This window comes from Pseudomonas sp. FP2338, from assembly GCF_030687515.1.
In the GTDB taxonomy this organism is placed as follows: domain Bacteria; phylum Pseudomonadota; class Gammaproteobacteria; order Pseudomonadales; family Pseudomonadaceae; genus Aquipseudomonas; species Aquipseudomonas salomonii.
Genome location: NZ_CP117436.1, coordinates 2,927,810 through 2,985,480, shown reverse-complemented (window position 1 = coordinate 2,985,480; position 57,671 = coordinate 2,927,810). Strand labels below are relative to the sequence as shown.

The window sequence follows — 57,671 nt, the reverse complement described above, 5'->3', positions numbered from 1 at the left end:
TGTGCGGCCTGGTCGCCGGGTTGGGCTGGTGGATGATTTATCGCTATGGCCGACCGCTGGTGAGCATCAAGCAGGCCGTCTCTGAAAAGATGCCGATCATGCCACCCAAAACCACCCTCGCCCACGCCGTGCTGCAGATCATCACCGTGGCCCTCGGGTCGCCATTGGGCCGTGAAGTGGCGCCGCGCGAAGTCGGCGCGCTGGCCGCGACCTGGCTGTCACAACGGGCTCGCCTGGAACCCAACATGCACCGTTTGATCGTGGCCTGCGGCGCCGGCGCGGGGCTGGCGGCGGTGTACAACGTGCCCTTGGGCGGCGCGGTGTTTGTGCTGGAAGTGCTGGTGGGCGCCTTCAGTTGGCCGGCGGCGGTGATTGCGCTGGCGACCTCGGCGATTGGTGCGTCGGTGGCGTGGATCGGGCTGGGTGCGGAATCGCAATATGCAGTGCCGCATTTTGTGTTGAGCCCGGCGCTGATCACTTGGGCCGTGGTGTGCGGGCCAGTGTTTGGCGTGGCCGCTTATGGGTTCAGCCGTTTTACCGGCGCCGCCAGGGCCAACGCCGCGCGCGGTTGGCGCCTGCCAGTCATGTCGCTGATCAACTTCACCATTATCGGCGGGCTGGCGATGCTGCTGCCGCAGATCCTCGGTAATGGCAAAGGCCCGGCGCAACTGGGCTTCGACAATGAGCTGACGATTGGCCTGGCCGCCATCCTGCTGCTGGTCAAGGTGTTGATCACCGCCAGCAGCCTGCGCGCCGGCGCCGAAGGCGGCCTGCTGACGCCGGGCCTGGCCAACGGCGCGTTGCTCGCGATTCTGCTCGGCGGTGCCTGGAGCCTGGTGTGGCCCGGGGTGCCGCTGGGCGCGTTTGCGATCATCGGCGCGGCGGCGTTTTTGGCGTCCAGCATGAGCATGCCGCTGACCGCGATTGTGCTGGTGGCGGAATTTACGCGTATCGAGCATGACTTTCTGGTGCCGATCATTCTGGCAGTGGTGGGTTCGATGTGCGTGAGCAAGCTGTGTCAGCGCTGGGAAATAAGTGGAAAAAAGCCCGCCCAAGCGCCATCCTCTGCGCTTTAAGCCGCCCACTTCGCGGCGCTCGACGTTTAAAGGATATGCCCATGCTCGCCCAACCCCTCACCCCTGCCGATTTCGACTTCATCGACGAAACGCTGTTGAAATACGGCGACGATCATTCGGTGCTGAACCTGGCTGAACTCGACGGCTACTTCACCGCGCTGGTCTCCAGCCCGGCACAAGTGGACGTCGCGCAGTGGTTCCCGGCGATCTGGGGTGGGCAGAACCCGGCCTGGGAAAACGTGGAAGAAGCCCAGCGCTTCCTCGAGCTGTGCGTGCGTCATATGAATACGCTGGCGGCGCAATTGGCCACCGACGCGCAAAGCTTCAAGGCGCGCTTTGATGACACCGAACACCAAGGCCACCCCCTCACGCTTGCCGAGGAATGGTGCTTTGGCTATATCCGTGGTGCGGCAATTGGCAACTGGCCAGAACTGCCTGCCGAACAGGCGGCGCTGCTGGAGAAGATTTCCTGGTGCGCCGAGCAGGACAACTTTGAACTGCCGGCAGACCTGGATGTAAACGCCCACCAACAGCGGGCTCGAGCGATCGAACCCGCTGCGCGGGCGCTGCATGACTACTGGTTGGCCCAGCGTTAACAGCGCTTATTTGAAGTCCAGGTCAAACGCCTGATAGAACGCGTTGCCGGTGTTGGCCACGATCCACATCAACACCACCACATGCCGGCCTTTCTTGCCCTTGGGCAGCGTGACCTGGTGTTCGACCTTGGCTTTCATTTCATCGGCGTGCTGGTAGTACGGCACCTGGGTGTAAAAGTCTTCGAAAAACGGCTGGGCCTCAAGCTGCGCACGGCTGATGCGTTGTTTGGGGTCCCAGCCATCCTTGGTGATCAGCCAACGATAACCACGGGTGACGTGGGCGGCGGTGTAGTCCCATTGCACCTTGAACACTTGGCCAGCCTCGACATTCAGCAATGGCCAGGTAAACGGCGTGTTGAGCTTTTTGCTCATCTCCTCGTCGGTGAAGTTCAGGCAATCGCGGTCGTCGGTCTTGCCGCCGCTCAGGATATGCCCGTCGGCCGGCGGCGTGACGCTTTGATCATCGGTTTGATAGGGTGCCGGGAACGGCCCGGCGGTGAGCGCCGGAAAGTTTTTGCCGCCTTCCATCTCGTTGACTTGCCAGTTGCCGAGCAGCCCGCGCTCTACCGCCACCGAACCACGGCTGGGCGGGGTCACGACGCGACCGTGACGAAGTTGGGTCTGGGGTTTGTTCATTTCATTCACTCCTTGATTGAATGTGCCCCGTCATGGGGCACGCTTCGAACTTACCTTGGCGGGCGTTTTTGTCCAGCCGCTGCTTCTCTCGGAAAATTCGCGCGCTGCCCGCGTATCGCTGAGTAAAGGGCGTTGTCCTGCATCGGATTTGCTGCTTGTCCTACGCCCACAGAAGTAGTTCGACTACAGGAGCAGTCCGTTCCCAGGACAAGTCGGCGACCGCCTCGAAATACGCGCCCTGCCACGATCCCTGCTCGACAAGGGTGGCGTGTTTGGCTGATTATTCGGGTCCGCCCGTCGGCCACTCCACACCGCCTTGCCTTGATCAGGAGCCTTGTACCTTGAGTTCGCAGAAAACCGTGACCGTTACACCGCCCAATTTCGCCCTGAACGGCAAGGTCGCGCCCCCCGGCTCCAAATCCATTACCAACCGCGCCCTGTTGCTGGCCGCCCTGGCCAAGGGCACCAGCCGTCTGAGCGGCGCGCTGAAAAGCGATGACACCCGCCACATGTCGGTGGCCTTGCGCCAGATGGGCGTGAGCATCGATGAGCCGGACGACACCACCTTCGTGGTCACAGGCTCCGGCAAGCTGCAATTGCCCTCGCAGCCGCTGTTCCTCGGCAATGCCGGCACCGCGATGCGTTTTCTCACCGCCGCCGTGGCGACCGTCGAAGGCACCGTGGTGCTCGACGGCGACGACTACATGCAAAAACGCCCGATCGGCCCGCTGCTGGCCACCCTCGGCCAGAACGGCATCCGCGTCGACAGCCCGACCGGCTGCCCACCGGTGACCGTGCACGGCGTGGGCAAGGTGCAGGCCAAGCGTTTCGAGATTGATGGCGGCTTGTCCAGCCAGTACGTGTCGGCGCTGCTGATGCTCGCGGCCTGTGGCCAGGCGCCGATTGAAATAGCGTTGACCGGCAAGGACATCGGCGCCCGTGGTTATGTTGACCTGACCCTGGACTGCATGCGTGCGTTCGGTGCGCAGGTCGAGGTGGTCGACGACACCACCTGGCGTGTAGCCCCCACCGGTTACGGCGCCCATGACTACCTGATCGAACCCGACGCCTCCGCCGCCACTTACCTGTGGGCTGCCGAAGTGTTGACCGGCGGGCGCATCGACATCGGCGTGGCCGCGCAGGACTTCACCCAGCCGGACGCCAAGGCCCAGGCCGTGATCGCGCAGTTCCCGAATATGCAAGGCACCGTGGTCGGCTCGCAGATGCAGGACGCGATCCCGACCCTGGCGGTGCTGGCCGCGTTCAACAACACCCCGGTGCGTTTCACGGAACTGGCCAACCTGCGCGTCAAGGAATGTGACCGTGTACAGGCACTGCACGACGGCCTCAACGAGATTCGCCCAGGTTTGGCAACCATCGAGGGCGACGACCTGCTGGTGGCCAGCGACCCGGCACTCGCCGGCACTTCATGCAATGCGCTGATCGACACCCACGCCGACCACCGCATCGCCATGTGCTTTGCCCTGGCCGGGCTGAAGGTGGCGGGAATCCGCATCCAGGACCCGGACTGCGTGGCCAAGACCTACCCTGATTACTGGAAGGCCTTGGGCAGTCTTGGGGTTGCGCTGAGCTACTGAGCCAGCACGTCGGCATGGGGAGGGACTGCGCATGACCATCCGCCAACCCTGCCCACCCGGCGTGTGTGCCTGTGACCGTGAACAGCTGTTGCAAGCGCCCGGCGCCGACCTGCGTATCCTCAGCCTGACGCGTCAGGAAGAGAAGAAGCTGGTCGAGCGCCTGGAAAACCTCCAGAGCCTGCAAGACCTGGAACACATGCAACAGCGGATGTTCGAGCAATTGGGCATCCGCGTGCAGGTGGCGCCAGGGCACACCGAGGTCAAGAGCATGCGCGGCATTCAGATCAACATCGACGAGCAGCCCGGCCTGTGCCGCAAAACCCGCCAGGCGATTCCGGCGGCGATTCGCCGTGGCCTGGAGAAGCGCCCGGAAATCGCCTACCGCCTGCTGGATGCCCACGATCTGTTTCGCGAAGGCTGACTACCCGGCCACCGTTTCGGCTTCAAACAAGCGCTGCCCGATGGCTTTTGCGGTGTGCAAATGCGCCTGCGCAGCGCCGCTTTCCGTTTCCAGCAGCAGCTTTGACGTCACCACCTGCGCCCCGCAGTAATCAAAAATCCCGTAGTCGATCTGCGTGCGCATGGCCTTGGCATAACCGTGCCGATCGAACGCGCTTTCATCTGCCGCACCCAGCGCCAGCAGGTGCACCTGCAAGTGCCGCAGTTTTTTCACCACCGGCGTATCGGGGCCGTAATCGATCGCCCAGCCGTTGACGAACACGCGGTCGATCCAACCTTTGAGCAGGCCCGGCAGCGACCACCAATAAATGGGGAATGCCAGCACCAACGCATCGGCGCGGTCGATGCGCGCCTGTTCGGCCAGCACATCGGCGGGCGCCTTAGCGCGAGTGCGGTGTACCAAGTGGTCGGCGGCGGTATAACGCGGGTCGAAGCCTTCGGCGGCGAGGTCGGCAACCTCATAAGTGTGGCCGGCCGCCGTGAGCCCGGCCGCCACCTGTGCGGCCACGCTATGGGTGAGGGATTGCCGGTCGTGATGGGCTACAACGATCAGTGCGTGCATGACATTCACTCCATTTCGGGCTAGGCTGGGCGCTAGCTACTTTTAGTAGGTTACGCACCTTAAGTTACTTTTGGTATATAATCATGTCAAGCGCTGAATCCCCTGCCCCACGCCGCCGCCTGTCCCGCGAGGATCGCCTGCGCCAATTGCTCGACATGGCCTGGCAACTGGTGCGCGAAGAAGGCACCGAAGCCCTGACCCTGGGCCGCCTGGCCGAGCTGGCGGGCGTCACCAAACCGGTGGTCTACGACCATTTCGTCACCCGTGCCGGCTTGCTGGCCGCACTGTATGAAGACTTCGATAGCCGCCAGAACCAGGTGTTTGCCGATGCGCTGGACTCCAGCGCCGCCACCCTGCACGAGCAAGCCTGGGTCATCGCGTCGTGTTACGTCGATTGCGTGTTGTTGCAAGGGCGGGAAATTCCGGGGGTGATTGCCGCCTTGAGCAGCTCGCCGGAACTGGAAACGCTGAAGCGCAAATACGAGGCGATCTTTCTGCAAAAGTGCCGCGATGCACTGGCGCCGTTCGCGCCCAACGGCACTGTTTCCCAAGCGGGCTTGCGCGCCATGTTGGGCGCCGCCGAGGCCTTGTCCCAGGCGGCCGCCAGTGGTGAGATCAGCCGTGAAGAGGCACAGCAGGAGCTGTTGGCGACGATTCTGGCGATGGTCAATCGCGGCACGGTGAAATGATTCTTCACGTGGGAGCAGGCTTGTCGAATCGTCGCACCGCTGCGATGGGATCAACTTGATGTACCTGCGATACCGAGGTGCCTGCATCGCAGGCAAGCCAGCTCCCACAGAACAGCAGAGCTTCGGTGTATGCAGATCCGCTTTTCGCTTTTGATCTAACCACTCTTTTTCTTAACTCAGATCGACATCATGAAAACGTCAAGTAAGCTTATTTGTGTGCAAGCGCTTTCCAGCCTCTCACTATGGCTTGATATTTTTTTGATCTTCACGGTCCCCGTGTATTTGTGGCATGCCTCGCCTTCGTCGATAGCGCTCCTGGCTTTTTGCCTAGGTGCCCCCATGTTGTTTCTAGGCCCTATTGTCGGAACGCTAATAGATCGACATGACGCACGGAAAACGCTGGCAGTCGGTGCTTTACTCCGCACACTGTCTACCTTAGCCCTTGCCATGTCTCCAGACCTTGAGATTTTTTTGCTTTTTGTGATTTTGAAAGGCGTGTCAAACTTATTCTACTTCCCCTCAATAACCATTATGGTTCGGCAACTGATACTGGCTGACGAGCGCAAATCTTTTTTCAGCTGCGTCAGCGTATTTGACCAGTCAACCAAAATTCTTGCGCCGTTATTAGCAGGCCTATTGACGATAATATTACCACCCAAAGACCTGTTCTTTTTGTCGGCTGCTGCAGTCCTTTTAACCTTCCCACTTCTGAGGTCTATCTGCCTAGTATTCAAAACGAAAATTAATGACGCCTCGACGAAAACGCTGCCACTCTATCGCGACATAATAAGAGGACTTGCTATATTTAAAGCCTTGCCCTTTCAACTACGGATCGGCTTCATGTACTCCCTACTCACTTCACTTGCTTTAGGAATCTACGACCCGCACTTGGCATCCTTCTTAGCCTTCGAAGGTTTACCTTCAGTTAATTTCTCAGTGATCGTCTCCGCTACAGCGGCTGGCGCGATAGGCGCCGCACTGCTGGTAAAGTTCAAGTTTAGCCATATTGATGAGCTACTACTTCGAACATATGCACTGGTTGTTTTTTCCACCGCATTGATCCTGACCGCGATCATAATTTTTTTCCAAATACCTGGGAGAGCCTATATTTATCCGCTGGTTTGGTTTTTGAATGGCTTCGGTTATGAGGCTCTAATAATTTCTTCCAATATAATCCTTCAACAATTATGCCCTCCTGACACTATCGGAAGGGTCTCCATGTCTTTCAGAAGCGTCCAAATTTTATGCGTTATAATCGGACCTTCTTTAGGAACACTAATAATAGTCGCAGGTGGTCGCCCAGCCCCCTTTATTGTGTCAGCCTGCATAGCATTTTTAACTGCTTCAGTGTCAATTGCGGTCTATTTATATGTGTGCAGAAAACAAGCACATACTCCCATCAGTGAGTACGATTAAGCCGATTTGTCGCGCGCAATAGAAAACCTCCCAAGCGAGGTTTTTGCATTTAGTCCCGATACTCACTTACAAACAACTGCACCTTGCGCGTCAGCTGATCAAGATGCCGATCACGCTGCTTCTCGGCATCAACCATCGCGCGCTTGCCGTGTTTTTGCAGCAAGTACGTATGAATCTGCCGCACCTCCAGCGAACTGTAGATCGCAGCCACGTCCAGCACGCCCATCAAACCATCGGTGCCGTAATCGCGAGTGTTCATCAACACCTGGGTGCCCCGCGCACCACGCACCTGAAAGCCCATCGCTTTAAATGCCGGCACTTTTTCCACTGAGCAGGCCAGCTCTGCGTGGGGGTAATGCGCCAGCACCTCGCCAAGCATCGCGCGGGCCACGCCCTGGCGCCGATGCGCGGCTTGCACGGCCATAAAGGCAATGCCACAGGCGTGCGGATCGTCCTTGACGGGCAGGTACAGGCAAAAGCCGATCACCTGTTCTTCCTGCATCGCCACCACCAGTTCAACCGCGATGCCCTTGGCGCCATTCAGCGCTTCAAGGTACAGGTGCACCTCAAAGCCGACGGCATATTGATAGATGTTGTAGAGCAGGTTGCTCGGCGGCAATGCCACGCTGCTGATGTCGGTGAGGTTGTCTACCACCATCTGCAGGATCTGGCTGTTGATCGGCTCGGGGCTGGCGGTGGTGAAGCGGGTAAGGCTGAACATGCAAATTCCTGGGTTTAGCGTCAAGGCAGCGGTGATTGTACCTGCTGCCCGCACACCTCGCGCAAACAGCCGCGCAACCAGCGGTGGGCCACGTCGGCATCCAGGCGCGGGTGCCAGAGCATGGCCACGGTGAACGGCGGCACGACTACCGGCAGCGCAAAGCTGTGCAGCCCGTCGCGCTGATGGGCGGTGTAGCGTTCAGGCACGCTGGCGATCATTTCGGTATCGCGGGCCAGGGCGATGGCGGTGGCAAAGCCGGCGACGATGGTGCTGATGTCCCGCGTCAGGCCCAGCGCGTGCAGCGCGTCATCGACTTGGCCACGGTCGAGACCACGGCGCGACACGTAGACATGCTGGCCCTGGGCAAAACGCTCAGCGCTGACACTACCCTGGCTCAGCGCATGGCCGCTGCGGACCACACCGATCAGTCGGTCACGGAACAGCGCCTGGGTCAGCAGTTCGGGGCTGGCGCTGGCGTCGACCACGCCAATGGACAGGTCAATTCTGCCCTCGCGCAGCAGCGCCGAGTCTTTGTCACTTTTGTCGACGAAACGCAGGCGCACGCCAGGCGCTTCCTGGGCGATACGCGCGAGCAATGCCGGGCCGAGGTTTTCCACAAACTCCTCACTGGAGCGCAGCGTGAAGGTGCGTACCACCTGGCCCATGTCCAACGCTTGCGCCGGGCGCAACACCGCCTGGGCCTCCTGCACCAAACGGCTGACCTGCTCACGCAGTTCGACCGCCCGCGGTGTCGGCACCAGGCCGCGCCCGGCGCGCACCAGCAAGGGGTCGCCGGTGGTTTCGCGCAGGCGGGCCAGCGCTCGGCTCATGGCCGAAGGGCTCAGGCGCAGGCGCCTGGCGGCAGCGGCGACACTGCCTTCGCTGAGCAACGTATCCAGGGTAACAAGCAAATTCAGGTCGGGCATACGCGCTCCTTATCAGGCGTTTGATGCAGGTGTTAGCTGCAACCCATGCGTCTTCCGCCATAGTAGGCCCAGCCGTAGAGTTGTGTCAGTTGCCTTCACTCAAGGAATCGTCCATGCACAACTCTTCACGTGGCGCGCTCGTCAGTCTGTCGCTCTCCATGTTGCTGGCCTCTTTGGGCACCAGCATTGCCAATGTCGGCCTGCCCAGCCTGGCCCAGGCATTTGATGTGTCGTTTCATGCCGTGCAATGGGTAGTGCTCGCCTACCTGTTGGCGATTACGGCGGTAATTGTCGGCGCCGGCCGCCTGGGCGATCGCTTCGGGCGCAAGCGCGTCTTGCTCGCCGGCTTGCTGCTGTTTGCCGTGGCGTGCGCACTGTGCGCGGCAGCCCCATCGCTTAAATGGCTGATTGCCGCGCGCGCCCTGCAAGGGTTGGGCGCAGCCAGCATGATGGCGATGACCCTCGGGCTGGTGGGTGACACGGTGACCAAAGCACGTACCGGCCAAGTGATGGGTTTGCTCGGCACGATGTCGGCAGTCGGCACCGCCATGGGCCCCAGTGTCGGCGGGGTGCTGCTGAGCCTGTGGGGCTGGCGCGCGTTGTTTGCGTTCGGTGTGCCGCTGGGACTGTTGGCCGCCGCCCTCGCCTTTTATTGCTTACCGGCAGATCGACAGGCCAGCGCCCGCGCATCGGCAGGTGCTTTCTGGCAGCCGTTGCAAGACCCGACGCTGCGCGCCGGGTTGGCGATGAGCGCACTGGTGGCGGCAGTGATCATGGCCACGTTCGTGGTCGGGCCGTTCTACCTGTCCCGTGGACTGGGGCTGGATCCGGCCTCGATGGGCCTGGCCATGGCCGTCGGCCCCTGTGTTGCGGCGCTGACCGGCGTACCGGCGGGCCGCCTCACCGACCGTCTGGGCAGCCAGCGCATGACCCTCGCGGGCTTGGGGGTGATGGCTCTGGGCGCGCTGTCGCTTTCGTTGACGGTGGGACTGCCCGCTTACCTCGGCGCCCTGATCCTGCTGACGACAGGCTACAGCCTGTTTCAAGCTGCCAATAACACGGCGGTGATGGGCGACGTCGCCCCCACACGCCGAGGCACCGTGTCCGGGCTGCTGAACCTGTCGCGCAACCTGGGTCTGATTTTCGGTGCTTCGGTCCTGGGCGCGGTGTTTGCCTGGGCCAGTCCCGATGTGGCCCACGCAGCGCCGCCCAGTGTTGCCTCTGGCTTGCACGTGACCTTCGCCGCCGCATTGGCCCTGATCGTCACCGCCAGCACTTTTGCCTGGGGCCGCAACCGCGCCACGATCTGCCCGCAGAACACCCGTTGAGGCAAAAAAACAAAAAAGGCGTTGCCCCAAACCGGGTTACTTCGCGCATCATGGGCACTTTCAAGCTCAAGGGTAACGTCCATGCGCGTGCTGTCATTGATGATGGGTCTGACGACGCTGGCCGCCAGTTTGGTGTTCTGCGCCAGCGCGATGGCGAATGAAGAAAGTCAGTTGGTGCAACAGATCAACGAATACCGCAGCCAGGTGCAACGCTGCGGCGACCAGGGTTCCCAGGAACTGCCACCGCTGACCAGCGATACGCGGCTGGTGTTGCCGGCCACCAATGTCGGCGACTTGCAGCAGGCGCTGGCACGGGCCGCCTACCCGATGGTGAACGTGCAGGCCATCAGCCTCTCCGGCCCCAAAAACGCCGAGGCGGCGATGAAGGCCGTGCGCGAAAGCTTCTGTCGCGTGGTGCTGGACCCACAATTTGTCGATATCGGCGTGAGCAACAGCGGCCAGGACTGGCGCATTGTGCTGGCACGCCCGCTGCTCTCCAGCGGACTTGGTGACTGGCAGACCGAGGGCAAAAAACTTCTCGAGCTGGTCAACGCTGCGCGTCAGCAACCGCGCCAATGCGGCACCCAGACGTTCACCGCGACCACGCCGCTGTCGTGGAATGATGACCTGGCCAACGCCGCCAATGGGCATTCCCGCAACATGGCCAATGGCAACTTCTTCGACCACCTGGACCATGACGGCCGTACACCGGGCGACCGCGCGGAACTGGCGGGGTATATCGCAAAAAACATCGGTGAAAATATCGCCGCCGGCCTCGACACCCCGCGCAAGGTGGTGGACGGCTGGCTCGCCAGCCCCGGGCATTGCGCCAACCTGATGAACCCGCAATTTCGTGAATTGGGCGCGGCCTACGCCATGGACCCAAAAAGTGATGCCGGCATTTATTGGACGGGGGTTCTCGGCGCGCAATAAAAGGCTTGAGACCCGTCTGCCGCTCTATTCATTTGGATAGAGCGTCACATTGCCATCACCTGGATAATCGTGCTGAACTGGCGGCATTCATTCCGGTCTGTAGCTTGTTAGCCTGACCGCTTCAGGCCCTCGACAGACCGTGGTAAACAAGGTGTTCTCGCAATGATGAATTGGCTGCAAAGCAGCAGCGACATGGCTGAGCGGGTTCGCCAGCATGACTGGGCCAACACGCCACTGGGCCCGCTGGAGCAGTGGCCCGACGTGCTCAAGACCACCGTAGCGCTGTGCTTCGCATCGAGCTTCCCCCAGGCGATTGTCTGGGGCCCGCAGTTGATCACGCTCTATAACGACGCATTCATTCCGATACTGGGCGCCAAGCCCGATCCGTTGGGGCGCCCGTTCAGCGAGGTGTGGCATGAGGTGTGGGCGGATATCAGCCCCATCGCCGATGCCGCCTTCCAGGGCCATGCCACCTACATCGAAAATTTCCCCCTGGTGATTGAACGCGGCCCCACGCGGGACCAGGCGTATTTCACCTTTTGCTACAGCCCGATTCGCGACCCCGAGGGCAAGGTGGTGGGCATTCTCGACACCGTGTCGGAAACCACCACCACGGTATTCCTCACGCGGCGCCTGGCGGTGCTGGATGCCATCAGTCACACCGTGGCCAACGCGGCCGATGCCGAAACCATTCTGACCGCCACCACCCAGTTGGTGGCCCAACATCTGCAGGTGAGCAACTGCGCCTACGCCGATATGGACGCCGATGAAGACGGCTTCACCATCCGCGACAATTGGGTAGCACCCGGTTCGCCCAGTATCATCGGCCGCTACAGCCTGGCGGCCTTTGGCGAGATGGCGGTCAAGTGCCTACGGGCCGGTGAGCCACTGGTGATCCATGACAACCTGCGCGAGCTGCCGCCAGAGGAATCGGCGTCCTTTCAGGCACTGGGGGTCAGCGCCACCATCTGCATGCCCTTGATCAAGAATGGCCGGCTGACGGCCTTGATGGCGGTACACGATAAACGCCCACGGTTGTGGTCGAGCTACGACCTGGCGTTGCTGCGCGAAGTCACCGAGCGCTCCTGGGCGCATATCGAGCGCGTGCGCGCCGATGCCCATGTGCGTGAAGGCCTGGCAGCCTTCGCCGAACTCAACACCACCCTGGAGCAGCGCGTCGAGGAACGCACCCTGGCACTGGCCCAGGCCGAAGCCGCGCTGCGCCAGTCGCAGAAGCTCGAAGCCATCGGCCAGTTGACCGGCGGCGTGGCCCACGACTTCAACAACTTGCTGACCATCATCCGCTCCTCGGTGGATTTTCTGCGCCAGCCGGGGTTATCCGAAGAACGCCGCCAACGCTACATGAGCGCGGTGTCCGACACCGTCGAGCGGGCCAGCAAGCTCACCAGCCAACTGCTTGCCTTTGCCCGCCGCCAGCCGCTTAACCCGGAAGTCTTTGATGTGAGCCTGCGGGTCAAGAACATCGGCGAGATGCTCGAAAGCCTTACCGGTGCGCGTATCCGCGTGCAGCTGGAACTGCCACAGCGGCCATGCCATGTGCGCGTCGACTCCAGCCAATTTGAAACCGCCCTGATCAACATCGCGCTCAATGCCCGCGATGCCATGAAGGGCCAAGGCACCCTGACCCTGCGCGTGGCCCACATCGCCAAGCTGCCGCGTATCCGTGGCGATGCCGAATCAAATCAGCCCTTTGTGAGCATTGCCCTGGCCGACACCGGCAGCGGCATTGCCGTTGACACCGTCGAGCGCATTTTCGAACCCTTCTTTACCACCAAGGCGGTGGGCAAAGGCACCGGGCTTGGCTTGTCCCAGGTGTTCGGGTTTGCCAAACAATCCGGTGGCAACGTCGACGTCACCAGCAACCTCGGCCAGGGCAGCGTGTTTACCCTGTATCTACCCGAGGCCGAGCCTGTGGCGGTGCAGGCCTGCCCGGTTCAGGAAGACCAAGGCCCGGTGCCCGACACTACGGCGCGTCACATCCTGATAGTCGAAGACAACCTTGAGGTTGGCCGCTTCGCCAACCAGATCCTGCAGGACCTGGGCTACCGAACCACCTGGGCCACCGATGCCGAACAGGCACTCGCGCTGGCCGGCCCGGACGGCATGGCGTTTGACGGGATTTTCTCGGATGTGGTGATGCCCGGCATGACCGGCGTGGCCATGAGCAAACTGCTGCGCGAGCGCCGCCCCGACTTGCCGGTGGTGCTCACGTCAGGCTACAGCGAAGAACTGGCCGACAGCGGCTATGAAGGCTTCGAATTCCTCCCCAAGCCCTATTCCGCCGACCAGGTGGCGCGGGCATTGGCCAGGTCGATGCTCAAGGAATGACGCGCTACTGCGCGACGGCCACCTGATTACGGCCCATGGCCTTGGCGCGGTACAGCGCCTTGTCGGCGTTGTTCATCAGGCTGTGCAAGTCTTGATCAAGGCTGCGGGTCGTGGCCACACCGAGGCTGGCGGTCAAGCCTTTTACCGGCTCGGAGCTCAGGCCCGAAATCGCTTGGACCAGTTGCTCGGCGATGCCCTGTGCAGTTTCCAGCGAGGTGTTGGGCAGCAACACCGCGAATTCTTCACCGCCGAGTCGACCATAAACGTCGGCCTGGCGAAACGACGCGCTGATCACCCCGCCAATCTGGCGCAACACCTGGTCACCGGCCTGGTGGCCGTAAGTGTCATTGATGTCCTTGAAGTGGTCCATGTCCATCATCAGCGCGCTCAGCGGCTGCTGGTTGTGGCGACATTGCGCGTACAGCAGGTGGGCCTGTTCGAAAAACGCACGACGGTTCATCAGCCCGGTAAGTTCGTCGGTCTGGGCGGCACGCGTGGAGATATGGTGGGCACGTTCCATCTGCCGGGTCAGGCGAAAGGCTTTTTCCAGCGCATCCGAGAGCTTGCGCGTGGCGCTGGCCACAAAGGTCGAGAACACCAGCACCGCAATCGCCACGCCTACTTGCATCGGCGCCGGCTGGAACAACAACCACAGGGTGCACGGCAACAGCACCAGCGCCATGGAACCCAGAGTCATATAGCGATAGGCCGAATAACACGACACCGCGCTGACCGACATGCCCACGGTAAACAGCATGACCAGCACCTGGGAGACGCGATCATCCGGCGGCATCACCGCCAGGGCGCCGAGGCCCCAGGTGCCGGCTGACAGCATCAGCGTGACCCAATAGCGCCGCTCCCAGCGCGCGGGCGTGCGCTCGCTGTCGGGGCAGCGAAACCAGTCGGTGAACAGCTTGACCCGCACCAGCGAGGTCACCGCCAGCCCCCCCAGCCAGGCCAGCATGACCTCGTGGTCAAACCGGCTCCAGCACAGCCAGCAGAGCATGACGGCGCCCAGGTAGCTGCCTAAAATGGCCGAGAACGATTGGCGAAACAGCTGGTGCAACCGGTCGGTTCGCACCTGCTGTTCGATAAGTTCATCCGGGTCTTGCCCACGCCCAAGGCCGTTCATGAAATACGCCCGCTTCGACTGCCACGACAAAGGCGCCATTGTGGCACCCTGCCAGTAGCGCGGACAACAGAATCCACCACGCTAGAGCCTTTAAAGCGCTTCCGGCCGCAGAATCAACACGCCCAACGGCGGCAGGTTCAGCGACAGCGACACCGGTTGCCCATGGCGCGGCTCCTCTTGGGTGAATACTTCGCCGCCGTTGCCATAATTGGAGCCGGCATACGTATCGGCATCGCTGTTGATCACCTCGCTCCAGCGCCCGGCAAACGGCACACCGACCGCATAGCCCTCACGCGGCACCGGGGTGAAGTTGGCCACCACCAGCACCGGCTTGCCGTCCTTGCTCCAGCGTAGCCAGGCAAAGACGCTGTTTATTGCGTCGTCGCCAATCAACCACTGGAACCCTTGGGGCGCATCGTCCTGCTCATGCAGCGCCGGTTCTTCGCGGTACAGGCGGTTCAGGTCGCCGACCAGTTTCTGCACGCCGCGGTGTTCGGGGTATTGCAGCAAGTACCAGTCCAACTGCTGGTCGTGGTTCCACTCGCGCCATTGGCCGAATTCGCAGCCCATAAACAGCAGCTTCTTGCCGGGGTGCATCCACATGAAGCTGAGGTAAGCGCGCAGGTTGGCGAACTTCTGCCAGCGGTCGCCAGGCATCTTGTCGATCAGCGAATGCTTGCCGTGCACCACCTCATCGTGGGAGATCGGCAGGATAAACCGCTCGGACCACGCATACACCAGGCCGAAACTCAGCTCATTGTGATGATGAGCGCGGTACACCGGGTCTTGCTGGATGTAATGCAGCGAATCGTGCATCCAGCCCATGTTCCACTTGTAGTTGAAGCCCAGGCCGCCTTGCTGCGTGCTCTGGCTGACGCCCGGCCAGGCCGTGGATTCTTCGGCGATCACCAGTGCGCCCGGCGCTTCCAGCGCGACCACATCATTGAGATGGCGCAGGAAGTCGATGGCCTCCAGGTTCTCGCGGCCGCCATGGCGGTTAGGCACCCACTCTCCGGCTTTGCGCGAATAGTCGCGATACAGCATCGAGGCCACCGCATCCACACGCAAACCGTCGATGTGGAAGTGCTTGAGCCAATGCAACGCCGAAGCCAGCATAAAGCCGTGCACTTCGGTGCGGCCCAGGTTGTAGATCAGCGTGTCCCAGTCCTGGTGGAAACCTTCCAGCGGATTGGCGTATTCGTACAAGGCCGTGCCGTCGAACTGCGCCAGGCCGTGGGTATCGGTGGGAAAATGCGCCGGCACCCAATCCAGAATCACACCGATGTCGGCCTGGTGCAGGGCATTGACGAAAAACCCGAAGTCTTCCGGCGAGCCAAAGCGTGCGCTCGGCGCAAACTGCGACAGCGCCTGGTAACCCCAGGAGCCGCCGAATGGGTGTTCCATGATCGGCATCAGCTCGATATGGGTAAAGCCCAGTTGCTGCACATAGGGAATCAAGCGCTCGGCCAGTTCGCGCCAGCCATATTGGCGCGACACTTCGCCGGCCTCATCCAGTTCGCACTGCCAGGAACCCACGTGCAGCTCATAGATCGACAAGGGTGCCGAGGCTTTCTGCTTGTCGGCACGCGCCTGCATCCATTCATGGTCTTGCCAGTCGACCTGCAACGGCGCGGCGACTTTCGAGGCAGTGTCGGGCGGCAATTGAGTCGCAAGTGCCATCGGGTCGGCCTTGAGCGGCAGAATCCCATGGGCGCCGAGAATCTCGTACTTGTAGGCTGCACCCGCTTGCAGGCGCGGGATAAAAATTTCCCACACGCCAGACGGATGCCGCAGGCGCATCGGATGACGGCGGCCGTCCCAGATATTGAAGTCGCCCACCACCGACACGCGCCGCGCATTCGGCGCCCACACCGCAAAGCGCACGCCTTGCAAGCCGTCGACGCTGGTGACCTGCGCGCCCAGGCAATTGCCGAGGTCACGGTGATTGCCTTCGGCAAACAGGTACAAGTCCATTTCGCCCAGCAGCAATTGGCTGAAGCTGTAAGGGTCTTCGGTGATCTGTTCGCCGCCGGCCCACTGGACCTTCAGCAGGTAGGCCTGACGCGTGGAAAAATGCCCGACAAACAAACCCGGCACCTGGGTCGCATCCAGGCTGCCGATGGTTTCACCGCTATCGCGGGCCAACACGTGGACGCTCAAGGCTTCGGGCAGGAACGCACGGATAAATTGCCCGCCCTGCTCGTCATCGTGCGGCCCCAGGATGGAAAAAGGGTCCGGGTGTTCCGCGCGCACCAGCGCCTCTACATCTTTGGGCGCCGGCATGGCGGTCAACTTCGCTTGCAGCGGTTCTCTCTGTGTAAAACTCATGACGTCTCCCCACCGCGTGCATTATTCGCTTGAGATACCAGCCCGCTGAGTAAACCGTGCAGCCCTTGCAGGGGCACCGGCAACCAGGTCGGGCGATTTTCTGCTTCGTAAGCCACTTCGTACGCGGCCTTCTCCAGACTGAACAACGTCAGCGCTGCGTCCTGGCCGTTGGCATCCTGCCAGTCATGCGCCAGTGTAGACGTAGCCTGATGATAAGCCTGGATAAATGCGCTGCGCGCCTCACTCAGGTAGCGGTCAGTCACACGCTTGCGGGCGGTATCCGCTTGCGGTGAATGATCCACGCCTTGCACATTCAGGGCCATGGCGGCGGCGTAATCAAACGAGCGCAGCACACCACTTACATCCTTATACGGGCTGTGCTTGCCGCGCCGTTCATGCAGCGGGCGCGCCGGCTCGCCTTCAAAGTCGATCAAGTACGCATCGCCCTTGACCACCAGCACCTGCCCCAGGTGCAAGTCACCGTGGACGCGAATGCGCAAACCGCCCGCCGTGGCTTTCGCCAGGGCCTGGACACTGCTGGCAAGGGCTTTTTTCTGCCCCAGCATTTCACTGACCAGCGCCTGATCGGCGGGGTTCAACTGGCTTTGATGAAGTTTTAACAACTGCAGCGCGCGGTCGATCTGTGCACCGACGTCCTTGGCCCAGGCCTGGGTGTCCTTGGCCGTGGTGGTCTCGGGCTTGAAGTCTTTGTTGGTGGTTTTCGCTGCCAGTACCGCGTGCATTTCACCGAGGCGCTGGCCAAGCAAACCGGCAAAATCCTGCAGCTCGCCCAAGGCGTTGTAATGCTGCTCCTGCTCGGAAATCGCTTGGGCCAGCTCGTCGCGAATCGCACGTTCCAGGTTGTTCTGGGTCCAGCTCCAGGCGTCGCCCTGGTTGCTCAGGTAGCCTTGGGCAATCATCAGCAGGTTGTCCTGGCCCTCGCCATCGCGACGAATCATCGAGCCCAGCAACGGCGAAATATTCGGGTATTCGGCGGCCGTGAGGTAAGCGCTCATTTCCAGCTCCGGGTGCACCCCGGCGCTGACTTTGCGGATCAGCTTGAGCACCAGGCTCTCGCCCACCACCACCGAACTGTTGGACTGCTCGGCCGACAGGTAGCGCACCTGCGCCTCATCGGTCAGTTGCAATGCGGCCAAGTGCGGCGTGGCTTCAAAACGCAAATCACCTTCGTGGGAGTTCAACACCGTGCCTGCCTGCAAGCCCTGGATCACCGCCCGGATAAAGTGTTCCAGGCTGAAGGCGTCGGTCACCAAACCGACCTGACGCCCCCGGCGTACGCGGGCCAGCGCCAGTTGCTGGGGCAAGGCACTGGTGAACTGGTCTTCGGCTAAAAAGCCGAACGGCAATTGATAACGACTGACCTGGCCGCCGCTGGTCACCTCGACCTCGCTGAGCAGCACCGGGTGCTGCGGGTCGCCAAACCGCACGCCGTAGGCAATCCGCACCTGATCAATGGCCGTGTCTTTACCGGCAAACCAGCGCCGCTTGGGCAACCATGCCGGCAACGAGGTGTGTTCCAGGGTGGTGCGGCACGGCTCGTCGAGTAACTCTTCCATGCGTTGCTTAAGCACCAGCGTGGTGAAATCCGGCATGCTCTGCGCCGGCTCCACATGCCAGCTGGGCATCTGGTTTTCGGCCGCCAGCACAAACCAATAGAAACCGTATGGCGCCAACGTCAGCAGGAAATTCAGCTGGCCGATGGGCGGAAACGCATTACCGCCGAGCATCTCCACCGGCACCATGCCGGCGAAAGCGGACAAGTCCAGCTCGGCCGCCTGGGCGCTGCGCGACACGTTGGCCACGCACAGGATGGTTTCTGTGCGGCCATCGTCGCCGGTGAATTCACGGGTATACGCCAGGATGCGGCGGTTGCTCGGCGAGAGCATTTTCAGGCTGCCACGCCCAAAAGCCTTGGACTGCTTACGCACCGCCAACATGCGCCGGGTCCAGTTCAGCAGTGAATGCGGGTCTTGGGCCTGGGTTTCGACGTTGACCGACAGGTAGCCATATTGCGGGTCCATGATCGGCGGCAACACCAGGCTGGCCGGGTCGGCGCGCGAGAAGCCGCCGTTACGGTCGATGGACCATTGCATCGGCGTGCGCACGCCGTCGCGGTCGCCCAGGTAGATGTTGTCACCCATGCCGATTTCATCGCCGTAGTACAAAGTCGGCGTGCCGGGCATCGACAGCAACAGGCTGTTGAGCAATTCAACGCGGCGGCGGTCACGCTCCATCAGCGGCGCCAGGCGCCGACGAATACCCAGGTTGATGCGCGCACGGCGGTCGGCGGCGTAGTAGTTCCACAGGTAGTCGCGCTCTTTGTCGGTGACCATCTCCAGCGTCAGTTCATCATGGTTGCGCAGGAAGATCGCCCATTGACAGTTAGCGGGGATCTCCGGGGTCTGGCGCAAAATATCGGTAATCGGGAAACGATCTTCCTGAGCCAGCGCCATGTACATGCGCGGCATCAGCGGGAAGTGGAAGGCCATGTGGCATTCATCGCCGTCGTCGCCCTTTTTGTCACCAAAGTACAGCTGAGTATCTTCCGGCCACTGGTTGGCTTCGGCCAGCAGCATGCGGTCGGGGTAATGCGCGTCGATCTCGGCGCGGATCTGCTTGAGCACGCCGTGGGTTTCCGGCAGGTTCTCGTTATTGGTGCCATCGCGTTCGATCAGGTAGGGAATCGCGTCCAGACGCAAGCCATCAATGCCCATGTCCAGCCAGTAGCGCATCACCGACAGCACGGCTTTCATGACTTGCGGGTTATCGAAGTTGAGGTCTGGCTGGTGCGAGTAGAAACGGTGCCAGAAGTACTGGCCGGCGACCGGGTCCCAGGTCCAGTTGGACTTTTCGGTGTCGAGGAAAATGATGCGGGTGCCGTCGTACTTCTGATCGTCATCGGACCACACATAGAAGTCCCGCGCCGCCGAACCCGGCTTGGCCTTGCGCGCCCGCTGGAACCAGGGATGCTGGTCGGAAGTGTGGTTGATCACCAATTCAGTGATCACCCGCAAGCCACGCTTGTGTGCCTCGCTGATAAAACGCTTGGCGTCGGCCATGGTCCCGTAGTCGCTGTGCACACCCCGGTATTCGGCGATGTCATAGCCATCGTCGCGACGTGGCGAGGGGTAGAACGGCAGCAGCCAGATGGTATTGACGCCCAGATCGGCGATGTAATCGAGTTTGGCGATCAAGCCGGGAAAGTCGCCGATACCGTCGTTATTGGAGTCGAAATAGGATTTGACGTGAACTTGGTAGATCACTGCGTCCTTGTACCAGAGCGGGTCTTTGATAAAAGTGGCTGGGGTGGGTTTCTTCGCCATTGGAAACTCCTGGAACACTGAAAAATCTAGGGTCTGGACGCCGTCAGTGTGGGAGCGGGCTTGCTCGCGAATACGGTGGATCAGTTACAGATGTATTGCCTGATAATCCGCTTTCGCGAGCAAGCCCGCTCCCACATTTTGATCTTCGTCCGATCAGGAGACGGTGATACGCCAGATACCGAATGACATCTGCGGCTCGATACGCATCCACTGGTTCTTGCCATACCAGGTCCAGCGATGGCCATTCATCAGATCTTCACCTTGTGTCTGGGCGTCGTCCGGCAGGCCCAGCTCCCACAGTGGCAATTCGAAATGGGCCTCTTGGGCATTGAACGGGTCAAGGTTGACCGCCACCAGGATAAAGTTGCTGCCATCGTCACTGCGTTTGCCGAAGTACAGGATGTTGTCGTTCCAGGCGTTGTAGAGCTTCAAGCCCAGATGCGTTTGCAACGCCGGGTTCTGCCGACGAATGCGGTTGAGCTGGGCGATCTCGGCAATGATGTTGCCGGGCGCCGTGAAGTCCCGGGGGCGGATCTCGTATTTCTCCGAGTCCAGGTATTCCTCTTTACCCGGCACCGGCGCCGCTTCGCACAGTTCAAACCCCGAATACATGCCCCACAGGCCCGAGCCCATGGTGGCCAGCGCGGCGCGGATCAGAAAGCCCGGGCGCCCGGATTCGTGCAGAAACCCTGGGTTGATGTCCGGTGTATTCACAAAGAAATTCGGCCGGAAGCACTCGCGCCATGGCGATTCGTTCAGCTGCGTGAAGTACTCGCTCAACTCGGCCTTGGTGTTACGCCAGGTGAAGTAGGTGTAGCTCTGGGAATAACCGACCTTGCCCAAGCGCGCCATCATCGCCGGCGTGGTGAAGGCTTCGGCCAGGAAGATCACCTCCGGGTGCCTGGAGCGCACGTCACTGATCAGCCATTGCCAAAACGGCAGCGGCTTGGTGTGCGGGTTATCCACACGAAAGGTTTTCACACCCTCTTCGACCCAACCCACGACAATGTTGCGCAACTCGGTCCACAGGCTCGGGATCGAGTCGGCGGCGTAGAAGTCGACGTTAACGATGTCCTGGTATTTCTTCGGCGGGTTTTCGGCGTATTTGATCGTGCCGTCCGGGCGCCAGTTGAACCAGCCTGGGTGCTGCTTGAGCCACGGGTGGTCCTGAGAGCACTGGATGGCAAAGTCGAGGGCGATTTCCAGGCCATGTTCGGCGGCAGCCTTGACCAGCCGGCGAAAGTCGTCGCGGCTGCCCAACTGTGGGTGGATGGCTTCATGGCCGCCCTCCTCGCTGCCAATCGCATAAGGGCTGCCGGGGTCATCGGCACCTGCGGTCAGCGAATTATTCTTGCCCTTGCGATGGCTGCGGCCGATCGGGTGGATCGGCGGAAAGTACAGCACGTCAAAGCCCATGTCATGGATCATCGACAGCCGAGCATGCACGTCATTAAAGGTGCCATGGCGGGCCGGATCGTCGGTGATCGAGCGCGGAAACAGCTCGTACCAACTGGCAAATTGCGCGGCCTCGCGCTCCACGTCGATCGGGTACACCGTGCTGACGCTCAAGTAGGCACGGTGGTCGGCCTGGGTCATCAAATGTGCACTGTCTTCGTGCAGGAACTGCGCGACCTGCTCGGTTTCCAGCAGGCCCGACAGTTCGTGGTGCAGCAGCATCAGGCGGTCGCGCAACTCATTGTCGCTGCGCTCGGCGGCCTGCAACACCAGGCTGCGGCCCTCCTGAAGTTCAAGGCTGACCGGCACCCCGGCCTCATGTTTTTTGCGCAGCTCGTAACAAAAGCTCGCAAAAGTGTCGATCCAGGCTTCGATGCAGTATTCGTGCGGCCCCTGCTGGGCCACGGTGAACGCGCCTTCCCAGCCATTATTGCCCACATCGGTCATCACCACGCTGTGCCAGCTTTCGTCCTGCAGCGGGCGCCAGCGGATCAGCACCGCGAGTTTGTCATGGCCGTCGGCAAATACTTTGCTGGTGACGTTGACGCGCTGGCCCACCACGGCCTTCACGGCAAATTCACCGCCGTCAATGACGGGTGTGGTGCTTTCAATCGCGATCCTGGGCAACAGCAACGCCTGGGACAGCGGCAATATGGAGTCTTCTGGAGTCAGTGTTTCAGCAGTCATCGAGCATCTTCCCCTTACGCCCTGTGGACGCTCTTTGCTTGTTCAGAATTCTGAGACGGCGACGCTCTCCCTCAGCAGGGCCGTAATAGGTCCGAGCCTGGGCTGCGGTGAAAAGTTCAGGTGGATGTACCGCCATTGGGCGGGAATCAAACGTGCTCGGCGGTTGTCCACCGATAGAGCAAAGCACAAAGGAGGCCACACCGATGAGTATCCCGATCCCGGCTGAAACCCCGGACCCTAATATCGACAACCCCACCCTGCCGCCCAGCGAACCGGAACCGATTCCGGAGAAGGAACCGCCGGAAAACGTGCCACCACCGGTGGAGGAACCTCCCACGACCATGCCGCCGGTGATTGTGCAATCCTGTTGATCAACGGCCGCACTCACACGTACTCGGCACCAGGTGCCGGCCTAAAAACGCGTTACCCTGCACGTACAGGTGAAATGGCCTACATCTCACCTGTGCGCCTATTGCTACAGTCCTACTCGCGATTACTTGAGCACCTTTCATTTTTCCCCTTCTTAAACGCGAGCAGGTTAATACCATGTCGGACATTAATGTGAAGCAGGGCCACCACCATCACGTAGATTCAGAGGCTTCTGTCAGCCGGCGTTATCTCAAGGAGTTTAAAGCCAGCCTCACAGAGGACGATATCGCCCAGGTTTTGCGCGCCCCCAACGAACTGAAGTCGCGAAAAGTGCTCAATGACATGCGCGTGCATTTCAGCCAGGAAAGTGTCGACGCCATGTTGAAAGAGCCGGATGCCAAGGAAGTTTCTGAGATCCTGATCGAAATCGGCAAATTTCTGGAAAAAAACTGCGACGAGGCCTGCGTAAAAGCCTCCACCCAACTTTTTTTCAGCGACTATCAGGCAGCGTATAACGAGCGAAAAATCGCATTACTGTTAAGGTTGATCTCGGGTAAGGACGACTATGGATTCCGCCATGTCTTTCAGTTTTTCAAAGGCACGGCCGGCGCGTTCGCGCAATTGAATGATAGCGTGAAGGACACAGCCCAAACGGTAACGAACATGAACACCATCACCGCAACACTCAACCCAGAACATATTCAGACAAGAATGAAGGCGCTCTGAGCGCGCAATCAACGTCCTTTCTCGAAGAGCTTGACGATTTTGGGCATGACGCCAAGTACGACGAGCGCCAGCAGTGTACTCAAGACCGCCGTTGATTCACGCCCAACGCCTGCCGCCACGCCGATCGCAGCGGTCATCCACAACCCGGCCGCAGTGGTCAGGCCTTTAACGTGCTGTCCCTCTTCATCTTCCTTGCCCTTGAGGATAGTGCCGGCACCCAGGAAGCCGATCCCGGCGATAACCCCCTGCAACACCCTGCTCATGGCGTCCGACTGGCTGCCTGACATCTGTGGCACCAGCACAAACAGTGCCGCGCCCAACGCCACGAGCATGTGGGTACGCACACCCGCCGCCTTGCCCTTGTGCTCACGCTCAAACCCCAGGATACCGCCCAGAATCGCGGCAATAAGCAGGCGAACGGTTATCTGCGTGAGCTGCTTTGCATCGGCGATGTCAGCGAATTCAGCGTGCAGGGTTTGAAGCACTTCTTGCCACCAGGCGTCCATGGTCGTCATCCGTTTTATTGTCGTTAGCCGATAGACAGCAGCGACCGCCAGTCAGTTGCCTGGAACACTCGGCATTGCGCGAAACCCTAACGCAAAACTGCCCATGAAAAGGAGAGCACCATGCCTGTACGTATCGACAACCAGACGTGCTATTTCAAGGTCACTGATGACGGCCAGGAACACGCCCTGCCTGCCGATCAAGTGACGGTAAGTACCGACAGCGCCAAATCCATGTCTTTTGTAGAGCTCAAAGGCGATCGGGTCTACATCACCGAAGCCGAAGCGGATGCCCTGACCGTCGCCGGTGCCACGGACGGTCGCAAGCACTTGAAGGCGACGGACAGTGATTCGGTGATTTGATTGATCTGTATCAAACCGCGCACAAGCCAGCTGCGCCCCAGGCGCTACGGGGTGCAGCACATTGTCACAGTGACGTATAAAAAGCTCATCTGATCCGCTTTTTATCGACCTACCTGAGTCTGTTATGAAAACAGCTTGAAGCTCATAGTCCATTGGCCTGATGGAGGCTGATGAGCGAATGACCATGAGCGAAAGAATCCCAACCGTGGACACCTTTGAGCCCATACACCCAAAGAAGGTGAAGGCCAAATCCAGCGACAACCTGATCCATACCCGTAGTTTTACCGGCCTGTTCCGCACCTTGCGGGTGAGCGGCGCCGCGGTGCTGTTCCTGGCGTTTTTTGGCACCGTGTGGCTGAACTGGTCCGGGCGCCAAGCCGTGCTGTGGGACTTGGCCGAAAGCAAATTCCACATCTTCGGCGCCACGTTCTGGCCCCAGGATTTCATCCTGCTGTCGGCGCTGTTGATCATCTGCGCGTTCGGCCTGTTTGCCATTACCGTATTTGCCGGCCGCGTATGGTGCGGCTACACCTGCCCGCAAAGCTCGTTCACCTGGCTGTTCATGTGGTGCGAAAAGATCACCGAAGGCGAACGCAACCAACGCATCAAACTGCAAGCGGCGCCGTGGAGCCTGAACAAACTGGCGCGGCGTTCGGCCAAACACACGCTGTGGCTGGGTATCAGCGTGCTGACCGGGCTGACCTTCGTCGGCTACTTCACGCCCATCCGCCCGCTGGCCACTGAGTTGCTGACCTGGCAAATGGGCGGCGTGAGCCTGTTCTGGGTGCTGTTTTTTACCGCCGCCACCTATATTAACGCTGGCTGGCTGCGTGAAGCAGTGTGCATGCACATGTGCCCGTATGCGCGCTTTCAGAGCGTGATGTTCGACAAAGACACCCTGACCATTTCCTACGACGCGGCGCGTGGTGAAAGCCGTGGCCCGCGCAAACGCGAAGTGAAACCGGCGCAGGTTGGCCTGGGGGATTGCATCGACTGCCAACTGTGCGTGCAGGTGTGCCCCACCGGCATCGACATTCGTGACGGCCTGCAAATGGAATGCATCGGCTGTGCGGCGTGCATCGATGCCTGCGATTCGATCATGGATAAGATGGGCTACCCCCGCGGGTTGGTCAGCTATACCAGCGAACATCAACTGCAAGGTGGCAAAACCCACCTGCTCAGGCCACGCCTGATCGGCTACAGTGCCGTGCTGCTGGTGATGATCGCGGCCTTGGTGGTGGCCTTGATTGAACGGCCAATGGTCTCGTTGGACGTGACCAAGGACCGTGGCATGTTCCGTGAAAACAGCCAGGGTCTGATCGAAAACATCTACAGCTTGAAGGTCATCAACAAGACCCAGCAGCGCCAGGATTACCGCTTGGAACTGGTGGACGCCGAGGGCTTCCAGTTGCAAGGCAAAACCCAGCTCAGCCTGGCGCCGGGGGAAATCAGCGATGTGCCGGTGTCGGTGGCGTTGTTGGCCGATAAGCCGGCGAGCAGCTCGCAGACCTTGCGCTTCAAGGTTGTGGATGTGGATGAGCCGTGGATTTACAGCGCAGCAGACAGCCGTTTTGTGGCGCCGTTGAATCGTTGATATCCAACACACAGAAGATCAAGTGTGGGAGCTGGCTTGCCTGCGATGGCGTCCGGTCTGGCAAGGATGATGTTGAATGAGCCACCGTCATCGCAGGCAAGTCAGCCCCCACATTGAGTCGGCGTTCAATTTTATAGAAAGTTAATCAGGCCCTCATGAAACGCTACGAAAAATTCGCCGATGACATCGCAGAACTGATCCGCTCCGGCGTGCTCGGCCCTGGCCAACGGGTACCGTCGGTGCGCTATGCCAGCCAAACCTACGGCGTCAGCCCGTCCACGGTGTTCCAGGCTTACTACCTGCTGGAACGCCGTGGCCTGATTCGTGCGCGGCCGCGCTCCGGCTACTTCGTCAACACTCACGCGCCCAGCCCGTTTTCCGAGCCGGTGGTGAGTGAACAGGTGCACGAATCCACCGAAGTCGATGTGAGTGAGCTGGTGTTCTCAGTACTCGATTCCATCAAGGACCCCAACACCGTGCCGTTCGGCTCGGCGTTCCCCAGCCCCATGCTGTTCCCGTTGCCACGCCTGGCGCGTTCACTGGCCAGTGCCAGCCGTGAGATGGACCCGCGCCTTGTGGTCACCGACATGTCGCCAGGCAACCCGCAACTGCGCCGCCAGATTGCCCTGCGCTATATGGTGGGCGGCCTGATGCTGCCGATGGAAGAGCTGCTGATCACCAACGGCGCCCTCGAAGCGCTGAACCTGTGCCTGCAAGCGGTCACCGAGCCGGGCGACCTGGTCGCTATCGAAGCCCCGGCGTTCTATGCCTGCCTGCAAGTGCTCGAACGCCTGAAGCTCAAGGCGGTGGAGATTCCCGTGCACCCGCGCGACGGCATCGACCTCAATGCCCTGGCGCAAAGCCTGGAGCGCTACCCGATCAAGGCCTGCTGGACCATGACCAGCTTCCAGAACCCCATGGGCGCCACCCTGCCGGAAGCGAAGAAACAGGCGCTGGTGGAACTGCTGCGCAGCCATCAAGTGCCACTGATCGAGGATGATGTGTACGCCGAGCTGTATTACGGGCAGCACGCGCCGAAACCGGCCAAGGCTTTCGACACTGAAGGGCTGGTGATGCACTGCGGCTCCTTCGCCAAGAGCCTGGCGCCCGGCTATCGCGTCGGCTGGGTCGCGGCCGGGCGCTATGCGCAGAAGGTTGAACGCCTGAAGCTGATGACGTCACTGTGCCCCTCGATGCCGGCCCAGGCAGCGATTGCCGACTACCTGCAACACGGCGGCTATGACCGACACCTGCGTAAATTGCGCTACGCCCTGGAAGAACAACAGAGCGCCATGCTGGCCGCGATCGCGCGGTATTTCCCGGCACAGACGCGGGTCAGCCAGCCGGCCGGCGGCTATTTCCTGTGGCTGGAACTGCCGGAGCAAACCGATTCGTTGAAGCTGTTCCAGATGGCCCTGGCCCAGGGCATCAGCATTGCGCCAGGGCCGATTTTCTCGGCGACCCAACGCTTCAGAAACTGCATTCGCTTGAACTACGGCAGCCCGTGGACCGAGGCATCGGAGAAGGCCATGGAGACATTGGGACGCATTGTGCGGTCCTTCTAGGCTCGGTTGTTGCCTTATCTGACGCCATCGCGGGCAAGCCCGGCTCCCACAGTGAAATGCGTTCCACTGTGGGAGCCGGGCTTGCCCGCGATGGCGCCTTGACTGGCGCTAAAGACTCAACGGCCACCGCCCAAATCCAGAAAAGTGCCAGTGGTATACGAAGCCTTGTCCGACAACAACCAGATAATCGCTTCCGCCACTTCATCCGGACGCCCGCCACGGGCCATGGGGATGCCGGATTCCAGCTTGCTGACGCGGTCCGGGTCACCGCTCAGGGCATGGAAGTCGGTAAAGATGTAGCCAGGGCGCACCGCGTTGACACGGATCCCTTCACCCGCCACCTCTTTGGACAGGCCGATGGTGAAGGTATCCAGCGCGCCCTTGGACGCGGCATAGTCGACATATTCGCCCGGCGAACCCAGGCGCGCGGCGACCGAAGACACGTTGACAATGCTGCCGCCCTGCCCGCCATGCTTGGGCGACATGCGCAGCACCGCCTGCTTGGCGCACAGGATTGGCCCCAATACATTGGTCTTCATGATTTTAAGGATGCGGAACTCGGACATTTCATCGACCCGCGACTTGTGCCCCACGGTGCCGGCGTTGTTGACCAGTGCCGTTACGCGCCCCAGCTCGGCGTCAACACGATTGAACAATGCGATCACTTCATCTTCGATGCTGACATCGGCCCGCACCGCAATCGCTTGTGCACCCAAGGCGCGCACCTGGTCCAGCACACGCTGGGCCGCCGCCTCATCGGACTGGTAGTTGATGCAAATGCGATAGCCCTGGCGTGCTGCCAGCAAGGCCGTCTCGGCGCCTATACCACGGCTGCCTCCGGTGATGATGACGACTTTGTCCATGGGTGCGGTCTCCTGAATAAACCAACGGTTTAAGGTTGGATCCAAGAATACCCGTCATCCACGGCTTTTGTCAGGCATCAAGGCGTCTTCGACGCGCTGGATGTCGGCCATGAAACCCTCGGCCGGCAATGGGTGACCCAGCAAGTAGCCTTGCAAGGCATTGCACCCCAAGCGGGTAAGAAAACTCTGCTGCACTTCGGTCTCCACCCCTTCGGCGACAATGCGCAGCCCAAGTGCCTGGCCAAGGGCAACGATGGCCGAAACAATGGCGGCGTCGTCGCTGTCGTGTTCCAGGTCCCGCACAAACCCACGGTCAATCTTCAGCTCGTTGGCGGGTAGGCGTTTGAGGTACATCAGGCTCGAATAACCGGTGCCGAAGTCGTCGATGGACAGGTCCACGCCCATGTCCGAAAGTTGTTGCAACACCGTCATGCTCGCATCGGCATCGCTCATGGCGGTGGTTTCGGTGATTTCCAGGGTCAGGCTGTTGGCCGGCAAGCGGTGACGCTCCAACGCCGCCGCGACACTCCTGACCAGCCCGGCATGGCAAAATTGCAGCGCCGAGAGGTTGACCGCAATGCGCCAGTCTTCATAACCCTGCGCGTACCAGACAGCCATCTGGCGGCAAGCCTCGTTGAGCACCCATTCGCCGATGGGAATAATCAGCCCGGTTTTTTCCGCCAGCTCGATAAACATCGCCGGCAACAACAGCCCCTGTTGCGGGTGCTCCCAGCGCAACAACGCTTCGGCGCCGACCGCAATGCCGCTGAGCGCGTCGAACTTGGGCTGGTAGTACAGGCGGAACTGCTCGTGCTCAACGGCGTTGCGCAGGTCCTGCAACAACTGCAGCTGTTTGCGTGCATTGGTGTTCATCGACACATCAAAGAAGCTGTAGCCGTTCTTGCCCATGCCTTTGGCATGGTACATCGCGGCGTCAGCGTTCATCAGCAGTTCCTGCGGGTTCACGCCGTTACCGGGGAACATGGCAATGCCGATGCTCGCGGAGATCTTCAGTTCATGCTCGGCTACCTTGAACGTACGATTGATCAAGCCGACCTGGCGTTCGGCCAGGCCCATGGCGTCGTCCGGCTGGGTCAACTGCACCAGCAGCACAAACTCATCGCCACCGATGCGCGCCAGGGTATCCTGGCTGCGCAGGTCCTCGCGCAGACGCAAACCTACTTCGCGCAGCAATTGGTCACCCATATGGTGGCCAAATGCATCATTGACCGGCTTGAAACCGTCCAGGTCGATAAACATCAACGCAAAACAACCACCCCGCTCCATGACGGCCTGTATGGCTTGTTGAATGCGGTCGGCGAGCAAGGTGCGATTGGGCAGGCCAGTGAGCATGTCATGCAAGGCCAGGTGGGTGAGCTCCTGGTTGGCCAGGGTCAATGAGTCAGTGAGCACGGCGGTGCGGGCTTCAAGCCGGGCGTCGAGCAATGAGGTCAATAGCGCGATGATCAACACCGCCAGCGAGGTGACCAGCACCAGGTTATCCAGTCCCTTGCCACTCAGGCCCGTCAGCGCGGCGCCGCAGAAACTGTTGTTATCAAAACGCGCGGCAGCCATGCCGGTGTAGTGCATACCCACGATCGCAATGCCCATCACCACCGCAGCGCCACCCCGCGCCAGGCGTACGTAAGGCGTATTGCGCCGCAGGTTGAACGCAATCCACAAGGCCGCGCCGGACGCCACCACGGCGATCAACAACGAGACGCCAAACAGCGCGGGGTCGTAATCGATGCCCGGGGTCATGCGCATCGCGGCCATGCCGGTGTAGTGCATGCAAGCAATTCCTGCGCCCATCACCAGCGCGCCAAACGCCAACTGCCAGGCCGGCAGACGTGGCTGGCTGACCAGCCACAGTGCAAAGCCACTGGATAACACCGCGATCAATAACGAAAGCGCGGTGATGCCCAGGTCAAACCCGAGGGCAAAGGGCAGGCGCAGCGCCAACATGCCGATAAAGTGCATGGACCAGATGCCCACGCCCATGGCCAACGCCCCGCCGGTCATCCACATGTACGCCGCGCGCCCCCTGGCGGTCGCAATACGGCCGGCCAGGTCCAGCGCGGTGTAGGACGCCAGGATTGCGACGCACAGGGAGATCACGACCAGAGAGGGGGAATAGCTACCGATCAGCATGGGATTTCTCAAGACTGACGGGCCTGAAACGCCCGTGCCAAATGACAAAGCGGGCGATTGTAGCGAGAATAATTATTGCCGGTTTGATTAATTATCAAGGGGCCATTAGTGGCATTTTGACGCCAATCTACTGACCTTAAAATGCCACCTGCTTCAACCCGCTGAGCCGGATCATCTGCTTGAAAATCAGGCCGTGGGCGATTGAACAGGCGCGGGCGGATTTTGATCAGCGATGTGCCGAGGAGTAACAAGTGCGGGCTGTTGTGGCGAGGGAGCTTGCTCCCGCTCGGGTGCGCAGCGCCCGCAAGTTTTATGGGGCTGCTGCGCAGCCCAGCGGGAGCAAGCTCCCTCGCCACAGTGACAGTGCCCAGCCTTGATTGGGAAGGTGCTTGAGTTGTTTTTAAAAGCTACTCAGTCACTGCTTTTCAGCCAAAGACGTCTGCCCATCCCAGCCGCCACCCAGCGCCGCAATCAACTGCACACTCGCAACCAGGCGTGTCTGTAACAAGGTCAAGACCGTGCGTTCATTACTCAACGCCGTGGCCTGCACCGTCACCACATCGAGGTAGGCGATCAGCCCGGCCTTGTACTGATTCTGCGTCAAGCGCAGGGACTCGCGCGCGGCCTCCAGGGCTTCATTGCTGACCACCGCCTCATCTTCCAGCACCTTCAACTGGACCATATAGTTTTCCACTTCGCGGAAACCATCCAGCACTGTCTGGCGGTACTTGGCCACTGTCTCGTCATAGGACGCCACGCTACGATCGACCTCAGCCGAACGCTGCCCACCGTCAAACAAGGTCATCGCAAGCTTGGGCCCCACCGACCAGAACCGGTTGGGCAAACTGATCCAATCCGCATAGGTGCTGCTGGAATACCCACCCGCCAGGCTCAAGGTCAGGTCCGGGTAATACGCCGCCTTGGCCACGCCGATATTCGCGTTGGCCGCAATCACCGACCGCTCCGCCGACGCGATATCCGGGCGCCGCTCAAGCAATTGCGACGGCACGCTCACCGGAATTTGCGGCAAGGCTGGAATGTCCTTGCTCACTGCCAGATTGAAATTGGCCGGCGCTTCGCCGATCAACACCGCAATGGCATTTTCCAACTGCGCACGCTGCCAGATCAAGTCGATCAAGCTGGCCTGGGTCGTCTTCAGTTGGGTCTGCGCCTGCGCAATCGCAGCCTTGTCGGAAACGCCCGCGCGGTACTGGTTTTCAGTCATCTTCAGGGAGCGCTGATAAGTCTCCAGCGTGGCCTGCAACAAACGCGTCTGTTCGTCCATCACGCGCAGTTGCAGATAGTCCTGCACCAACTCCGATTGCTGGCTCAAACGCATCGCCGCCAGATCCGCCGAGCTGGCTTCAGCCGTGGCTTCATTCGCTTCAAGACCACGGCGCAACTTGCCCCACACATCCGCCTCCCAACTCACGCCCAACTGCGTATTGAGCGTGTCGCGGATACCACTGCTGGAACTGCTGAGGCTGGCGTTACTGCTGCCGGTGCCCTGACTGGCACGGGTTTTACCGGCACTGAAATCTACCGTGGGGAAAAACGCCCCGCGTGCACTGCGTACCTGGGCCTGGGCCTGGCGGAAGCGCGCTTCAGCCTGAGCCACGGTTTGGTTGGAGTTATTCAGGCGCGTGACCAGCTCGTTAAGTTGACGGTCACCGTACAACTCCCACCAGGCACCACGGGCCAGGGAATCGCTTGGGTTGGCCTGGCGCCAGCCTTGGGCTTCCTTGAACTGCGCGGGCTCGACCACCTCCGGGCGTTTGTAATCCGGGCCGATGGCGCAGGCGCTGAGCAATGCACCGCACAGCAGCATCGTTAGCCCCTTCACACCCTTGCCGATACGTTTGGTGTGGCGAAGGCACTGGTTTGGGGCCGCTGCGCAGCCCAGCGCGAGCAAGCTCCCTCGCCACAGTTTCTGGGCATTCGTTGAATCGGTCATAGCGCAGTATCCAAGGCAGCATCGGTACGCACGCCGCGCCAGGCGTTGAAGCGGTGGCGCGCGCGGTCAAGATAGAGGTAGACCACCGGGGTGGTGTAAAGGGTCAGGATCTGGCTGAACACCAGCCCGCCGATAATGGTCAGGCCCAGGGGCTGGCGCATTTCGGCGCCATCGCCGGAACCGAGCAGCAACGGCAAGGCGCCCAGAATGGCCGCGAGCGTGGTCATCAAAATTGGCCGCAGGCGCAGCAGGCAGGCGCTACGGATCGATTCCAACGGGCTCATGCCGTCGTGCCGCTCCAATTGCAGCGCCAGGTCAATCATCAGGATCGCATTCTTCTTCACTACGCCGATCAACAGGAACAGACCCAGCAGGGATATCAGGCTGAATTCACCGCCCAGCAGGTAGATCGACAGCAGCGCGCCGACACCGGCCGATGGCAAGGTCGACAGAATGGTCAGCGGGTGAATATAGCTTTCATACAGAATGCCCAACACCAGGTACACCGCCACCAGTGCGCCCAGAATCATGAACGGCTGGCCCTTTTGCGTCGCCGCAAAGGCATCGGCGGTGCCGGCCATTTTGGCAATAACGTCTTCCGGCAAACCGACCTTGGCAATCGCCCGCTCGATGGCGGCCGTGCCCTGCTCCACCGTCACCCCGGGCGACATGTCGAAGGCGATGTCTTCCGAGGCGAACTGGCCTTCATGGCTGACGCGGTCGTCGGCCAGGCTGTTTTCGTAATGGGCAATGGTCGACAACGGCACCCGCGCGCCCGTGGAAGTGATCACCTGCATCTGGTTCAGGGTGATCGGGTCCTGGGCGTATTTCGGGTTGACCTCCATCACCACCTGGTACTGATTGAGGCTGTCATAGATGGTGGAAATCTGTCGTTGACTGTAGGCGTTGTTCAACACCGAGGTGACCATGCTCATGTCGATGCCCAGGCGCTTGGCCTGGTCGCGGTCGACCACCAGCGTCACCTGTGCCGCACCGCGACCTTCGCGGGCGTCGATGGCGGTCAGCTCCGGTAGCTCGCGCATGGCAGCGACCACTTTCGGGTACCACAGGCGCAACGCAGCCAGGTCGCCGCTTTGCAGGATGTAGGAGTATTGGGCGCTGGTCTGGTCCCGGCTGCCGCCAAATTGCAGGTCCTGGTCGGCCATCAGGAACAGCCGTCCGCCCGGCACCAGCGGCACTTCTTTGCGCAGACGTTCGATCACCGCCTGGGCCGAGAGCTTGCGCTCGGCAATAGGCTTGAGGCGCACCAGCATCACCGCGTTGTTGGTGCCGTTGTTGCCGCCGATAAAGCCCGCCACGCTGAGCACTGCCGGGTCCTTGAGCACCGCCTTGCGGAAGGTTTCCATCTTCGGCTGCATCACATTGAACGACAGCCCGTCATCACCGCGCACAAACCCGATCAACTGGCCGGTGTCCTGCTGCGGCATGAAGGTTTTCGGTACCACCACGTACAACGCGATGTTCACGCCCACAGTAATCAACAGGCTCAGCAGGGTCAGGCGGCGATGGCGCAGCACCCAGTCCAGGCTGGTGGCGTAGGCCGCAACCATGCGGTCGTTGACCTTCTGGCTCCAGCGCTGCAAACCGGTCATGTGCCCCTTGATGTGCGGTTTGAGCCAGCGCGCGCAGAGCATCGGGGTCAAGGTCAGCGAGACGATCAGCGACACAATGATCGCCGCCGACAAGGTGATGGAAAACTCACGGAACAGATTGGTGACAATGCCGCCCATAAACAGGATGGACAGGAACACCGCCACCAGCGACACGTTCATCGACAGCAAGGTAAAGCCGACTTCCTCGGCGCCCCGGTACGCCGCCGTCATCGGCGGCACGCCCTCGTCGATATGCCGGGAAATGTTTTCCAGCACCACGATGGCGTCGTCCACCACCAGGCCGGTGGCCAGGATCAACGCCATCAGCGAAAAATTGTTCAGCGAAAACCCAAACAGGTACATCACCGCAAAGGTGCCGACCAGCGACACCGGCACTGCCAGGGTCGGGATCAACGAGGCGCGGAAGTTACCCAGGAACAGGTACACCACCAGCACCACCAGGGCCACGGCAATCAGCAGGGTCATCTCGGCTTCATGCAGGGTCGCGGTGATCACCGGCGAGCGGTCCATGGCCAGGTTGAGCTTGACGCTGGACGGCAGCACCGCCTGCAACGCGGGCAACTGGGCCTTGATCTGCCGGACGGTCTCGATGATGTTGGCGCCGGACTGGCGGTTGATCACCAGCAGCACCGCCGAGTCATTGTTGAAGAAGCCGCTGTTGTAGCGGTCTTCCACGCCGTCGCTGATCTTCGCCACATCGCCCAGGCGCAAGGCTGCGCCGTTCTGGTAGCGGATCAGCAGCGGCTCGTAGTCCTTGGCCTTTTCCAGCTGGTCATTGGCCTGGATCTGCCAGTTACGTTCGCTGTCTTCCAGGGAACCCTTGGGCCGCCGCTGGTTGGCATTGGCGATGGTGTTGCGCACATCGTCCAGGGCCACGCCGTACTGGTCCAGGGCCTTGGGTTCCAATTCGATACGCACCGCCGGCAAGGAACTGCCACCGATCTGCACTTCGCCCACCCCCGGCACCTGGGACAGGCTTTGCGAGAGGATGGTCGAGGCCAGGTCGTACAACTCGCCCTTTTGCAATACGTCGGAGGTCAGCGAGAGCACCATGATCGGTGCCTGGGACGGGTTGATCTTCTTGTAGGTCGGCATGCTGCGCATGCCACTGGGCAGCAGGTTGCGCGAGGCATTGATGGCCGCCTGCACTTCCCGCGCCGCACCGTTGATATCACGGTCGGAGTCAAATGCCAGAATCACCCGCGTGGAGCCTTGGCTCGATGAGCTGCTCATGGTGGTGATACCGGCAATCGCGCCGAATGAGCGTTCCAGCGGCGTCGCCACCGTCGAGGCCATCACCTCTGGGCTGGCGCCGGGCAAGCTGGCCGACACCACGATCACCGGGAAGTCGATCTGCGGCAACGGCGACACCGGCAGCAAGTTGAAGCTCACGCCACCGAGCAACATGATCGCCAGGCTCAGCAGCATGGTGGCTACCGGCCGGCGAATGAAAGGTCCGGACAGGTTCATGACTCAACCGGCTCCAGGCTTTGCGGCTCTTTGCGCCAGCGACGGCCGAGGCGGTCGAAATACAGGTAGATCACCGGTGTGGTGAACAGCGTCAACACCTGGCTCACCAGCAAGCCGCCGACCATCACCAGGCCCAGCGGTTGGCGCAACTCCGCGCCGGAACCCGTGGCCAGCATCAGTGGCACCGCACCAAACAAGGCCGCCAGGGTGGTCATCAAAATGGGGCGGAAACGCAGCAGCGCAGCCTGATAAATCGCAGTCTGCGGGTCCAGGCCCTGGTTGCGTTCGGCGTCGAGAGCGAAGTCGATCATCATGATCGCGTTCTTTTTGACGATACCAATCAGCAGGATGATGCCGATGATCGCGATCATGCCCAGGTCATTGCCACTGAGCAGCAACGCCAGCAAAGCGCCCACTGCGGCGGATGGCAGCGTGGAAAGAATCGTGATCGGGTGAATGTAACTCTCGTACAACACGCCGAGCACGATGTACATGGTCACCACCGCCGCCAGGATCAGCAGCAAGGTGCTCGACAGCGAGGCTTCGAAGGCCTGGGCCGCGCCCTGGAACTGGGTCTGCACGCCCACCGGCATGCCGATGTCCTTCTGGGTCTGGTTGATCAGCTCCACGCCTTTGCCCAGGGCGACGCCAGGCGCCAGGTTGAACGACATCATCACCGCCGGGAACTGGCCGATATGCGCAATTGCCAGTTGCGCCTGACGCTGCTCCACATGCGCCAGGCTCGACAGCCGCACCTGGCCGCCGTCGGTGGTTTTCACATGGATCTGGTTGAGCGCCGCCGGCCCCAGGGTTTCACCCGATTGCGCCTGTAATACCACGCGGTACTGGCTGGCCTGGGTGTAGATGGTGGAAATCTGCCGCTGGCCGAAGGCGTCGTACAGCGCATCGGTGATGGTCGACACACTCACGCCCAGGCGCGAGGCCGCATCACGGTCGATCACCAGGAACACTTGCAGGCCCTTGTCCTGCAGGTCGCTGGCCACATCGGTGAGTTCCGGCAACTGGCTGAGGGCGTGCACCAGCTTGTCGCTCCACAACGCCAGCAGGTCGGCGTCCGGCGAGGACATGCTGAATTGGTACTGGGTACGACTCACGCGGTCTTCAATGGTCAGGTCCTGCACCGGCTGCATGAACAGACGAATGCCCACCAGCTTGTCGATCTGCGGTTGAAGGCGCGTGATGACCTGGGCCGCGCTCACGTCGCGCTGGCCGTGGGCCTTGAGGTTGATCAGCAAACGGCCGCTGTTGAGGGTGGCGTTATCGCCATCCACACCAATGTAGGACGACAGGCTTTCGACCGATGGGTCGGCCAGGATCACCTTGGCCAACTCCTGCTGGCGCTGGCTCATGGCGGCAAACGAAATCGACTGCGGTGCTTCCGATATGCCCTGGATCACCCCGGTGTCCTGCACCGGAAAAAAGCCCTTGGGCACCACCAGGTACAGCACCACGGTAAGGCCCAGGGTGGCGATGGCCACCAAAAGGGTCAACGGCTGGTGCTTGAGCACCCACTGCAATTTACGCCCGTAGGCTTCGATCAACCAATCGATCCAGGCGCCGCTGGCCTTGTAGAAACGGCCTTGTTCTTCTTCCTTGGGTTCGCGCTTGAGCAGGCGCGCGCACATCATCGGCGTCAGGGTCAGGGACACCACCAGGGAAATCAGGATCGCCACCGCCAGGGTGATGGCGAATTCGCGGAACAGCCGCCCGACCACATCGGCCATGAACAGCAGCGGAATCAGTACCGCGATCAGCGACAGGGTCAGGGAAATCAGGGTGAATCCGATTTGCTTGGCGCCCTTGAGCGCAGCCGCCATGGGCGTCTCGCCTTCCTCGATGTAGCGCGAGATGTTCTCCAGCATCACGATGGCATCGTCCACCACAAACCCGGTGGCGATGGTCAGTGCCATCAGCGTCAGGTTGTTGATGGAGAAGCCCGCCAGGTACATCACGCCAAAGGTGCCCACCAGCGACAGCGGCACGGCGATCGACGGAATGATTGTGGCGCTGACCCGGCGCAGGAACAGGAACGTGACCATCACCACCAGGGCAATGGCGATCAGCAATTCATGCTGTACGTCCTTCACCGAGGCCCGAATGGTCTGGGTACGGTCGGTAAGCACCGTCACATCCAGGCCCGCGGGCAGGTTATCGGTGATGCTCGGCAGCAACGCCTTGATGCGGTCCACCACCTCGATCACGTTGGCACCGGGCTGGCGCTGGATATTGAGCAGCACCGCCTGGTTTTCATTGGCCCAGGCGGCAAGGCGCTCGTTTTCGGCGCCGTCGACGATCTGCGCCACGTCTTTAAGGCGCAGCGGCGCGCCATTGTTGTAGGCGAGGATCAACTCGGCGTATTGCGCAGGCGAGACCAACTGGTCGTTGGCATCGAGCATGGAGACGCGTGTGGGGCCGTCAAAGTTGCCCTTCGGCTGGTTGACGTTGGAGGCGGCGATCAGGGTGCGCACGTCCGACAGGTTCAAGCCGTTGGCGGCCAGGGCCTCGGGGTTGACCTTGATGCGCACGGCCTGGCGCTGGCCACCGGCGATGCTGACCATGCCGACGCCGCTGATCTGCGCAATTTTTTGCGCCATGCGCGTGTCAACCAAGTCGTTGAGCTTGGGCAGCAGCATGGTCTTGGAGGTAATTGCCAGGGTCAGCACCGGGGTGTCTGCCGGGTTGACCTTGTTGTACACCGGCGGCGCCGGCAAATCCTTGGGCAGCAGGTTGGTCGCGGCGTTGATCGCAGCCTGCACCTGTTGCTCGGCGACATCCATATTGATGTCGAGGTTAAAGCGCAGGGTCAGCACCGAGGCGCCGCCCGAACTGGTCGACGCCATCTGTGTGAGGCCGGGCATTTGCCCGAACTGACGCTCCAGCGGCGCAGTGACCGCGCTGGTCATCACGTCCGGGCTGGCGCCTGGGTACAGGGTCATCACCCGGATCGTCGGGTAGTCCACCTGGGGCAAGGCCGAGACTGGCAACAAACGGTAAGAAATGATGCCGGCCAGGACAATGGCCAGCATGCTCAGCGTGGTGGCAACCGGGCGAAGGATAAACAGTCGCGACAGGTTCATGAACCGACCTTTTGCGCCTTGCCGGCGTTAGCGCCGGTCTCCCCTTTTGCCGCAGGCTTGCCTTGCAGGTGTTCGGTCGGCGTGGTCGGCACTTCGCTGCTGGCGTTGACCACTTCAATGTCGCTGCCGTCCTTGAGGCGATCGGTGCCTTCCAGCACCACGCGGTCACCGGCCACCAGGCCTTCCTTGATGACGGTGTTGTCGCCATCGGTATCGCCGACCACCAAGGGTTGCATCTTGACCTTCTTGTCGCCGTCGAGCTTGTAGACGAAGGTGCCGCTGTTGCCGAACTGGATCGCGGCAGACGGTGCCAGTACCACATTGTGCAAAGTGTCGGCCAGCAGGTGCACATTGACGAACTGATTAGGGAACAGCGCCTGGTCCTTGTTATCGAAACGGCCTTTGAATTTGAGCGTGCCGGTGGTCACGTCGATCTGGTTGTCCAGGCTCTGCAACACGCCGAGCGCCTGCTGCTTCACATCGCCACGGTCCCAGGCTTCCACGGGCAGTTTGTTGCCGGCGTGGTAACGGGTGAGCACGGTGTCGAGGGTGTTTTCCGGCAGGGTGAAGACCACACTGATCGGCTGGGTCTGGGTGATCACCGCCAGGAAGGTGGTGTCGTTGGCCGCCACCAGGTTACCGACGTCGACCTGACGCAGGCCGACCCGGCCACTGATCGGCGCGCGAATCTTGGTGAATTCGAGGTTGAGCTTGGCGTCGTCGACCGCACCCTGGTTGGTCTTGACCGTGCCCTGGTACTGCATGACCAGGGCTTCGGCGGTGTCCAGGGTCTGTTTGGCGATACTGTCCTGGGCATACAGGTCGCGGTAACGCTGCACGTCAACCTGGGCGTTTTTCAGTTGGGCCTGGTTCTGCAGGAGCGTGCCCTGAGCCTGGAGCAAGGCGTTCTGGTAGCTGCGCGGGTCGATCTCCGCGAGCAGGTCGCCCGCCTTGACCATCTGCCCTTCTTCAAAGGCGATCTTGACCAGCTCACCGCCCACCCGGCTGCGCACATTGATGGTATTGAGCGCAGTCACCGTACCCAGGGCCTTGTAGTAGACCGGGAACTCGCCCAGCACCGCCGGCGCCACGCGGACGGGGATCGGGCCGGTGGAACCACCGAAACCGGGCCGCGCCATCCCCGTCTTGCCGGTATGCCCGGCCGGTTTCTGCGCGGTGTCATCTTTATGGCCGGCGGGCCAGAATTTCCAGCACAGGCCGGCGATGACCAACAGCACGAGCAGGCCAAACAGCCAGCGGCGGGAATTGCGGGGGGAGGATTGCATGGAGTGATCAACCATTGGGCGCGAGAGCTTCTTCTTTGGGAGGCTGAAAGATAAGCACTGGGGCGCATTAAGAAAAGCGCCTTTACCGGCTATTTACCTTGGATTACAACTTTTAACGGTTGACCTTAGTCCGTTGGCTATTTCGCTAAACGTCTGAAGCGCAAATAAAAACGGCCTGGACTAGGCCAGGCCGCAATCTTGCCGCAAGCGTGCTACTGCAAAATGACAGTAATGCGCCGAAACAGTTACTTCAAAACAGCCAGGGCTGCTTCGTAGTTTGGCTCTTGGCCGATTTCAGGCACCAGTTCGCTGTGCAGCACGTTGTTGTTTTCGTCCAATACCACCACGGCACGGGCGGTCAGGCCTTGCAGCGGGCCGTCGGCCAGGGACACGCCGTAGTCTACGGCGAAGTCGGCGTTGCGAAAGTCCGACAGGCTCAGCACGTTGTCCAGGCCTTCGGTGCCGCAGAAGCGCTTCTGGGCAAACGGCAGGTCAGAGGAGATGCACAGTACAACGGTGTTGCTCAAATCGTTGGCCTGGGCGTTGAACTTGCGTACCGAAGTGGCGCAGGTCGGGGTGTCGACGCTTGGGAAGATGTTCAGCACTTTGCGCTTGCCGGCGAACGTTTCCAGGGACGCTTCTGACAGGTCTACAGCGACAAGGCTGAACTCAGGAGCGGTGGCACCGGTTTTCGGCAATTCGCCTTCAACCTGGACAGGGTTACCACGAAGGGTGACTTGGGCCATGAACGGAATCCTTATGCTGGGTTTTGGTTAAACGAATTCGAGAGGCCGAAGTTAACCACAAACTGAGGTGGCTACCTACCGCCAGACACAAATTCTCATGTCGCCATGGTGTGCTTTAATTGCGCGTTTTTTGCCCGCCCTTCAAGGATCCGCTTTAGATGAATCAGCCCGCCACCAAAGTCCTAGTCATTGGTTATGTCTGGCCGGAACCCCGCTCCTCCGCCGCCGGCGGGCATATGATGCAGATTCTGCAAAGCTTTCTGGACCAGGGATGGGACATTACTTTCAGCAGCCCGGCGACCCTTGGCGAACACAAGGCCGACTTGCATGCCCTGGGCATCACCGAGTGCGCCATCGAGCTCAACAACAGCAGTTTCGACGATTTTATCCGCGCGTTAGCCCCGGACATCGTGCTGTTCGACCGTTTCATGATGGAAGAGCAATTCGGCTGGCGCGTGGAGCAATGCTGCCCCGATGCCTTGCGCGTGCTGGAAACCTCCGACCTGCAAAGCCTGCGCGATGCGCGCCATCAGCGTTTCAAGGCCCATCTCAAAGCTCACCCCGACAGCGACGATTTCAGCGCACTGTTCAAGCCGGCCCTGCAGGAAGCGTTCCAGTGGATGGCCGACACCGACATCGCCAAGCGCGAGATCGCCGCCATTTACCGCTGTGATATCAGCCTGATGATTTCCGATGTGGAAATCCGCCTGCTCACCGAGCAATTCATGGTGCCTGCCGCCCTGCTCCACGGGTGCCCGTTGATGCTGGAGCCGCCGACCGAAGCCTTTGCGCCGTTTGAAGATCGCGCGCACTTTCTCAGCATCGGCAATTTCCGCCACGCGCCCAATTGGGATGCGGTGCTGTGGATGAAGAACAGCGTGTGGCCGTTGATCCGCCAGCAACTGCCGGGTGCACAGCTGCATATCTACGGCGCCTACACGCCGCCCAAGGCCACCGCACTGCACAACCCGGCGCAAGGTTTTCATGTGATGAATTGGGCTGAAGATGCGCTGCAGGTCATGGGTGCTGCGCGTATCTGCCTGGCGCCGCTGCGTTTTGGCGCCGGCATCAAGGGCAAGCTGATGGATGCCATGCTCTGCGGCACGCCAAACATCACCACGCCGATCGGTGCCGAGGCCATGGGTGACGATCAGCCGTGGCCCGGTGCTATCGAGCAGAGTGCCGAGGCACTGGCCGCTGCCGCCGTGGCGCTGTATCAAGACCGCGAACGTTGGACCCAGGCCCAGGAAGACGGCCGCCAATTGCTGGCTCGGCGCTACGACCAGAGCCTGCATGGCCCCGCACTGGTGGCCTGCCTGGAACACTGCCGCAGCCGCCTCGCTGCCCATCGTCGGGACAACTTCACCGGCAGCATGCTGCGTCACCACGCCCATAAAAGTACCCAGTACATGTCGCAGTGGATCGAGGCAAAAAACCGCAGCCTGTAAAGGCTGGCGCTGGCGAGGTTGCGCGCAAGGGGGCATTATCCTGTGCAGCAACCACAATAAAGCGACGGCAGCATGACCCGAGCAATGCGCATTACCGACCCTTCCTACGAGTTGATGGACGACCACAACGGTCTGTCCATCATCTATCGCCAGCATGGCTTCCCCTGCCCGCTGGTGCGCTGGCACTTCCACAAGGAATACGAGCTGCACCTGATCGTTGCCAGCGCCGGCAAGGTGTTTATCGGCGACTACATCGGCAATTTCTATCCGGAAAGCCTGTTCCTCACCGGCCCCAACCTGCCCCACAACTGGATCAGCCAGGTGGAGGAAGATGAAGTGGTGCCCAAGCGCGACATGTTGGTGAATTTTACCGATGAGTTGTTTGAGCAGGGCAACCACTTGTTCGCCGAACTCAAGAGCCTGACGCCGTTACTTGAACGGGCACAGTACGGCGTCGAGTTTCGCTGCAAAAAAACCATCGCCCAGGCCATGGACCTGATGCAGCGTATCGAAGACAGCCGGGGCATGGCGCGCCTTGGCCATTTCTTCATCTTGCTCGACGTATTGAGCACCTGCGAGGACTACCAGTTGCTCTCCGGCGTGACGACGCCGCAACTGGCCGACGAGCACAGCATCGACCGCACCAACCGCGCGGTGGACTATATCTTTGCCCACTACGCGCGTGAGTTGCCTTTGGAGGAAGTGGCCGAACACCTGGGGATGAAGCCGACGTACTTTTCCCGCGTGTTCAAACAGGCCACCGGGCGCACCTTCATCGAATTCGTCAACCGGCTGCGCATCAGCAAGTCCTGCGAACTGCTCGCGGACGGTGACAAGGCCGTCACCGATGTGTGCTTTGAGTCGGGTTTCAACAATATCTCCAACTTCAACCGGCGCTTTCAGCAGCTCAAGGGCATGACGCCTTCCCACTACCGGCGCCTGGCGGTGCAGCGGCTGACCGAGCAGAATCTGGTTTAAGCCGGGCGGCATTCAAACGTGTCGAATAACAAGGGTGAAACAACCCGTTTCTGTAAAGCGCCAAAGGAACCTCATCGGCCCCACGGCCACTCAACGAAGATACCCAGCCTTCCCAGCGAGGGAAGGTGATGCCCCTTTAACGTATGAGCAAAAGGCCATCCGATGATCAATGGTTTCCCGCTACCCACTTGCGCGCCGCCCCTTCTACCTGCCGAGCTGACGCCACTCAAACCAGTGGAGCCACACCTGCACCCGCAACCGCAGGATCAGGCATTCCCCACCCACCACTCGCGGGTCGCGCCAGCCCCGCTCAATAGCGTGTCGCGCTCACGTCGAAACCTGCACAAACCTATCCCCAGCAAAACACGCCTGCAAAAGTTCGCCAGTGCTCTGATTGATCAGGGTGACCGGGAACTGGCCGGTAAGGTCGCCAACAGCTTGATCCGCCTGCAGCAGGCGATTGACGCCGGTAGCTCAGACCTAGCCACCGATAAAATCTCAGTCACGGCTAAATCCACTTTCGGGCTGGCCTGGAGCACCCTTGCTGAGGCAGTGCGCTCGGAACCGTTCGCATCGTACGCCAAACACAACAACATCAGCATTTACGAAATGTTCGTTCACCCCAGTGGAGTGATTGTCAGTTGGGGCAGCAAACCATTCGCCACCTTCAATGTGAACGCGAACGCCGAAGCCAAAGCCGCTACGGCAGCCGTTATCGCTGCCGCCAAAAACGTGGTAAGCCCCGACTACGATGCGCTTGAGCATCCAGGCGGGGTCATGTTCTACGGCGAAACTCATACATCGAACGCAACCGTCGCGCAGTTCTACGGCTTGCCTTTAGACACCGAAAACAGCGATGCCATACTGTCCACCCTCGGAACACTGAGTCGCGAAGGGACGTTCCCTGGTTTAACCAGCACCGACCCACGTCATGCTCTGCTCCATCAGCGGCAAAAGGAGGCTGCCCAACACGTCGTAGACTTACCCCGGCCAGCGCTGAATACGCTTCTCGAAGGGTTCCGTCCAGCTCTTAACGGGGCAAGACTTCTACGCGCCGATAAAGAACTGGCAGTCCTGTGCTGTCGGGGCCTGATAAAGCTGATTGCAGGAGCGGGCGCGCACGAGTCACCGGTGATGCTAAAAAATCTTCCTGAGTTTTCCTCATTCAGCGTGGCGCGCAAAGAACTCCTGTTAGCACTCACTGGCAATGCGTTTACCGACTTTGCACAACAGCACAGCATCGACCCCGCCAGCGTTCGGATCAACCCTCGCACCGGTGATCTCACGGGCACAGTCAACGGCGCCGAGACCCACTTCACACGACATGACGATTCGGGCTGGTCGGCTGTTTGGCCCCAGCTTCAGGGTGTCGTACAGACAATGGCGGGGCGTTCCAATACCGATGTGCCCTACCCGTCCACCGCATCAGCTTCGCTGGATGAAGTCATGAACTTTTACAAGGAGAGTATGCCGACCCAATACCACGCCCCGGAATACCGATGGGAGCAAAAGAACCGTCAGTCGATATTGGCCAAAATTACCGAAATGGAAAACAACAAAAGCTTTCCATTCACCCACCATCACCAGCTGTCTTCACCTTGGGGCAAACCCATAGCAGCCGCGCCTCTGTCCGCACTTGAATCCCTGGCGCTGGCGGTTAAACGGCAGCAGCAAGCGCGCCCGTGAGCCAGTAGCACAGCGTTGGAGCGCGACGGTTTAAATCGTCGCGCATGACGCGCGGGAATTGTCGCTGGCGGAAGTCGCCGAATACCTTGGCATGACGCCTTCCCACTACCGGCGCCTGGCGGTGCAGCGGCCAACCGAACAAAACCTGGCTTAAACCTGACAGCGGCGACACACCTCGAACATAAATCCCCGGCCAAAACGGCACCCTTACCACGCCCCCAGAGGAACCCTGTTGCTGTCCCTGCCACTCAGCGAAGGCATCGCCCGATTTCAATCGACGGGTGTTGCCCCTCATTAACGCTAGAGCAAAAGGACAACCCATGATCAATGGCCTGCCACACCCCCTTATTGCACCCACCCCGCAACCCGCATAGCCGACGCCGCCGCTCAATCAGCGGGAACAAACCCCAAACCCGCCAAGCGCACTCACTCCGCCAAAACAGGATCAGGCAAAACCCTCAGGCCAACCGCCCGCCGCATCGGGCGCGCTCAATAGCTTGTTGCGCCTGCGCCTGGACCCGCAGAACCCGCCAAGCACTACACCTGTGCAGAAGTTCGCCGATGCCGTGGTTAAAAACGCTGACCGGGAACAGGCCAACAGTCTCGCCAACAGGTTGATGGACCAGCAGCAAGCGATTGACTCCGGTAAATCAACACACAGGAAGGATATTGCGACTGTTCAGCCTGAATCGACCTTTGGCCAGATCTGGGCCAAGTTCGCTCAAGCCGTGGAATCGGAACCGTTCAAGTCCTATGCCGAAAAAAACAACATCGATCTGGACGACATGGTCATTCACCCCAATGGAACGATTACCAATTTAAGCGGCAAAGAACCCAGGACCTGGAATGCGAACGCGAGCGCCGAATCAAAAGCCGCTACGGCAGCCGTTATCGCCGCCGCCAAAGACCTCGTGGGGCCTTACCAGGACGCGCTCATCCCCCCCGTTGGAATAAGCTACTTAGGCTACACCGAAGATCTGACATCGATTGCTACCGTCGCCCAGTTCTACGGCTTGCCTTTGGACACCACCAACAGCGACGCCATAATGGCCACCATCGGACACCTGTTGCGCGAACAGACTTTCCCGAGTTTAAGCAGTAACGACCCACGCGATGAGCCCCTCAAGCAGCTTCAACAGGCGGCCGTGCAACACATTGAGCAGCTTGAGGAGGGACCGCTCAACGAACTTCTTGCCGCGTTCAAAACTAATGGCAACGCCGCTAGAGTCAGGTCCGCCGATGTGGCGTTGCAAGCGTTGTGCGCGCAAGCACTGGCAACGCTGATTCCAGGCATGGGAAAGCACGAGTCACCACTCATGCTCGACAACCTTCCTGAGGCTTCCTCATTCAGCCTGACGCGCAAAAAAATACTGGCAACCCTGAGCGGCGCTGCGTTCAAGGACTTTGCGCAACGCAACGGCATCGATCCCACCAGCGTTCGGATCAACCCGTTCACCGGTGATCTGACCGCAAAGGTAAACGGCGCCGACACCACCTTCACAAAACAGGATGATTCGGGCTGGTCTGCTATCTGGCCCACGTCAACGTTTGTTGTCAAACCAGAGCAGGCTGATTCGAGTACTGTCGTTTCCTATCCGTTCACCGGTCCCGCGTCGTTGGAACAGGTCATGGGCTTTTACAAAGAAAGCATGCCCGCCCAACATCGCGTGCCAGAACACCAATGGGAGGAAAAAAACCGCCAATCCTTATTGGCCAAAATTAAACAGTTGAACAGTGGCCAAGGTTTCCCGTCAAAAGGCAACCGTCAATTATCTCTTGCCGTAACGAAGTTCTACGCACCGTTGTCGCCACTTGAAAAGCTGGCGCAAGCGGTTAAAGAGTCCAAGTCAAAGCCACAGTAAGCCAGTCACATTAGGCGCTGTACGAAAAGTACTGTCTCAAACACCGCATGGCACAAGCCAGTGAAACCATCGCCGCCTAACTTTTTGCGAGTTTGTCGAAGCGCGTAACGATGCGACGGCTCTCCTTCAACCAGCCGAACATGCGCTCGATGATGTTGCGCTGCCGGTACTTGGGGCGATCAAGCAGTCTCGGTATACCGGCTTGGGTTTGCGCTTCATCATGCGTAGCGGGATTACCGGCTGCATCCGGTAGCGGTCGCAGTAGCGACGCAACGCTTCGGCGTCATAACCCTTATCAGCCAGCAACCAGCGACAGCGCTTGCGGGGGCGACCGCGCAAACTCGGGATGTAAGCGTTATACAGCAGCGGTTGCGCATAGGTGATGTCGCTGGCGTGCCCACCTGACAGTAGAAAGTTTAGCGGTACGCCATTGGCGTCACACAGCATATGGATCTTCGTCGTCAGGCCGCCCCGACTTCGACCGAGGGCGTGGTCGTGCGGTTCTTCAGGCCCCCTTTTTTCCCAGCACCAGAAGAGGCCCGGGTTGCGCGTACCACCGTGGAGTCAATCATCCAGGTCTCCAGATCAATTAACCCTTGGGCTATCGAACTGCGCAGGAAGCACAGCGTGATATCAGCCATTTTTTGATGCATCGCTACAACTGGATTCGGCCTCACCAATTCAACGATGGGTTGGCGCCGGCTCGGGCCGAGGAAAAACTTAACGTCGTGTCCGGGATTAGTTGACCACTACACACCCTGCAATATCAGGAGGTGAACTTCTGCCCTCTTAAAACCAATCATCCTACGGTTAAACGATAAGTTTCCAAGAAGCGTATTCGCAAAGTACGCACTAAAAACTACAGCCTATAAGTCAGCTGTCGTACCGCCCAGGAAGACACTCTCATGAAAATCGAACCCTTACGCTCTAGCCTGCTCCCCTCTTTTACACCCGCCACTCAAACCCAGTCGGAAATATCCTCTATTGAACATGCACGGCCCAAACGCGCCAGTGCGGTGGTGGATCTGGAAACCAAAAAAGCCGCCACCACACTGATCAGAGCAGGCGATGCCGCCCTTTCCTCTCTGCATAGCGCTGCATTGATGGATGAAGTCATGACTAATCCCACTGGCAAGTATCTGCCGGTGAAGAGCTCGGTTATTTCCGATATTCCGCCCGTCTCAACGTTCGGTAGAGCCTGGGCTCAGCTAACCCATGCGATTCAAAGCGAACCTTTTGCAAGTTTCGCAAGCAAACACAACATTGACACCTCAACCCTCAAAATAAACACGCAGTCAGGCTGGGTTATTGATTGCATTGCAAACGGCAAACGTGCCTCTTTCAGCAGATATGATGCAGGTTATGAGCAGGCTACGGCTGCCGTTACAGCCGCCGCTCGAGCGTTCAACTCGCCGCCTAAATCATCGGTTCTGTATACCGGCGCAAACCGTGCCTCGACCGAGGTAATCGGCAACTTCTACGGCGTGCGCCAGGACGGCACACAGGCGAACGCGCTCCGCTTGATCACCGAGCAGCAACACCACCTCACCTTCGACTCGCTACGTGAGCCTGACTCCAAGGCACCCGAGTTCAACCCTGCGACTTATTCGCGCATCCGAGAGCGCCAACGCGAAGCGATTGACGATTTTGCCGGGGAAATCGCATTAAAACCCGAGCTTCTCTCTCCTTCGCAACGCACGCCCAAGCCGTCTGTTGAGGACGCAGATCGGGAAATGGCCAGAATGTACAGCGGTGCGTTGTTAAGCCTCAGGCCCGAAATGGCGGCATACGGCAAAGGCCCACGCACTGGCTTTTCAATCTCTGAGATACCGGAATACTCAACCCTGGGGCAGACCCTGCGTAACCCGCGGCTGCCGTCTGACAAAGACGCGCAGATCAGCCTCGACTGGATAAGTAGATTTTACGCTGAGCCGAAGCCCATCGATCTTACGTTGGTGGGTACCCTTACACACGCTTCAAGGCTCACTCGTGATGGCTTCCGTGCCTTGAACAAAATCAATCCGCCAACCGATGAGCATTGCCGCGCGGTCCAGGAACTTCAACACGCTGCGATCCAGAGGCTCGAAAACCCAAGCACCACGAAACCTGTAGTGCCTGCCGCACCGCCGCAAACGCCCATCGCCGCCCTCAACCCCGTGGCTGCGATTGCACGCCGTCAGTTTGCCGGCGAGCCCAACCTGTACTCGGTGGTCGCGCGATTGCTCGGCGAGCGGATAAAACAGGCGGCCCCGTCACTGGACGTCGACGTCAACCAACTCGCCATTGAAACACCCGACCCGGACAACCCAGGGAAAGTTAAGCGAACACAATTGATGGCGCTTGCGTTGGACCACCTGGCCGGCGGTGAGGCCCCGAACTTCACCAGCACCGACAGAGCGTTTGACACTCGCCCTGATTTATTTGCCCACACCGGCAACGACCCCGAGGTGCCGCTCCTCCTCGATTTGTCAGCCCTGAGCACTGCCATAGGGGCACTGCCGGACCATCTGAACTCAGCCTACGAGGCTGATTCGCACAAGTATTGGAACGAACTGGCGTTCAGCACTCCGACCCATGCCGCCAGCGTCTTCCCCGACAGCCGTCGTACGTTGATCAGTCATATTCTGCGCAGCAACCTGCAACTGGCCAGCATGAAGCAGCCCGGCCTGGATGAGGAACAACGTAAAACCGTGGACATGGTCGTGAGGCATCCCGAAGGCTCGACGCGGCCCGCGCCACTTGACCGCAACTCATCGGGTGCCACCGTCTATACCTTGGGCGGTTCTACGCCGAACGTGGTGATTCATCGATACCTGTCGCAATCAAACCGCGACATTCTTTTGCTGGTGGAGCCCAGTGGAAAAATCACCCCCTATGACTCCTGGGATGACGTCGAAAAGGCAGGGCATATCCGGGTGGAACTCACCGACAATATGTTCGACACCCAGGCCAACACTCTCATTAAACAGCATCGAGGCGACAGCCTGTTCAACCCGCCACCAACGTTTGGCCCAGAGAACCCGCCACAAGCCAACACCAAGCTGCCCGACTGGATGAATAATGCCGACGAAGCGCAACGGTTTGTGCTGCACGAGCTCAGCCAGGGGCTGGCAAGCTTCATACAACGTAACAAAGGCCGTGCGTATAACAGCGGCATCCCGGACATCAGCACGTTTGCGCAAGAGCAATTTGACCGGTTGCCCGAAAGCCAAAAGCTGACGCGGCACCACGCCAAGGATCTGAGCGTGACCTTCCAAATGAGTTACGGGGGGGCGGCTAACGGGTCGACGGCTTATGGCGGTAACCATTACAAAAACGAAAGCCTGACTGAAGTGCTGATTAATAACCTGTCGGGGTTACCGAGTGGCACGCTGGAAGTCTCCAAGCGGGTCAAGGATGAAAACGGCAGAGAAGTCACCTTCAGGGTGCCCGCACTCGAGAAACACGGGGCACTCCAACAGGTGATTACTGACCTTGACATTGGTAAAACCTACCCCGCTTTACTCAAGGAAAAGCTACTCGACAATCCTGCCGAAATGGCGGAACGCCGATCACTGTTTGTCCAGCAAGTCCCCATCGAGATACAGCTCAAGGCGCTGGAACTTGGCATCAAGGGCGAAGCCGGTTTCGACAATACCGGGGTTCGGTATGTCCAGGAGATATTCAAACCGGGCACAGGTCCCAGGATCGTAGACGGGAAGGAAATCGTCATCCGACCGCTGGCCTTTGATAACAAGGGGCAAGGTACAGTAGATGTCGTCGAAGGTGCCTACCTGATCGAACCCAAGGACGGAACGGACGGCCCGGTTATTTTGTATCGCCCGCTGATTAGCGATGCCCCACTCCTGCAATTTCCCAATCGCCAGGCACTGCTGGAGGCCATACAGAAGCCAGGCAAGCTACAAGACGATACTCTCGCCTGGTTAGCTGACAAAAATACGCGAAAGATCTACAGCGGCAACGGTTTTAAACACCCTAACTTCGTGGCCTTCGGGTTGAATTTTGGGTCCGTTTCCCTCAACGAGACAATCCCCTTGGCCATGGACAACCGACTGGAGCAAACGCTGCAGGAAGGTAAGTTGATGGAGCACCTGTACCAGGCCAATGCGCAAAATTTGATCAGCCTGGCCGAGCAACAATCGACATCCGACGCAGAAAGCCGCTGGGCGACTCTCAAGACCGGGGGGTTCCTGTTACTCAATGCGGTACTGCCGGCACTACGCGGCCCCGGCGCCGTACTCGGCTATGTGCTGCAGGCAGGGGGCGTTATCAATGACCTGGAGGTTCTGAGTGATGAGCGCTCCCAGGGGAAAGAGGCGGCGCTGGCCGATCTGTTGGTCAACATGGCGTCCTTATTGGCCCATTTCAAGATCCGGTCACAGCCCGAGACATCCACGGCACAGTCAGCCAGGCCTGTAATCGGCAGCAACCCGTTGGTGACTGACCTTCCCGGCCGCAGCCTGCTGGTGGATGACGTGGCAGCACCCACTCCACCCTCGAATAATCGCATAGTCCTGGGAGGTCGCGCAGATATCAAACCACTTGCCGGCGACATTCAAGTCTTTGAGGACACCTACAACGGCAAGCCACGCCTCAACATAATTGGCCACGGTAAGAAACCCCTAGATGGACAACCTACACACATCGAAGGAGAAGATGGCAAGCGTTACGGGGCAGAAGATATTGACCTGGAATTGTTGGCGCGTGGCATAGACATTCGAGACTATAAAGACGTGCGGCTATTAACCTGCTACTCCGCCAGCGGGGGTGAACAGTCCCTTGCGGCGAAACTGAGTGCACGCACGAACGTGCGTGTAAAAGGTTTTGAGCAGGAAATCATTACAGACTACTACAGCGTTGACGATGAAGATCCATTCAAAATCTACGAAGACGCCTCGGCATATTACCAGGAACACTATCCAAACCTCAGTGTCCGTGACGTCCACCGCCTGGCCGAAACAGAACTGAACCACAGGCTTGCTGGGCGTGATATCCAATTTAATGTCCGCAAAGATGACGGCACAGAGATTGAGGTAAATCTCGGCAGTGACGAAAAGCCTGTGATCTATAAAACCAGGGTCGACTATCAACCGCGCACCTTTGGTAAACCGAAAATCAAGACTGTGCCGGTAAAACCAATTGAAGTAGAGATGGGTTACTTGCATACCGCTGAAGACGCTCACTCCGTACTGTCGACTCGCGGCTTGACGGATTGCTCCGCACTCGCGGTGCTGACTGATCTGAAAGACGGGGTGTATCAAAAACGCACGTTGATGCACCTGACCGGTAGCCATCTGGATTTCGCTTTAGAACGCAGAGACGCTTACGAAGAACTGCAGACGCTGAATGAGTTGTTGGCCAATGGCGGAAAGGTGATATTCGTAGCCGGTGTCAATTCACAGTCTACGGCAGGGTTGGGGTTTATATTGGGGCAAGAGCACCAGGGGGGAAAACCGCTGCTGGATATCCTCAAAAAGCCGGGCGTCGAAACCACTATCGCCAGCTCTGTGGGGGTTGAGATCAACCCAGATGGCACATTCAACTTGATTGAAGGAACAGGTAAGGGCGTGTTCAACAAGACCATGACCCAGGAAGTACTCGACCGCGCCCGTTGATCCAGCCCCTCCGCCACCCGCAGTAGCCGTCTGGAGCGACTACTGCGGGGTTTAAGCCTGCGGCTTGTACGTTCGAAGCCATGCTTGCAGTGCGAACCCCAAGAGTGCAAAAAAGTATCAGTCCCAGTGTGCCCAAGGATTTGTCACACGCCCATTTCAAGGCTGTAATCAACGCACACTCTTCCTGACAGCTTGTAGGAAGACACAACAACAATAACTGTCCTTCTGTAGCCCTTGGGCGCAGAAATGGAGTGCGCGATGAAGTTCACAGCAAAAGCACTGCTTGTCTCCACCTGCATGACCACCTGCATGACCCTCAGCGCCGTCAGCTTTGGCGCGCAAACCCTGACCATTGCCACCGTCAACAACAGCGACATGATCCGCATGCAAAAGCTCTCGAAAACCTTCGAGACCGAGCACCCGCAGATCAAGCTTAACTGGGTGGTGCTTGAAGAAAACGTACTGCGCCAACGCCTGACCACCGACATCGCCACCCAGGGCGGCCAGTTCGACGTGTTGACCATCGGCATGTACGAAGCTGCACTGTGGGGCGCCAAGGGTTGGTTGGAGCCGATGAAAGACCTGCCGGCGTCCTACGACCTCGACGACGTGTTCCCTTCGGTTCGTGACGGCTTGTCGGTCAAAGGCTCGCTGTACGCCCTGCCGTTCTACGCCGAAAGCTCGATCACCTACTACCGCACCGACCTGTTCAAGGGCGCCGGGCTGAGCATGCCCGAGCACCCGACCTGGAGCCAGATCGGCGAATTCGCCGCCAAACTCACTGACAAGAGCAAAGAGCAGTACGGCCTGTGCCTGCGTGGCAAAGCCGGTTGGGGTGAGAACATGGCGCTGATCACCACCCTGGCCAACGGCTACGGCGCGCGCTGGTTCGATGAAAAATGGCAGCCTGAATTCAACGGCCCGGAATGGAAGGACGCGTTGAACTTCTACGTCGACAACATGAAGAAATCCGGCCCGCCGGGTGCTTCCAGCAACGGTTTCAACGAAAACCTCGCGCTGTTCAACAGCGGCAAGTGCGCGATCTGGGTGGACGCCAGCGTGGCCGGTTCGTTCGTCACCGACAAGTCTCAGAGCAAGGTCGCTGACAACGTCGGCTTCACCTTCGCGCCGCACGAGAAGACCGACAAGGGCACCTCGTGGTTGTACTCCTGGAGCCTGGCGATCCCGACCAGTTCCAAAGCCAAGGATGCCGCCAAGGTGTTCACCACCTGGGCAACGTCCAAGGAATACGCCGAGCTGGTTGCCAAGACCGATGGCATTGCCAATGTGCCGCCAGGCACGCGCAAATCGACCTACAGCGACGAGTACCTCAAAGCCGCGCCGTTCGCCAAGGTGACCCTCGAATCGCTGAAAGTCGCCGACCCGACCAAACCGACGCTCAAGCCGGTGCCGTATATCGGTATCCAGTTGGTGACCATTCCTGAATTCCAGGCGATTGGTACCCAGGTCGGCAAGTTCTTCTCGGGCGCGCTGACCGGTCAGCAAACGGTGGACCAAGCCTTGACCGCCGCGCAGACCACTACCGAGCGTGAAATGAAGCGGGCGGGTTACCCCAAATAACTCAGCATCACCGCGATAAATGCTTTGTGTGGGAGCTGGCTTGCCTGCGATGCGGGCGACTCGGCCTGTCAGCCAGACCGATGTGATGCCATCGCAGGCAAGCCAGCTCCCACATTGAGCGCGCTCCGATTCTAGTGTTGCATGCACCCGACTGGTCTTGATCCTAATGAATACGACACCCAAAAACCGCCTGGCCAACCCCGGCTGGTTCCTCGTCAGCCCCTCGGTGGCCATGCTGCTGCTGTGGATGGTCGTGCCGCTGGGCATGACCCTGTACTTTTCGCTGATCCGCTACAACCTGCTCTACCCTGGCGAAAACCAATTCGTGGGGCTGGAAAACTTCACCTACTTCATCACCGACTCGGGCTTCCTGCCTGGCGCCACCAACACCCTGTTACTGGTGGGCAGCGTGCTGCTGATCAGCGTGGTGTTCGGCGTGTTGATCAGTGCGCTGCTTGAGGCCAGTGAGTTCTTTGGCCGCGGCATTGTGCGGGTGATGCTGATTTCGCCGTTCTTCATCATGCCCACCGTCGGTGCGCTGATCTGGAAGAACCTGATTTTCCACCCGGTATCGGGGATTCTCGCCGCCGTGTGGAAGCTGTTCGGGGCCGAGCCGGTGGACTGGCTGGCGCACTACCCGTTGCTGTCGATCATCATCATTGTGTCGTGGCAGTGGCTGCCCTTCGCCATCCTGCTGCTGATGACCGCCATGCAGTCCCTCGACCAGGAACAAAAAGAAGCCGCACGCCTGGACGGTGCCGGCGCCATCGCGATCTTCTGGCACCTGACCCTGCCGCACCTGGCGCGCCCGATTGCCGTGGTAGTGATGATCGAAACGATCTTTTTGCTCTCGGTGTTTGCCGAAATCTTCACCACCACCAACGGTGGGCCCGGCTACGCCTCGACCAACCTCGCCTACTTGATCTACAACCAGGCGCTGGTGCAGTTCGACGTGGGCATGGCCTCGGCCGGCGGCTTGATTGCCGTGGTCATCGCCAATATCGCGGCGATCATCCTGGTGCGGATGATCGGCAAAAACCTGACTGACAAGCCTTGAGGGCCGCGCCATGACGCTTCAACAATCCCGCCGCCTGCAAAGCCTGTTGCTCGGCACGCTGGCCTGGGCCATCGCGATTCTGATTTTCTTCCCGATCTTCTGGATGGTGCTGACCAGCTTCAAGACCGAAATCGACGCGTTCGCCACGCCGCCGCAGTTCATCTTCACGCCGACGCTGGAGAACTACCTGCACATCAACGAGCGCAGCAACTACTTCGCCTACGCCTGGAACTCGGTGGTGATCTCGTTCAGCGCCACCGCCCTGTGCCTGCTGATCTCGGTGCCGGCCGCCTACTCCATGGCGTTCTATGAAACCAAACGCACCAAGGGCACCTTGTTGTGGATGCTGTCCACCAAGATGCTGCCGCCAGTGGGCGTGTTGATGCCGATCTACCTGCTGGCCAAGAGCCTTGGCCTGCTGGATACGCGCATTGCGCTGATCATCATCTACACCCTGATCAACCTGCCGATTGTGGTGTGGATGGTGTACACCTACTTCAAGGACATCCCCAAGGACATCCTCGAAGCCGCACGCCTGGATGGCGCCACCCTGTGGCAGGAAATGGTCCGTGTGCTGCTGCCGATCGCCAAAGGTGGCCTGGCCTCCACCGTGCTGCTGTCGCTGATCCTGTGCTGGAACGAGGCGTTCTGGTCGCTGAACCTGACCTCCTCGAATGCCGCGCCGTTGACCGCGCTGATCGCCTCTTACTCCAGCCCCGAAGGCTTGTTCTGGGCCAAATTGTCCGCCGTTTCGACCCTCGCCTGTGCGCCGATCCTGATCTTTGGCTGGATCAGCCAGAAACAGCTGGTGCGTGGCCTGTCCTTCGGTGCAGTTAAATAATAATTCCAAGCGGAGGCCCATCATGGCCAACCTGAAAATCAAGAATTTGCAAAAAGGCTTCGAAGGTTTCTCGATCATCAAGGGCATTGACCTTGAGGTGAACGACAAGGAGTTCGTGGTGTTCGTCGGCCCGTCGGGCTGCGGTAAATCCACCCTGCTGCGTTTGATCGCAGGCCTTGAGGAAGTCACCGAAGGCACCATCGAACTGGATGGCCGCGATATCACCGAAGTCACCCCGGCCAAGCGCGATTTGGCCATGGTGTTCCAGACCTACGCGCTGTACCCGCACATGAGCGTGCGCAAGAACATGTCGTTTGCCCTGGACCTGGCCGGCGTCGACAAGAAGCTGGTGGAAAGCAAAGTCAGCGAAGCGGCGCGCATCCTCGAACTGGGCCCGTTGCTGGAGCGCAAGCCCAAGCAGCTTTCCGGTGGCCAGCGTCAGCGCGTGGCGATCGGCCGTGCAATCGTGCGTAACCCGAAAATTTTCCTGTTCGACGAACCACTGTCCAACCTCGACGCCGCCCTGCGCGTGCAGATGCGCCTGGAACTCTCGCGCCTGCATAAAGAACTGCAAGCGACCATGATTTACGTGACCCACGACCAGGTCGAGGCCATGACCCTGGCCGACAAGGTGGTGGTCCTCAACAGTGGCCGCGTTGAGCAAGTCGGCTCGCCGCTGGAGCTCTACCACCAGCCGGCCAACCTGTTTGTGGCGGGCTTTCTGGGCACGCCGAAAATGGGCTTCCTCAAGGGCAAAGTCACCCGCATCGAGGGCCAGGGCTGCGACGTGCAGCTGGACGCCGGCACCTTGATCAGCCTGCCATTGAGCGGTGCCAGCTTGAGCGTGGGCAGCGCGGTGACCCTGGGCATTCGCCCGGAACACCTGGAAATTGCCTCGCCTGGCCAAACCACCCTGACCGTCACCGCCGACGTCGGCGAGCGCCTGGGCAGCGACACTTTCTGCCACGTCATCACCGCCAGCGGTGAGCCGCTGACCCTGCGCATCCGTGGCGACATGGCCAGCCAATACGGGGAAACGCTGCAGTTGCACCTGGACCCGGCGCACTGCCATCTGTTCGACACCGATGGCGTGGCCGTGGCTCGTCCACTGCTCGCTGCCGCCTGATTTCGCGAGACTTGTGATGAAACTGAATAAACAGAACCTCACCCAATTGGCGCCGCACGTGAAAATTCCCGCCTATGCGATTGCCAGCACCACCCAGGGCATCGCGCATATCGGCGTCGGCGGTTTCCACCGCGCGCACCAGGCGTATTACACCGATGCGCTGATGAATACCGGCACTGGCCTGGACTGGAGCATCTGCGGCGTCGGCCTGCGCAGCGAGGACCGCAAGGCCCGCGACGACCTGGCCGGCCAGGATTATCTGTTCACCCTGTATGAACTGGGCGACACCGACGACACCGAAGTGCGCGTGATCGGCGCGATCAGCGACATGCTGCTGGCCGAAGACGGCGCCCAGGCGCTGATCGACAAGCTGGCCAGCCCGCAGATTCGCATCGTTTCGCTGACCATCACCGAAGGCGGCTACTGCATCGACGACAGTAACGGCGAGTTCATGGCGCACCTGCCGCAGATCCAGCACGACCTGGCGCATCCCAATGCACCGAAAACCGTGTTCGGGTTTATCTGCGCCGCACTGACCCAACGCCGCGCCGCCGGCACCCCGGCGTTTACCGTGATGTCCTGCGATAACCTGCCGCACAACGGCGCCGTTACGCGCAAGGCCCTGCTGGCGTTTGCCGCCCTGCACAACGCCGAGCTGCATGACTGGATCAAGGCCAACGTGAGCTTCCCGAATGCCATGGTCGACCGCATCACGCCAATGACCAGCACTGCCCACCGCCTGCAACTGCACGACGAACACGGCATCGACGACGCCTGGCCGGTGGTGTGCGAGCCGTTTGTGCAATGGGTGCTGGAAGACAAATTCGTTAACGGCCGCCCGGCATGGGAAACCGTCGGGGTGCAGTTCACCGATGACGTCACGCCTTACGAAGAGATGAAGATCGGCCTGCTCAATGGCA

The 57,671-nt window shown here is 60.1% G+C and carries 40 protein-coding genes and 2 pseudogenes (2 of these 42 running past the window's edge); 25 read left to right on the top strand and 17 right to left on the bottom strand.

Annotation, left to right across the window (positions count from 1 at the left end; genetic code table 11):
- Both PSH96_RS13470 and PSH96_RS13465 read left to right on the top strand, forming a co-directional pair.
- Positions 1 to 1,076, top strand: the 3' portion of a protein-coding gene (locus PSH96_RS13470; protein WP_305459667.1) for a chloride channel protein. The gene continues 214 nt to the left of window position 1, outside the view; 1,076 of the gene's 1,290 nt are visible here — the last part of the coding sequence; its start codon lies beyond the left edge, outside the window; the stop codon is at positions 1,074 to 1,076.
- 41 nt (positions 1,077 to 1,117) lie between these two features.
- Positions 1,118 to 1,672: a UPF0149 family protein gene (locus PSH96_RS13465; RefSeq protein ID WP_305459666.1), complete on the top strand. Its 555-nt coding sequence runs from the start codon at positions 1,118 to 1,120 to the stop codon at positions 1,670 to 1,672.
- Positions 1,673 to 1,678: 6 nt separating this feature from the next.
- Here PSH96_RS13465 and PSH96_RS13460 read toward each other — a convergent pair whose 3' ends face one another.
- Positions 1,679 to 2,308 (bottom strand): lytic polysaccharide monooxygenase auxiliary activity family 9 protein, encoded by a 630-nt coding sequence (locus PSH96_RS13460; protein WP_305459665.1) that lies wholly within the window; start codon positions 2,306 to 2,308, stop codon positions 1,679 to 1,681.
- 341 nt (positions 2,309 to 2,649) lie between these two features.
- On the opposite strand from PSH96_RS13460, the gene aroA reads away from it, so the two are divergent.
- The gene (gene aroA, locus PSH96_RS13455) at positions 2,650 to 3,906 is read left to right on the top strand and encodes a 3-phosphoshikimate 1-carboxyvinyltransferase (RefSeq protein WP_305459664.1); all 1,257 of its coding nucleotides are present in this window, start codon (positions 2,650 to 2,652) and stop codon (positions 3,904 to 3,906) included.
- A 31-nt stretch (positions 3,907 to 3,937) separates the two neighbouring features.
- Positions 3,938 to 4,327, top strand: a complete 390-nt coding sequence (locus PSH96_RS13450) for a hypothetical protein (RefSeq protein WP_099489324.1) — start codon at positions 3,938 to 3,940, stop codon at positions 4,325 to 4,327.
- Here PSH96_RS13450 and PSH96_RS13445 read toward each other — a convergent pair whose 3' ends face one another.
- Positions 4,328 to 4,927: an NAD(P)H-dependent oxidoreductase gene (locus PSH96_RS13445; protein ID WP_305459663.1), complete on the bottom strand. Its 600-nt coding sequence runs from the start codon at positions 4,925 to 4,927 to the stop codon at positions 4,328 to 4,330. It abuts the gene before it with no gap.
- 83 nt (positions 4,928 to 5,010) lie between these two features.
- Here PSH96_RS13445 and PSH96_RS13440 point away from each other — a divergent pair, with 83 nt between their 5' ends.
- Together PSH96_RS13440 and PSH96_RS13435 are read left to right on the top strand one after the other, a co-directional pair.
- The gene (locus tag PSH96_RS13440; protein ID WP_305459662.1) at positions 5,011 to 5,616 is read left to right on the top strand and encodes a TetR/AcrR family transcriptional regulator; all 606 of its coding nucleotides are present in this window, start codon (positions 5,011 to 5,013) and stop codon (positions 5,614 to 5,616) included.
- Between the two features lie 189 nt (positions 5,617 to 5,805).
- Positions 5,806 to 7,032 (top strand): MFS transporter, encoded by a 1,227-nt coding sequence (locus PSH96_RS13435; protein WP_305459661.1) that lies wholly within the window; start codon positions 5,806 to 5,808, stop codon positions 7,030 to 7,032.
- Between the two features lie 49 nt (positions 7,033 to 7,081).
- Here the strand turns inward: PSH96_RS13435 and PSH96_RS13430 are convergent, their stop codons facing one another.
- Positions 7,082 to 7,753 carry a GNAT family N-acetyltransferase gene (locus PSH96_RS13430; protein WP_305459660.1) on the bottom strand — a complete coding sequence of 224 codons (672 nt, stop codon included), beginning with the start codon at positions 7,751 to 7,753 and terminating at the stop codon, positions 7,082 to 7,084.
- A gap of 20 nt (positions 7,754 to 7,773) precedes the next feature.
- Positions 7,774 to 8,679, bottom strand: a complete 906-nt coding sequence (locus PSH96_RS13425) for a LysR family transcriptional regulator (protein WP_305459659.1) — start codon at positions 8,677 to 8,679, stop codon at positions 7,774 to 7,776.
- A gap of 113 nt (positions 8,680 to 8,792) precedes the next feature.
- On the opposite strand from PSH96_RS13425, the gene PSH96_RS13420 reads away from it, so the two are divergent.
- From PSH96_RS13420 to PSH96_RS13410, 3 genes are all read left to right on the top strand, one after another.
- Positions 8,793 to 10,007 carry an MFS transporter gene (locus PSH96_RS13420; RefSeq protein ID WP_305459658.1) on the top strand — a complete coding sequence of 405 codons (1,215 nt, stop codon included), beginning with the start codon at positions 8,793 to 8,795 and terminating at the stop codon, positions 10,005 to 10,007.
- Between the two features lie 81 nt (positions 10,008 to 10,088).
- Positions 10,089 to 10,940 (top strand): CAP domain-containing protein, encoded by an 852-nt coding sequence (locus tag PSH96_RS13415; protein WP_305459657.1) that lies wholly within the window; start codon positions 10,089 to 10,091, stop codon positions 10,938 to 10,940.
- Between the two features lie 162 nt (positions 10,941 to 11,102).
- The gene (locus tag PSH96_RS13410) at positions 11,103 to 13,289 is read left to right on the top strand and encodes a GAF domain-containing protein (protein WP_305459656.1); all 2,187 of its coding nucleotides are present in this window, start codon (positions 11,103 to 11,105) and stop codon (positions 13,287 to 13,289) included.
- A 4-nt stretch (positions 13,290 to 13,293) separates the two neighbouring features.
- Here PSH96_RS13410 and PSH96_RS13405 read toward each other — a convergent pair whose 3' ends face one another.
- The 4 genes from PSH96_RS13405 to PSH96_RS13390 all read right to left on the bottom strand — a co-directional run bounded on the left by PSH96_RS13405 (position 13,294) and on the right by PSH96_RS13390 (position 22,235).
- The gene (locus PSH96_RS13405) at positions 13,294 to 14,460 is read right to left on the bottom strand and encodes a diguanylate cyclase (protein WP_305459655.1); all 1,167 of its coding nucleotides are present in this window, start codon (positions 14,458 to 14,460) and stop codon (positions 13,294 to 13,296) included.
- Between the two features lie 51 nt (positions 14,461 to 14,511).
- A complete protein-coding gene (gene glgB / locus PSH96_RS13400) occupies positions 14,512 to 16,749 on the bottom strand; it encodes a 1,4-alpha-glucan branching protein GlgB (protein ID WP_305459654.1) in 2,238 nt (745 codons plus the stop codon).
- Complete coding sequence (treS, locus tag PSH96_RS13395) at positions 16,746 to 20,093, bottom strand: maltose alpha-D-glucosyltransferase (protein ID WP_305459653.1); 3,348 nt, start codon at positions 20,091 to 20,093, stop codon at positions 16,746 to 16,748. Before treS ends, glgB begins: the two co-directional genes overlap by 4 nt.
- A 153-nt stretch (positions 20,094 to 20,246) precedes the next feature.
- Positions 20,247 to 22,235 (bottom strand): alpha-1,4-glucan--maltose-1-phosphate maltosyltransferase, encoded by a 1,989-nt coding sequence (locus tag PSH96_RS13390; protein ID WP_305459652.1) that lies wholly within the window; start codon positions 22,233 to 22,235, stop codon positions 20,247 to 20,249.
- A 203-nt stretch (positions 22,236 to 22,438) separates the two neighbouring features.
- Between PSH96_RS13390 and PSH96_RS13385 the strand changes: the two genes are divergently transcribed.
- Both PSH96_RS13385 and PSH96_RS13380 read left to right on the top strand, forming a co-directional pair.
- Positions 22,439 to 22,606, top strand: a complete 168-nt coding sequence (locus tag PSH96_RS13385) for a hypothetical protein (RefSeq protein WP_305459651.1) — start codon at positions 22,439 to 22,441, stop codon at positions 22,604 to 22,606.
- 175 nt (positions 22,607 to 22,781) lie between these two features.
- On the top strand, positions 22,782 to 23,330 hold the full coding sequence (locus PSH96_RS13380; protein WP_305459650.1) for a hypothetical protein: 549 nt from the start codon (positions 22,782 to 22,784) through the stop codon (positions 23,328 to 23,330).
- An 8-nt stretch (positions 23,331 to 23,338) separates the two neighbouring features.
- Here the strand turns inward: PSH96_RS13380 and PSH96_RS13375 are convergent, their stop codons facing one another.
- Positions 23,339 to 23,836, bottom strand: coding sequence for an MgtC/SapB family protein (locus PSH96_RS13375; protein ID WP_305459649.1), 498 nt, complete (start codon positions 23,834 to 23,836; stop codon positions 23,339 to 23,341).
- 120 nt (positions 23,837 to 23,956) lie between these two features.
- Between PSH96_RS13375 and PSH96_RS13370 the strand changes: the two genes are divergently transcribed.
- The 3 genes from PSH96_RS13370 (at position 23,957) to mapR (ending at position 27,355) form a co-directional block, all read left to right on the top strand.
- Positions 23,957 to 24,196 carry a DUF3203 family protein gene (locus PSH96_RS13370; protein WP_305459648.1) on the top strand — a complete coding sequence of 80 codons (240 nt, stop codon included), beginning with the start codon at positions 23,957 to 23,959 and terminating at the stop codon, positions 24,194 to 24,196.
- A 184-nt stretch (positions 24,197 to 24,380) separates the two neighbouring features.
- Positions 24,381 to 25,790, top strand: a complete 1,410-nt coding sequence (gene ccoG, locus PSH96_RS13365; protein WP_305459647.1) for a cytochrome c oxidase accessory protein CcoG — start codon at positions 24,381 to 24,383, stop codon at positions 25,788 to 25,790.
- Positions 25,791 to 25,945: 155 nt separating this feature from the next.
- Positions 25,946 to 27,355: a GntR family transcriptional regulator MpaR gene (gene mapR / locus PSH96_RS13360; RefSeq protein WP_305459646.1), complete on the top strand. Its 1,410-nt coding sequence runs from the start codon at positions 25,946 to 25,948 to the stop codon at positions 27,353 to 27,355.
- Between the two features lie 116 nt (positions 27,356 to 27,471).
- Here mapR and PSH96_RS13355 read toward each other — a convergent pair whose 3' ends face one another.
- The 7 genes from PSH96_RS13355 to tpx form a co-directional block, all read right to left on the bottom strand.
- On the bottom strand, positions 27,472 to 28,218 hold the full coding sequence (locus PSH96_RS13355) for an SDR family oxidoreductase (RefSeq protein WP_305459645.1): 747 nt from the start codon (positions 28,216 to 28,218) through the stop codon (positions 27,472 to 27,474).
- 54 nt (positions 28,219 to 28,272) lie between these two features.
- Positions 28,273 to 30,369: a bifunctional diguanylate cyclase/phosphodiesterase gene (locus PSH96_RS13350; protein ID WP_305459644.1), complete on the bottom strand. Its 2,097-nt coding sequence runs from the start codon at positions 30,367 to 30,369 to the stop codon at positions 28,273 to 28,275.
- 415 nt (positions 30,370 to 30,784) lie between these two features.
- A complete protein-coding gene (locus tag PSH96_RS13345; RefSeq protein ID WP_370694338.1) occupies positions 30,785 to 32,197 on the bottom strand; it encodes an efflux transporter outer membrane subunit in 1,413 nt (470 codons plus the stop codon).
- Positions 32,198 to 32,319: 122 nt separating this feature from the next.
- A complete protein-coding gene (locus tag PSH96_RS13340; RefSeq protein WP_305459642.1) occupies positions 32,320 to 35,427 on the bottom strand; it encodes an efflux RND transporter permease subunit in 3,108 nt (1,035 codons plus the stop codon).
- Positions 35,424 to 38,525, bottom strand: a complete 3,102-nt coding sequence (locus tag PSH96_RS13335) for an MdtB/MuxB family multidrug efflux RND transporter permease subunit (RefSeq protein ID WP_305459641.1) — start codon at positions 38,523 to 38,525, stop codon at positions 35,424 to 35,426. Before PSH96_RS13335 ends, PSH96_RS13340 begins: the two co-directional genes overlap by 4 nt.
- The gene (locus PSH96_RS13330; protein WP_058421249.1) at positions 38,522 to 39,826 is read right to left on the bottom strand and encodes an MdtA/MuxA family multidrug efflux RND transporter periplasmic adaptor subunit; all 1,305 of its coding nucleotides are present in this window, start codon (positions 39,824 to 39,826) and stop codon (positions 38,522 to 38,524) included. Before PSH96_RS13330 ends, PSH96_RS13335 begins: the two co-directional genes overlap by 4 nt.
- 230 nt (positions 39,827 to 40,056) lie before the next feature.
- The gene (tpx, locus tag PSH96_RS13325) at positions 40,057 to 40,557 is read right to left on the bottom strand and encodes a thiol peroxidase (RefSeq protein WP_056859288.1); all 501 of its coding nucleotides are present in this window, start codon (positions 40,555 to 40,557) and stop codon (positions 40,057 to 40,059) included.
- Between the two features lie 158 nt (positions 40,558 to 40,715).
- Here tpx and PSH96_RS13320 point away from each other — a divergent pair, with 158 nt between their 5' ends.
- The 4 genes from PSH96_RS13320 (at position 40,716) to PSH96_RS13305 (ending at position 46,531) form a co-directional block, all read left to right on the top strand.
- Positions 40,716 to 42,005 (top strand): glycosyltransferase, encoded by a 1,290-nt coding sequence (locus PSH96_RS13320; RefSeq protein ID WP_305459640.1) that lies wholly within the window; start codon positions 40,716 to 40,718, stop codon positions 42,003 to 42,005.
- 72 nt (positions 42,006 to 42,077) lie between these two features.
- The gene (locus PSH96_RS13315) at positions 42,078 to 42,983 is read left to right on the top strand and encodes an AraC family transcriptional regulator (RefSeq protein ID WP_305459639.1); all 906 of its coding nucleotides are present in this window, start codon (positions 42,078 to 42,080) and stop codon (positions 42,981 to 42,983) included.
- Positions 42,984 to 43,145: 162 nt separating this feature from the next.
- The gene (locus tag PSH96_RS13310) at positions 43,146 to 44,669 is read left to right on the top strand and encodes a hypothetical protein (RefSeq protein WP_305459638.1); all 1,524 of its coding nucleotides are present in this window, start codon (positions 43,146 to 43,148) and stop codon (positions 44,667 to 44,669) included.
- Between the two features lie 497 nt (positions 44,670 to 45,166).
- The gene (locus PSH96_RS13305; protein ID WP_305459637.1) at positions 45,167 to 46,531 is read left to right on the top strand and encodes a hypothetical protein; all 1,365 of its coding nucleotides are present in this window, start codon (positions 45,167 to 45,169) and stop codon (positions 46,529 to 46,531) included.
- Between the two features lie 10 nt (positions 46,532 to 46,541).
- Here PSH96_RS13305 and PSH96_RS13300 read toward each other — a convergent pair.
- A pseudogene (locus PSH96_RS13300) lies at positions 46,542 to 47,130 on the bottom strand (IS5 family transposase); the annotation flags it as partial.
- Between PSH96_RS13300 and PSH96_RS13295 the strand changes: the two are divergent.
- The 7 genes and pseudogenes from PSH96_RS13295 to PSH96_RS13265 form a co-directional block, all read left to right on the top strand.
- Positions 47,128 to 47,277: pseudogene (locus PSH96_RS13295) on the top strand (IS3 family transposase); the annotation flags it as partial. The pseudogenes PSH96_RS13300 and PSH96_RS13295 sit on opposite strands and share 3 nt — an antisense overlap.
- A gap of 159 nt (positions 47,278 to 47,436) precedes the next feature.
- The gene (locus tag PSH96_RS13290) at positions 47,437 to 52,146 is read left to right on the top strand and encodes a dermonecrotic toxin domain-containing protein (RefSeq protein ID WP_305459636.1); all 4,710 of its coding nucleotides are present in this window, start codon (positions 47,437 to 47,439) and stop codon (positions 52,144 to 52,146) included.
- Between the two features lie 297 nt (positions 52,147 to 52,443).
- A complete protein-coding gene (locus tag PSH96_RS13285) occupies positions 52,444 to 53,727 on the top strand; it encodes a sugar ABC transporter substrate-binding protein (RefSeq protein WP_370694363.1) in 1,284 nt (427 codons plus the stop codon).
- Positions 53,728 to 53,893: 166 nt separating this feature from the next.
- On the top strand, positions 53,894 to 54,784 hold the full coding sequence (locus tag PSH96_RS13280; protein ID WP_305459634.1) for a carbohydrate ABC transporter permease: 891 nt from the start codon (positions 53,894 to 53,896) through the stop codon (positions 54,782 to 54,784).
- Positions 54,785 to 54,794: 10 nt separating this feature from the next.
- Entirely contained in the window at positions 54,795 to 55,625 is an 831-nt protein-coding gene (locus PSH96_RS13275) for a carbohydrate ABC transporter permease (protein WP_056859282.1), read from the top strand.
- 22 nt (positions 55,626 to 55,647) lie between these two features.
- Positions 55,648 to 56,751 carry an ABC transporter ATP-binding protein gene (locus PSH96_RS13270; protein WP_305459633.1) on the top strand — a complete coding sequence of 368 codons (1,104 nt, stop codon included), beginning with the start codon at positions 55,648 to 55,650 and terminating at the stop codon, positions 56,749 to 56,751.
- Positions 56,752 to 56,767: 16 nt separating this feature from the next.
- Positions 56,768 to 57,671: the 5' portion of a mannitol dehydrogenase family protein gene (locus tag PSH96_RS13265; protein WP_236373333.1), read on the top strand. Its footprint extends 578 nt past the window's final position; only the first 904 of its 1,482 coding nucleotides appear in the window; the start codon lies at positions 56,768 to 56,770; its stop codon lies off the right edge, out of view.

Coding starts and splice junctions, on each gene's coding strand:
- glgB (WP_305459654.1), bottom strand. CDS start 16,749: ATGAGTTTTACACAGAGAGAACCGCTGCAAGCGAAGTTGACCGCCATG.
- PSH96_RS13460 (WP_305459665.1), bottom strand. CDS start 2,308: ATGAACAAACCCCAGACCCAACTTCGTCACGGTCGCGTCGTGACCCCG.
- PSH96_RS13330 (WP_058421249.1), bottom strand. CDS start 39,826: ATGGTTGATCACTCCATGCAATCCTCCCCCCGCAATTCCCGCCGCTGG.
- PSH96_RS13380 (WP_305459650.1), top strand. CDS start 22,782: ATGTCGGACATTAATGTGAAGCAGGGCCACCACCATCACGTAGATTCA.
- PSH96_RS13280 (WP_305459634.1), top strand. CDS start 53,894: ATGAATACGACACCCAAAAACCGCCTGGCCAACCCCGGCTGGTTCCTC.
- PSH96_RS13310 (WP_305459638.1), top strand. CDS start 43,146: ATGATCAATGGTTTCCCGCTACCCACTTGCGCGCCGCCCCTTCTACCT.
- PSH96_RS13420 (WP_305459658.1), top strand. CDS start 8,793: ATGCACAACTCTTCACGTGGCGCGCTCGTCAGTCTGTCGCTCTCCATG.
- PSH96_RS13430 (WP_305459660.1), bottom strand. CDS start 7,753: ATGTTCAGCCTTACCCGCTTCACCACCGCCAGCCCCGAGCCGATCAAC.
- PSH96_RS13315 (WP_305459639.1), top strand. CDS start 42,078: ATGACCCGAGCAATGCGCATTACCGACCCTTCCTACGAGTTGATGGAC.
- PSH96_RS13335 (WP_305459641.1), bottom strand. CDS start 38,525: ATGAACCTGTCGCGACTGTTTATCCTTCGCCCGGTTGCCACCACGCTG.
- PSH96_RS13270 (WP_305459633.1), top strand. CDS start 55,648: ATGGCCAACCTGAAAATCAAGAATTTGCAAAAAGGCTTCGAAGGTTTC.
- mapR (WP_305459646.1), top strand. CDS start 25,946: ATGAAACGCTACGAAAAATTCGCCGATGACATCGCAGAACTGATCCGC.
- PSH96_RS13285 (WP_370694363.1), top strand. CDS start 52,444: ATGACCACCTGCATGACCCTCAGCGCCGTCAGCTTTGGCGCGCAAACC.
- PSH96_RS13465 (WP_305459666.1), top strand. CDS start 1,118: ATGCTCGCCCAACCCCTCACCCCTGCCGATTTCGACTTCATCGACGAA.
- PSH96_RS13385 (WP_305459651.1), top strand. CDS start 22,439: ATGAGTATCCCGATCCCGGCTGAAACCCCGGACCCTAATATCGACAAC.
- PSH96_RS13345 (WP_370694338.1), bottom strand. CDS start 32,197: ATGCTGCTGTGCGGTGCATTGCTCAGCGCCTGCGCCATCGGCCCGGAT.
- treS (WP_305459653.1), bottom strand. CDS start 20,093: ATGGCGAAGAAACCCACCCCAGCCACTTTTATCAAAGACCCGCTCTGG.
- tpx (WP_056859288.1), bottom strand. CDS start 40,557: ATGGCCCAAGTCACCCTTCGTGGTAACCCTGTCCAGGTTGAAGGCGAA.
- PSH96_RS13450 (WP_099489324.1), top strand. CDS start 3,938: ATGACCATCCGCCAACCCTGCCCACCCGGCGTGTGTGCCTGTGACCGT.
- PSH96_RS13410 (WP_305459656.1), top strand. CDS start 11,103: ATGATGAATTGGCTGCAAAGCAGCAGCGACATGGCTGAGCGGGTTCGC.
- PSH96_RS13370 (WP_305459648.1), top strand. CDS start 23,957: ATGCCTGTACGTATCGACAACCAGACGTGCTATTTCAAGGTCACTGAT.
- ccoG (WP_305459647.1), top strand. CDS start 24,381: ATGAGCGAAAGAATCCCAACCGTGGACACCTTTGAGCCCATACACCCA.
- PSH96_RS13275 (WP_056859282.1), top strand. CDS start 54,795: ATGACGCTTCAACAATCCCGCCGCCTGCAAAGCCTGTTGCTCGGCACG.
- PSH96_RS13390 (WP_305459652.1), bottom strand. CDS start 22,235: ATGACTGCTGAAACACTGACTCCAGAAGACTCCATATTGCCGCTGTCC.
- PSH96_RS13435 (WP_305459661.1), top strand. CDS start 5,806: ATGAAAACGTCAAGTAAGCTTATTTGTGTGCAAGCGCTTTCCAGCCTC.
- PSH96_RS13320 (WP_305459640.1), top strand. CDS start 40,716: ATGAATCAGCCCGCCACCAAAGTCCTAGTCATTGGTTATGTCTGGCCG.
- PSH96_RS13415 (WP_305459657.1), top strand. CDS start 10,089: ATGCGCGTGCTGTCATTGATGATGGGTCTGACGACGCTGGCCGCCAGT.
- PSH96_RS13290 (WP_305459636.1), top strand. CDS start 47,437: ATGAAAATCGAACCCTTACGCTCTAGCCTGCTCCCCTCTTTTACACCC.
- PSH96_RS13375 (WP_305459649.1), bottom strand. CDS start 23,836: ATGGACGCCTGGTGGCAAGAAGTGCTTCAAACCCTGCACGCTGAATTC.
- PSH96_RS13350 (WP_305459644.1), bottom strand. CDS start 30,369: ATGCTGATCGGTAGCTATTCCCCCTCTCTGGTCGTGATCTCCCTGTGC.
- PSH96_RS13405 (WP_305459655.1), bottom strand. CDS start 14,460: ATGGCGCCTTTGTCGTGGCAGTCGAAGCGGGCGTATTTCATGAACGGC.
- PSH96_RS13440 (WP_305459662.1), top strand. CDS start 5,011: ATGTCAAGCGCTGAATCCCCTGCCCCACGCCGCCGCCTGTCCCGCGAG.
- PSH96_RS13355 (WP_305459645.1), bottom strand. CDS start 28,218: ATGGACAAAGTCGTCATCATCACCGGAGGCAGCCGTGGTATAGGCGCC.
- PSH96_RS13425 (WP_305459659.1), bottom strand. CDS start 8,679: ATGCCCGACCTGAATTTGCTTGTTACCCTGGATACGTTGCTCAGCGAA.
- PSH96_RS13445 (WP_305459663.1), bottom strand. CDS start 4,927: ATGCACGCACTGATCGTTGTAGCCCATCACGACCGGCAATCCCTCACC.
- PSH96_RS13340 (WP_305459642.1), bottom strand. CDS start 35,427: ATGAACCTGTCCGGACCTTTCATTCGCCGGCCGGTAGCCACCATGCTG.